This is a genomic window from Alteromonas sp. McT4-15 (assembly GCF_020515205.1).
Lineage (GTDB): Bacteria > Pseudomonadota > Gammaproteobacteria > Enterobacterales > Alteromonadaceae > Alteromonas.
Window position 1 is genome coordinate 1 of the sequence record NZ_JAJALG010000016.1, and the last position, 57,671, is coordinate 57,671.

A 57,671-nucleotide genomic window follows, 5' to 3' on the forward strand; every position below is an offset into this window, starting at 1 on the left:
CCCAAGCATTTTCTAATATGTTTTATTCACATATCGATAGTTTTCTTATAAAAGGAAATAAACTTCGCCAATGTGATGAAATTGCAACTCAATTATCCGCAATAGCTGAGTCGTTAAACAACATTTCTAACCTCTATCAAGAAATGGACATTCCTAAATTAAGTGAAATTCCAACGAATGAGTTTATAGATAATGTTTCCAGATGCCATGAAGCCATTAATGAGTCGGAATCAGTACTATGGGAGTTACGGGAAAAGGGCAAAAAAGAAGGTGAAACTAATCACTACAGCGATAAGTATTCATCTACTTTGAGAGATCTGCGGGAGCTTGATTATGCGTGCAACAATTTACTTGCATTTATTAACTCAATAACAGTCAAATTAGCTAACAACCCCTTCTTACTTCTCGAAGGAAAAGCCGGAATAGGTAAATCTCATTTACTTGCTGACGTTATTAAAACTCGAATTGCCTCTGGTCACCCTTCGCTATTTATTCTAGGTCAACAGCTTACTTTAGATGAATCGCCTTGGTCACAAATCTTTAAGAGGTTGCAGCTTAAAATTACTTCTCGTGAGTTCCTAGAAAAACTGAATTTATTGGGTCAAAAAGCAGGGAATAGAGTCTTAATATTTATTGATGCTATAAATGAAGGAAATGGCAACAAATTCTGGAATGATAACATCAACAGTTTTGTGGATGAAATCAAGGAGTTTGAATGGCTAGGTCTAGTCCTATCACTCAGAACAACATATAAAAGTGTGACAATTTCAGATGAGAACTTGGAACGCAATAATTTTGAAGTTCATGAGCATATTGGATTTCAAAATGTCGAGCTGGAGGCAGTTAATTTATTTTATGACTATTACAATATAGAAAGACCTTCGTCACCAAATCTTAACCCAGAGTTTAAAAACCCTCTATTTCTTAAATTGTTGTGTGAGGGGGTTAAGAAAAATGGCTTAACTAGAGTGCCTGTTGGATTTAATGGTATTTCAAATATTCTGAATTTTTTAGTGGAAGGAGTAAATAAGTCATTAGCATCACCCAGAAAATACGCGTTCGACCCCAGCTTCCCCCTTGTAAGAGACGCCCTCAACGAAATAGTAAAAGTTAAATTGAGTATTGGTAGTAGTAATATTTCACTTAAAGATGCTCATACGGCGGTTCAATCTGTTGTTAATGATTATGTTACTGATAAAACTTTTCTTAGCGCCTTAATTGATGAAGGATTGCTGACTAAAGGCATAGTTAGACATGATGATAACTCTACCGAGGAAGTGGTATATGTGGCTTTTGAAAGGTTTGATGATCATTTAACAGTCAAGTTCTTATTAGACGATATTGAAAATATCGAAAATGAATTTAAAACTGATGGTCGCCTGAAAAGTTATTTTAAAGATGAATATGACTTTTACAGACACTCGGGGATAGTAGAGGCACTATCCATTCAACTACCAGAAAGATTTGGGAAAGAGCTATATGAATTATTGCCTGAGTTTAGTGAGAATCATAACTTACTAGAAGCATTTATTGAAAGTTTGGTTTGGCGAGACATCAATGCCATTGATTTCGAAAAAATAAAACCTTTTATCAACGAGCAAGTGTTTGGGTTTAACAATAGCTTTGATCATTTTCTAGAAGCAATTATCTCTATTTCAGGGTTAGTTAATCACACCTTCAATGCTAATTTTTTGCATAATTGGTTAATGCAACACACCTTAGCCAATCGAGATGCATTTTGGACTACACAGCTCAAATATAAATATAGTGAAGATTCTACATTCAGACACCTAATAGATTGGGCGTGGGCTAGAACAGACAAAAGCTACATTTCAGACGAGTCAATCGAGTTGGTGGCAACTAGTTTATGTTGGTTTTTAACTTCGAGTAATAGAGAACTTCGCGATTGTTCCACCAAAGCTTTAGTGAGTTTACTAGAAAATAGAATCCCTGTTTTAACAAAAGTAATCGATAAGTTTGATGGGGTGAATGACCCTTATGTTTGGGAAAGAATATTTGCAGTTGCGTTAGGCTGTTCATTACGAACTGATAATGTTCACGAATTAAAATATTTAGCCGAAACTGTTTATCACAAAGTATTTTGTACTGAATATGTGTATCCAAATATTTTACTCAGAGATTATGCAAGAGAAATCATCGAATTTGCTATTCACTCTGGGCTGGTGCTTGACGATGTTGAACTGGTTAATACTAGACCTCCATATAATAGTAGTTGGCCTGATGAAATTCCTTCAAAAGAAGAATTAGAGTCCCTGTATGACAGAGACCCCTATTGGACACTTTGGGGCTCGATTATGGGAGGCGGTGACTTCTCTCGATATACGATTGGAACAAATCACAATCACTCGGATTGGTCAGGTTGCAAGTTTGGTGAAATCCCTGTCGACCGTAAGCAAATATTTGAAACATTTCAAAGTAAATTATCTGATACCCAGAAAGAGCTTTATGCAGCCACTGACCCAATCATTTATGATGACAAGGCCGAAGAAATTACATTTGGTGACACTACGATTAGGTTTGGTAGCGCAATAGGCAGAAAAGACCAGGATGAAATAAACGCGAACAAGCAGTTGTTTAAGAAGTCTTTGCCAGACGACTTATTAAATGACTTTGAGAAAGATATAGAGCCGTATCTTGATCACAATAATAATTTACTGGATACGGATAAACACTTTGATCTTAGAATAGCAGAACGCTTTATATTCAATCGTGTTATAGAGCTAGGTTGGGATCCCGACAAACATGGTGATTTTGACCGACAAATAGGATCTGGCCGTGGTCGTCGAGAGTCATTTCAAGAGCGAATTGGTAAGAAGTATCAATGGATTGCTTATTATGAATATATGGCAAAGCTAGCTGATAATTTCATTCGATTTGAGGGTTATGGTGATGAAAGAAAGGAAAGCCCATATCAAGGCCCATGGGAGCCTTACGTCAGAGATATAGATCCTACGATCTTACTCAAAGAAACAGGAACCAAGGTGGTAAGCAATCAAGACATGTGGTGGCTTAATGATGAAGTATTTGATTGGGATTGTTCTTATGAAGAATGGATTAAAAGCCCTAATACAATAGCTAATCCATATGGTTTGATTGAAGTTAAAGATAACACCGGTGATGAATGGTTAATATTAGAAAGTCACCCATCTTGGAAAGAACCCAAAATTATTGGCAATGAAGATTGGGGGCACCCAAGAAAAGAGGTTTGGAGTCATATCAGAAGCTACATCGTTAAAGTAGAAGAATTTGAAAATTTTAAGGACTGGGCCTCAAATCAACATTTCATGGGCAGATGGATGCCTGAAGGCAGTGACAGATACCAATTATTTAATAGAGAGTTCTATTGGTCCGAAGCATTTCAGTTTTTCAAATCAGACTATTACGGTGGCTCCGATTGGACCTCTGTATCGGATCAAGATTCCAGAGCAAAGATAGCTGACGTTAGTATTACTTCTGTTAATTATTTGTGGGAAGAAGAGTTCGATAAATCAAAAATAGAAACTTTGAGTTTTCTGAAACCTAGCAATTTAATCTTTGAAAAGATGGGCTTAACAAATGGAGAAATGGAAGGTAGTTTCAAGGATCAAAACGGAACTATAGTTTGTTTTGCGGCCGAAGCTTTACATGCGTCAAAGGCTCATTTACTTGTAAAAAAAGAACCATTTTTAACAATGTTAAAGGAAAATGGCCTCGAAATAGTTTGGACATTGTTGGGTGAGAAAGGAGTTATAGGTGGTTCCCTCACTTCCAGTCATCATTATGGTCGACAGGAGTTTAGTGGAGCGTATTATTTTGATAACAACCAGCTAAGTGGAAGTCATAAAACTTATTCCATGCGGTAAAGTTGATATAAATACTTTGTCCGTGGAAACTGGTGATTCGAGTAAAGCAGCTTATCTTGATGGTTAAAAAAGTAACCTTTGAAAGTTGTTTTAGGAAGAAATGAGCAGCACTATTAATGAAATTTGGGGGAGTTAAAAGTAACCTTTTAAGCTGTTTTGTTGCATTGAACTGTGGGTTACTTTTTTCTTCAGCAAAGTCATATTTCATAGATGCTTTACTAAAGTAACCTGTTTGGTTTTTCATATTATATGCAGGCAATGTGATTTTGCTTTGCAAAACGCGTCAAATACGCAGCACTCTCTCTCACTTGAGAAACACTGCCAGGTGCCGACTGTACGTCAGAGACATGCATAACCTGAATGGAGTCAATAACCATAATCTTAGGCTTTTGGGTAAGCGCCAAATCACAAATGGTCTCGACATTGGTTTCAGCAAGCATCATTAACTTGTCATCAGGTAGGTTCAGACGCTTTGCGCGCATTGCAACTTGCTGCAACGACTCTTCACCAGTGACATAAAGTGCCTTTTCTACTTTTGCCATCTGACACATGACTTGTAAGAGCAGTGTACTTTTCCCTGCTCCCGGCGAGCCGCCTATCAACATTGCTGCGCCAGGCACAATACCACCACCAAGTACTCTATCGAGTTCTTTAAACGTAGAGCTAAATCGAGGCAATGACTCAAGGTCAATGGCATTCAAAGTCTCAATTTTTGCAGCAGTTTGCCCAGCATAACCGGACGTCGATTGACGCGTAGATGCTTTGGCACTGGCTACAACAAACTCACTTATTGTATTCCATGCTTTACATTCTGAGCACTGCCCCTGCCAGCGTGGAAACTCTGCGCCACAGTCGGAACATACATAAGCGGTTTTACGTTTTGCCATATTGCTATTTTATCCGTCACATAAAAGGAGTATTCTATCACCAACATCAACAATATAAGTACACCCCGCAAGACCTTTTTACACGGTAGAGGATCGTTAACTGTCTACACATCATATCATGCCAATATTTGGGCTACATTGTTACAGACAGCCGTGGATTTCAGGGACAACAAGGTCTAAAGGCTTCATATTAATGAGTTTGGCTGAATTGCCGATAACAACTAAAATAATGATACTTAAAGACAAAGTTGCGCATTCATGAGTCAAGATTTAAAGCAATATGCTGACATAATAGACCAGCTAAAGCCTATGGTTAATGAACCTGAGTTCAACCAAGTATTGCTTCAGATCGCGTCTGACGTTCCCAAAGAAAAACGCTTTCTTATCAAGATGGAAGTAAAGCGCTTGGCAAAGCCTTGCTTGCGCACCATCGATTTACGCGGCCACGTTGACGGCAAGTGTAACAAATATGTTCATGAAGGCCGCACTCACTACATGGATGAGATAGCGGTTGATAAGTTTGAAGAGCAATTGCGCGTTTTCGGAAGGTATACCTATGGCGTATACGAAGCCGTCCAAAACACCGAAAACAACTTCCGTTTAATGCGCGAGAAAGAGTTAGCGCAGGAACGCGCAGACAAAGAGAGCCCGCAAATAAAGAAGCGGTCTGCGGTGTTAGAACAATTCAAGGTTCCCACAGTTAACTTATTAGATTACCAACAGCGTAACGCCGAAAGGATGAACTTTGCTGTCGCGGTAGAAATCTTCGATAAGTCAGGGCAATCGGTCAGAGGACTAAGCGTCGACATTTCACTGAAAGGTCTTCAGGTCAAACTTTCTAAAGACACCTTTTTTCGCCAAGACGAAACACTCTTTATTTACTTTAGAGGGCTAGAAAGTGAGTTTGCGTTAGACAAAAAAAATGGTATTGCTTATAAACTCGTAAAAGTTAGCACAAAGAATGACGTCAATTACCTAGCGCTGCAACGGGATGCTGATTATCCAAATACCGCTTTTGATAAGTTTCTAGATAACTTTATTACCGGCAACAAACGCCGCTATAAAGTAAATATGACCAATACCTTAGACGCCATAAAAAGTAAAATTTGCGAACAGTACTTTTCACCTCGTAGCCCAACGCTCCCCGTTTTTATTGATGTGATTAACTCTACCATGGTACCGCGCTATGCAATGATGAACGAAGTGAATAGGGAAACCATTCATTATTGGCAAGATGAAGAAGATGTCTGCCGATTAAATTTTTTGCTAACGCAAGAGCGGCTAACGCGTTTAGTCAATAAGCCTGAAGATGCAAGAGAGATTTTTGTATTTAGCTTTACGCACCTACAAAATGATAAGGTCTATTTCTATTCAGCGTCTTACGAAGAGTTACTTCAAAAAGAAATTCTTGCAAAGGTGTTCTTGGGATTTGGCAGTAAAAAAGTAAGTTGGCGCGTGTTTAAGATTACACTGACCGAAATGACGCCAGAACAAGCGTACATACCCTTATCTATTCCAGATTCGGTAGGCAATAAAGTTAAAAAGTTAAACACCCCACCGTCTGCAAGACTGATGTCAAAGCTAAAGAACTTACGTTACTTAGCACACATTACCGATGTTACATCTGTTACCGGCCAAGAAACATATAACGAATTTAAGTTTAATCGCGATAACTTAACGCACCTGCGCAATTTTGGTCATCCTCGCAATCGGGCGCCTTCAAACATTCAAATTGTTCGCTTTAAATACGAAGAACAGCGGATAGAAAGTCGCTATCAACTAAGAACACAAATTGAAGCGCGCTTTAATTCCGACGATATTGTGCACAAAGGGATAAGTGAAGATATCTCTGTTCACGGTTTAGGTCTTCGTATTGAATTAAGTAAAGAATACAAAGGTACACTTGATGGTCGAGTGGAAGTCGCGTTTCCACGACTTCAGGAAATCACCAAAAATTTTGATGTTATGCATCTTCAATACGACATTGTGTATCACAATGTCGAAAAGAACATACTTCATTTAAAAGCAGTTGCCGGCGATGAGGGTAAAAGTGCACGCTTATTTTTTGAAGAGCTTATCAAGAAAAACAAGAGCAGCTTAAAGGTTGAGTCTGACGAAGAAGAAGTGCCGGGTATGGGGCAAGCATTGCGTTGTATTAACGCACGAAATGCGACCTCACTTTCATTTCTGATGAATAAAGAAGGCATTCGCTATACGCCTCAAGCTTGTATCATTGGCAAACAAGATGAACGCGTAACAACCCTGACTACTCAGTTTGCAGAGCAAGACAAAGTCAATTTGGAGTTCTTTTTCAGAGATAGAAAGCAGGAGTCACCTTTCGTACAAAGCGGTATTAAAGCCGTTAAACTCGAAAACATGCCGCTAAGAGAAGAGTTATTTATCTCATTTGACGTCTCGCAAAAAGACCCAAGAATGGCGATAATTCCCCGCTATTCGCATAAATTTGACGATAACGAACAGCGCAGAGCATTTATCAAAGAAGCGATGACGCGTGGTCAATTTATCGCTTTACATATAATGCTGACCACAACGGGTAAGCCAGACATGACGATGCTGCAAACCGAAATTAACTACGTCACTATGTACGCCATGCATCGTGCTCGTGACCTAGAAAAGCAGATGTGGAGTATTGCTGCGTGTTCCCACCTTATCGATGTGACCGACGAGGTGTTAATACGCTATGGATTTAGTATTGAAGATGTTACGGCTAATAAAACGTTAAAGAGCGCATCACACGCCGCATCGTTGTTTGCTAGTTAAGCATAGCTAACTAATTTGAAAACTCACCGCGAAAAAAGAGCGCCATTTAGCGCTCTTTTTTTCGGAATTACATTTTAAGAGCCTAAGAAGTACAGCATACTGTGTAAACTGCCCACGCGGATTGCAACATCAGCCTTTTCATTAACAAGTGGTTTTCCATGGCATGCGACACCCAGTGCTGATTGCGCCATCATAACAAGATCATTTGCACCATCTCCCATTGCCACAGTTTGACTACATGGAATAGACCATTCACGTGCCAACGTTTCTACGGTGCGCGCTTTGACATCTGCATTAACAATTTCCCCTACTACTTTACCTGTTAGCTTGCCTTCACTGATTTCCAACGTATTAGATATTGCATAATCAAGTCCCAGCCTCTCTTTGAGGTAATCTGCGAAATAGGTAAAGCCTCCTGACGCAATGGCAAGTTTCCATTTATGTTGCTTGAGGGTTGATAGCAGCACTTGAATGCCAGGCATAAGGGGAATGCTGTCTCGAATTTGCGCGAGGTGAGCTACCGGCACATTTTCAAGACAAGCCACCCGGTGCACCAAGCTATCATTGAAGGCTATTTCTCCACGCATGGCCTTAGCGGTAACTTCAGCAACCTGCTCCCCCACATCAGCCAGCTTTGCAATTTCATCAATACACTCTATCGCAATGACCGTGCTATCCATATCCATTACCAACAGGCCTGGCGTATCAAGACGTGGTCGCTCTCCTTGGACACCTGCATCAATGTTAAATGATGCACTGACCCCTGAGAGGGTTTTATTAAGGACTTCACGCTCAACACTATCTAGGTTTCCCCTTACCTCTACGACGTCATCTCCAAACTGTTGATGCAGCGCATGAAATGCAATACTTACTGGCGTAAAACAGTGTGCTAAAGCCGATAAAGCGCCTGCCAATAAATGGCCTGTGAGGGCCTGACCTGCGATGGTTAAAGTGTGGGAAAATGCGATTTCAGAGTGTTGCTTTGAAACAAAGGAGGCTAACGCACTAGCATTATGGCGAGCATCATCAGTTTGAGCACTTAACAGCGTGTCGATGGTAGATTGCACGGGGTATATCCGAAAATGATTGATGAACTAATGCTAACCAATTACCTCTTCTAATAAAATATCCTCTTTTAAATTATTTCGAGTTATCCTAGTGTTAGAAGTATTAAGCATTATCAATAAATAAAGGCGGCACTATTGGCAAACGCTAATCCACCAAAGTATGTGCAAGCTAACAACGACTCCCACTCGGTGTACACCGCATTAAAGAGGTTGTTCCACACGCTTGTAGTGTGTGTTGTTATAGCACTTGTTGTCGCACTGGTTTTGTTGTTCCAGCAATATCAGCAAGATTGGCTAACCGTGCAAACACGCTTCTCTGGTGAAAGTATCGCTAGACAATACGCAAAGCTATTGCAACCCTCACACTTAAATAACGAAAGTGTTGATGATGAGGTTACGCATGGCGCCACAACTAACACTTCTCAAACAGGTTTAACGCGCGCGCGTATCGAGAAAATTATCGCTGTATTGACACAAGAGCCACACATTGTAGGGGTCTCGGTTTTTGATAAAGAGGGACGATATTTGGCTCCTCTACCAAAAATCGACAGCGTCGTTGCCATGAGTCAAACAGATGGCCTTACCCCCCTAACCTACGTCGAACCCGTTACCAATGAAAACGGTGTGCTTTTAGGGTACGTAAACATTCATATGAATACCCAAGCGGTGCTTGAGAGCCCGCTGACCTTACGTTATCAGTTAACATTGATTGCGTGTATCTTGGTTTTTCTTGCCTTACTTTTGGGGATTTATGTCACCAGAGGGTTCTATAAGCTGCGTCCGTGGGTAATTGACACTATCGAGTCTAAACGGTTTAAGTAAATGAGATTTTGCTGAGGCAATTAGGTAGGCCTGTGTATAGGACATAACTGGCTAATCACTTCCCTAAACCCTTTCACCTAGAAAAACCCGCTGGTAATTCTTTGTCGTTTGTTTCTTCAAGACCATAGCACTTACGCCTGTAATCGACGTAAGTGTATCGATTACATCTCCAATATAACGAGGTAAATTTGGCTGACCTTGGCGACCTTGCATCGGCATATCAGGCGAATCGGTTTCAAGCAATAACGAGTCTAGGTGGTGCTTGACGAGATAGGCGACTGTGTCTCTCGTTTTCTTGGCGCGTTCGTACGTAATAGTACCTCCTATACCCAAGCACAACCCACGGTCAATATAACGCTTAGCGACATCTATACTGCCTGAGAATGCATGTACAACACCACCATATTTAGGCTGTGTTTTCTTAAGGGCTTCAAACAACAAATGGTGGCTTTTTCGATGATGTAAAATAACGGGTAAGGCTACGTCATTGGCAATAGTGAGTTGCGCATCCAACACGTTCTGCTGAAGAGGCATTGGTACTTGTATATGCCCATCTAAACCCGTTTCACCTATCGCTTTAACTGACGAATGCATAGTTTCACATGCATGCTCCAGCGCACTTATTAAATACGAGGTAGGGTCGTCTCGGCCCACTGCTGCAACTTGCTCGGCATGTTGAGAGTGTGACAAAAAATAGGGGTGGAGGCCTATTGCGGTATCGATGGGAACAACATGGCTGTACTGCTCACTTATCTTCTGAAGCACCTGCCATGATGCTACCGTCACGCCAGGAGCAAGGATCCGCTCTACTCCAGCAAGTGCAGCCCCTTTGATAACGTTATCTATGTCATCAACCAGCGGGGCAAGATTAAGGTGACAGTGACTATCTATCATGAAGCGCCCATTTAATCGCGGCTAGCGCTATGGCATCAAGCGCTGAGTGGTCCAAGTGTCGTCGGCCGCTTTATTATACTCAAACCGATCGTGTAGCCTGTCTTCTCCGCCCTGCCAAAACTCTATTTGATGTGGCACTATTCTGAAGCCTCCCCAGAAGTCTGGAACTGGAAGCTCTTTATTAGCAAACTTATCTTTTAGCTGTTTGAACTGGGTAAGCAATAATTCGCGACTACTTATTGGCTTACTTTGTTTAGATGCATAAGCCGCAAGTTGACTGTCTTTAGGGCGAGAGAAAAAGTAGCTAGCATTCTCAGACACTGACAGCTTTTCCACCGTGCCGCACACTCGAACTTGACGTTCCATAAAAAACCATGGGAAATGGCAAGAGACTTTAGGGTTTAACGCGAGCTCTTGTGCTTTTCGACTGCCCAAATTAGTAAAGAAGACGAATCCTTTTTGACTCACATCTTTGAGTAAAACAATACGCTGCGAAGGCTGCCCGGTCGCATCTACCGTTGCAACCGTCATCGCGGTTGGATCTGGAATGCCTGCGGCGATGGCGTCGTTAAGCCACTTATCGAATAAAAGAAAAGGATTAGAAGTTAAATCTGACTCACTCAAAGACCCTTTTGAGTACTGCCTGCGCATATCTGATATTGCCATATCACGCTCCCGCATTATACCGATATTAATAATTTGAGATGATAACGAGAAGGAGCGATGCCAAGATCACTTGGCATCAGACTTACGGTTTAATGTATAGCGATATTCGTTTAGAAATTGCTGTCGTCACCGTAACCAAGAGAGCGCAGCGCGCGTTCGTCATCAGCCCACCCTTGCTTCACTTTAACCCACAACTCTAAGAAAACTTTGTTATCAAACAAGTTTTCCATATCTTTTCGCGCTTGTTCACCGATAGTTTTAAGGTGCTTGCCACCCTTACCTATGATCATGCGCTTTTGTGTTTCCCGCTCAACCAAAATAAGACCACTGATGCGATAAACACCATTTTCAGCCATCTTAAATTGTTCAATTTCAACTGTCGTTGAATAAGGCAATTCATCGCCTGTGAAACGCATGAGTTTTTCTCGAATAATCTCAGCAGCCATAAATCGACTTGAGCGGTCGGTTATATAGTCTTCTGGGAAGAAGAATTCACTTTTTGGTAGTGATTCAGCCACAAGATCGCGAATGCCATCGATCATTTTTCCTTGCTTGGCACTAACGGGAATAATATGCTCAAAAGCGTGCTTTTCACCCAGCTTTTGAAGGTGCACCATAAAGGCCTCTTTGTTCTCTACTTTGTCCATCTTGTTGACAATAAGATAGCAAGGCAGATTTGACTGCTTCACCTTCGACAGTACCATTTCATCTTCGCTATTAAAGCGATCGCCTTCCACGACGAACAGAACAAGGCCCACTTCAGCCAAAGAGCTCGATGCTGCGCGGTTCATGTAGCGGTTTATAGCACGTTTTTCGTCTTGGTGAAGTCCGGGCGTGTCAACATAGATTGCTTGGTAATCACCGTCGGTATCAATTCCCAAAATGCGATGCCGCGTTGTTTGGGGTTTGCGCGAGGTAATACTGACCTTCTGACCAAGAAGTCGGTTGAGCAGTGTTGATTTACCCACATTTGGACGACCAACAATAGCCACTAGACCACAACGTGTTTGCACATCAGGCAATGCACCAGACTCGGTTTCATTATGCGTTGTCATCTAGCTTCTCCAAGGTTAAACGCGCAGCTTCTTGTTCTGCTTTACGACGGCTATTACCTGACGCAACTACAGCGTCACTTAAGCTTTCTACTTTGCAGCTCACTTCAAATGTCTGCGCATGATCTTTACCCGAAATCGACAATACTTCGTAGGTAGGTAGTGCTTGCTTGCGACCTTGCAAAAACTCTTGAAGGCGGGTTTTACTATCTTTGGGGTGCGCATTAGGGTCGAGTTTTACAATGCGCGACTCCCATAATCGGTCGATAACACCACGCACTTCGTCCATACCTGAATCTAAGTATATTGCCCCTAAAATCGCTTCTACCGCATCGGCCAAAATTGAACTTCTTCTATGGCCTCCACTTTTAAGCTCACCAGGGCCTAGGTTGAGCAGTTCTCCAACGCTCGCCTCTTTCGCCAACTCTGCCAATGTTTCCCCTTTAACCAAGGTAGAACGCATACGCGTGAGTTTTCCTTCGGGAACCGTAGGAAAACGCTTAAAAAGCGTCTCCCCTACTATCATACCGAGTATAGCATCACCCAAAAACTCTAAGCGCTCGTTGTGCTGCTTTGCTGCGCTTCTATGGGTTAGCGCTTGTTCTAATAGCGCTTCATCGTTAAATGTGTAACCTATCGCTTTGTACAAACGACGATATTTATCAATACCTTGCATTAATGAATGCCACCTACACGCTCAAATCGAACTCCGGTTGGAACCCACGAAGGAAGGGCATCAGAAGGCTGTCGTTCAAATTCAAATGATATCCAAATAGCGACTGCTTTGCCCACTAGGTTTTCATCAGGTACAAATCCCCAGAAACGACTGTCTCGGCTATTATCACGGTTATCACCTAGCACAAAATATTGACCTTCTGGAACTATCCATTCGTTACTACGCGTACCAGGTTGGGTATAGAAATTGACTGGTGATATTTCACGTACTGGATGACGTAATATATCGTGCTCTACTGTGCCCAAATCTTCGGTGTAACGCATCAGTTGCGCCATATCCTGTACAAACTCTCCGCGCTCCTGGAAATCAAGTGGCACCGCCTTTAGCTTTGGACAGTTACTGCCTGTTTCACATTTGGGTTTAATGTAAACCTGCTTGTTTTGATACACCACTGTATCGCCGGGTAACCCGATAACACGCTTGATATAATCTATCGAAGTGTCTTCTGGATATTTAAAAACAACCACATCACCGCGCTCAGGAACACCCGTTTCAATCATCTTGCTTCTGAATACCGGATCTTTAACACCGTATGCGAACTTCTCTACCAAGATAAAATCGCCTACTAACAAAGTAGGCATCATTGAACCTGAGGGTATCTGGAACGGCTCGTATAGAAACGAGCGCAGTACCAACACAAACGCAATCACAGGGAATATTTGCTGTGAGGTATCTACTAAATAAGGAAGCTGGGGATCTTCTCCGTACGCCGCACCCTCTGCGGTAGCCGCGGCCTGCAGACGCGCTTTGCGTTTAGGCGCAAACACTAGGCTGTCCACTAGCCAGATAAGCCCTGTCACTAAGGTGAGCGCAACCAAAATCAGGGAGAAGTAATTCGCCATTATTTACCTACCTTGAGTACTGCGAGGAATGCATCTTGTGGTAACTCAACATTACCCACCTGCTTCATTCGCTTCTTACCTTCTTTTTGTTTTTGAAGTAGCTTTTTCTTACGGCTAACGTCTCCGCCGTAACATTTTGCAATTACGTTTTTACGCAACTGTTTAACTGTGCTTCGTGCAACAATATGGTTGCCAATAGCTGCCTGAATTGCAATATCAAACATTTGGCGAGGAATCAGCTCGCGCAGTTTCTCTACGAGTTCACGACCTCGGCCTTGTGAGTTTTCTCTGTGGGTAATTACAGCTAATGCATCCACTCGTTCACCATTGATTAGAATATCAACCCTTACCATGTCTGAGGTTTGGAAACGTTTAAAGTTATAATCAAGTGATGCAAAGCCACGACTGGTTGACTTCAATCTATCGAAGAAATCAAGCACTACTTCTGCCATTGGCAGCTCATAGGTTACTGCTACTTGCTTACCGTGATATGTCATATTGGTTTGCATACCACGCTTCTCAACACATAGCGTAATAACGTTACCCAAGTACTCTTGAGGAACAAGAATGTTCGCTTCAACCATAGGCTCGCGAATTTCGGCAATGTCGTTAACTGGTGGTAACTTAGCTGGGCTATCTACGGTGAGAATCTCGCCCTTGGTGGTTTCTACTTCGTAAATTACCGTAGGGGCTGTCGTGATAAGTCCGAGATCGTATTCGCGCTCTAAACGCTCTTGAATAATTTCCATATGAAGCATGCCTAGGAAGCCAATACGGAATCCGAAGCCTAATGCTGCCGAGCTCTCTGGCTCATAGAAAAGAGACGCATCATTTAAGCTTAGTTTAGCGAGTGCATCGCGGAAATCTTCGTAATCATCAGAACTTATTGGGAAAATGCCCGCATATACCTGTGGCTTCACTTTTTTGAACCCAGGAAGCATTTCTTTTGCTGGCTCCCTTGCAAGGGTGATCGTGTCACCAACCGGCGCTCCTTGGATATCTTTGATACCCGCAATAATGAAGCCTACTTCACCTGCTCGTAGCACACCTGTTTCAAGAGGTTTTGGCGTAAACACACCAATTTTGTCGACCTGGTGAGTTTGGCCATTCGACATAATTTGGATTTTGTCTTTTTTGGTCAACTGGCCTTCGACAATACGCACCAAAGACACAACACCTTGATAGTTGTCGAACCAAGAGTCGATGATAAGTGCTTTTAATGGCGCCTCTCGATCACCTTGAGGGGGTGGGATCTTGTTAACAATAACTTCTAATACGTCTTCAATACCAATGCCCGTTTTCGCAGAGCAACGCACTGCGTCTAACGCATCAATACCAACAATGTCTTCTATTTCTTCGGCAACGCGATCGGGCTCTGCTTGAGGCAAGTCAATTTTATTAAGAATTGGAACTACTTCCATATCCATTTCAATGGCTGTGTAACAGTTCGCCAAGGTTTGTGCTTCAACCCCTTGCCCAGCATCAACAACCAACAATGCACCTTCGCAGGCCGCAAGAGAACGCGATACTTCATAAGTAAAATCAACGTGTCCTGGCGTGTCGATGAAGTTTAACTGATAGGTTTCACCATCTCGTGCTTCATAGTTTAACGTAACGCTTTGCGCTTTAATGGTAATACCGCGCTCTTTTTCTAGGTCCATTGAATCGAGAACCTGCTCAGCCATTTCGCGATCGGAAAGCCCTCCACAGTGCTGAATTAGACGGTCAGAAAGCGTAGACTTACCGTGGTCAATGTGGGCGATAATACTGAAATTACGAATGTGCGACTGTTGCATAATGCTGGAAGTTACCTGCAGAAAAATTCATTAAACAAAATAAAGCTACGAGTTATACGCAGCGCGAGCGGATTTTACCCATTTCTTTAGCGAAAAGCGAATTCGCATGATGTAATTTTGGTGATATTTGCGATGTGTAGATTTACAGGGGTATTGAAACTACCTCAGATGGTGATCTTTCGGCCCTATTTTTGTTTTGCAGCTTCAACGTCATTACCTTGCTAAAAAGTTAAGCGCTGATTTTCCCAAGCAATACTGCTTGATACTTGTTACTTTCAGTCTTATGAAGCCTTCTTGCGATAAACCGATACGCAAAAACAGTAACCATACCACTTGGCAACAAAGCCCAAAGTTCCTGCTCAAGACCAAGCGCTGCAAGCGAAAAAGACGACAACACAAAAGATGCCATAAACACTATCAGTGGCATCAGGTATAGCCATGCCGATGCACTTAATACACCTGCTTCAGGGATCCCTACACTGACTTGTTGACCCACATTCACAGGCATAGGAGAGCGCAATGTCAGTTGCTGTGTCTTCGGCGCTAATGCACGAGAGACGAGCCCCGTTCCACAATCACTTTGTGCCTGACAACTACTACAGGTTGACTTGATTGCCGCCTCGACAGTAACTAAATCGCCATCAACGGCAACAACAGTAGCAGTTTCTTTAATCATACAGCCTGTATTCTCTTAATTTTAATTCACGGCCTTGGGGCCAAGTGACGTTGCAATAGCCTTAGCCGTTTGCAATGGAATTTCACCCACGATTGTCACTTGCGCCTTACCATCAGTTAGCGTCAAAAAAGTACTCAATTCATTGCGCAGTGCTAAATCGCCGCCTAACGCGTCTTCTGCTGGTTGCACATAAACAGACACATCCACAAGACCGTCAGATAATAGTTTATATTCTACCACTTTACCTGTTAATGCCAATCGCCGTGTATCTTGCTTTATTTCTCTCATGCCAGCCGGCATATAGCCAATATCCCAACTGTGCTCACGGGTTTGACTGGTGCCCATTGCCATTGGTTTCGGTAATGAACTTGGGTTTATTCTCGAAAAATAATCAGACGGTTCAGGGTTGATAGCAAAGGCAGTCACCTGAATCTGCTCTAGCAAAGCGCCTTGCAAGTCGAGCATATTCAGTTTCAACAACATACCTGACTCTTCGTCTAACCAAAGCTGGTAACCAAAACGCGTGTTGTCTCGACTAACAATACGAATTTGTTGAGCAGGTCGTCCAGCGACTCTTGCGCGACCAACGGGTACAAATTCATACGCTTCGAGAAGCTCTTCGGGATGATAGACCAATGCACTCGGTATAGGGCCATTGATATGGTTAGAGTGTAAACTGTAAGGTTGAACGTCTGGCTCAAAAACGCTAACAACGTCGTTGATACGGATGAGCTCGCGACCTGGGCCGTTTTGCAAACTTAACTGCTCAACTTCGGTACCATCCTCCAAAATGCCATGGCGCCATAGATACGGAACAGTTTCTTTCCCAGCGATGGTCTGTACAAAGGTCACTTGAAAATTAGCAGACGAAATAACGCGCTGCAGCTGAGACAGCCATTGCACAGTACTGATTGGATTCGAAGAGGTAGTTGCATTCTCTCGTTGTGAAGGCATTTCTTGCGCCAAGGCCGGCTCATTATCTGAAGGCTCTGTTGACGTTGAAGACTGTGCATCAGCTGAGGGCTGTGCATCAGCTGAGGGCTGTGCATGAGCTGAGGGCTCTTTACCCGCTTCAGGCTCTGCACTCGTCTGGGCGGCAGCATGCGATATAGAAAGACCTAGAATGACAATTGAAAAGAAAAGAGAAGTACGGCGCATTTTCCTTGCCTCAGAAACAGACAAACCAGCAGTAGATGCTGGTTTGCACTTTAAAAATAAACTGCTCACATGTAATTATGACACAATTACACTTAAATGTAGATGCGTGACGCTAACCGCCCAACGCTGACGATAATCAACAGCGCTTGCAAACAGCTACTCTGGGCGCTCAGCCTCCGAGTCTTGTTTGTCACTGTCGCTGGCTTCTTCAGCTTGCTTCAATCTAATTTGTTGCTCGTGATCGGCTATCAGCGCGTTGATTTTGCGTTTTGTCTCTAGCATTTCGTTCATATCGTTACGAGGAAGTGCGCGAGTTTGCTCAAGACTCACAGGAGATAAACCACCTTGAGGTCTTGTCGAAAACGTTTCAAAAGGTTCGCTTGGCGCAGGTTGGTTAAATTGCTGTACACCTAAAATAACGGCAACGGCAACAGAGGCTGCTACAGCGAATTGACTCGATTGCTTAGCAAATGGAACCACACTACCGAGCACTGGAATTGAGCGCCAGCGAGACGGTTTAGGTGCCACAATTGCGGGTTCATTCTCTAATGCAGCTGCAACACTTGCCGTAATATCTAATTGTGGGGCGACACTCGCTTCTTTTCTCATTGCACCGCGAATAACATGGTAACGTTGCCATTTGGCCTGAAGCGCTTCATCGTGCTTTATCGCATCGATAATTTCATTGCCTTCTATCTCACCATCCATGAATGCGGACAATTTTTCTTGCTGTTGCGTCATATATTCATATCCAGACCAATTTGATCGTTAACTACCCTAACACAGCTGTTAGTCATCGACGAAAAAAGAAAGTTCATCTTTTTTTTAATTTATTTCGATTAATTTTCTAACAGCGGCTGAATTACTTTATCAATGGCCTCTCGCGCTCTGAAAATACGAGAACGAACCGTCCCTACAGGGCACGACATCACGCTCGCTATTTCTTCGTAGCTAAGCCCTTCTATTTCTCGAAGTGTAATTGCCATACGCAGATCATCGGGCAGTTTTTCTACCACTTTAAAAAGCGTTTCTTCTATTTCTTCGGATAAAAGGCTTCTCTCCGGCGTAGATTGCTCTTTAAGTGCATCGCTGCCTTCGTAGTAATCTGCTTCATCTGCATCCACATCGCTTGCAGGCGGCTTACGCCCTTGTGATACAAGGTAGTTCTTCGCACTGTTTACCGCAATGCGATACAACCACGTATAAAAAGCACTATCGCCACGAAAGTTAGGCAGTGCACGATAGGCTTTAATAAACGCCTCTTGTGTTACATCCGCCACATCGCCTGTGTTTTTTACATATCGAGAAACCAAATGCATAACTTTGTGTTGATAGCGAGTTACCAACAAATTGAACGCATTTTTATCGCCACGCTGTACTTTTTCGACCAATTGTTGGTCGGTTATCTGCTCGCTCATTCGAGCCGTTACTCCCTACTTCTACCACACCCTAGCTCTCATAAGCATGGATGTAGACGCGTTCTTTTATTAAAAGTTCTGTCTAAGCATTAAAAATTTTAAAAAATGCGTGTATCTACACCTAACACTTATTGTGTTTTGTCACTCATCCTTTAGACTTGCCGAACCTTTGCTCGTTTGAATTGATATAAAAATACATGAAATCTGTATCGTCTTCACTAACTTCCACATCAAATGCAATAGAACACCGTTGCGATGTATTGATAATTGGAAGTGGCGCAGCTGGACTTAGCCTTGCGTTGAAGCTTGCTGACCATTGTCAGGTCATCGTTTTAAGCAAAAGCGATAGAAACGAAGGTTCAACGCGTTATGCACAAGGTGGCATAGCGGCAGTATTTGATGAACAAGACTCCATTGATGCACACGTTAAAGATACACTTAAAGCCGGTGGTGGTTTATGTGATGAGCCCGCCGTGCGCTTTACCGCTGAGCGCGCAAAAGCATCACTAGAGTGGCTTATTAGCTACGGCGTGCCCTTTGATACGGAAAAAAGTGAAAATGGAGAGGAACGCTTTCATTTAACGAGAGAAGGTGGACATAGCCACCGTCGCATTCTTCATGCCGCTGACGCTACAGGAGAAGCGCTACAAATCACGTTAAACGACGCGGTATCAACACATCCGAATATTCATATATTCGAACGCTACAATGCTATTGACCTCATTCCTTCAAAATCCAAAAAGAACCACTGTGTTGGGGCTTACGTTTGGAATAGACAACAAGAACATGTGGAAGTAATACGAGCACCGTTTATAGCGCTTGCAACCGGTGGGGGCAGCAAAGTTTATCAGTATACGTCTAACCCCGACGTTTCAAGCGGCGATGGCATTGCAATGGCTTGGCGGGCTGGCTGCAGAGTAGCCAATATGGAGTTCAACCAGTTCCACCCCACTTGCTTATTCCACCCGCAGGCTCGAAACTTTCTAATTACAGAAGCGCTGCGTGGTGAAGGGGCTAATTTGTGCCATGCTGACGGCACACGCTTTATGCACAAGTTTGATGAACGCGGCGATTTGGCACCGCGTGATGTCGTGGCTCGCGCGATTGATTATGAAATGAAGCGTTTAGGCGCAGACTGTATGTATCTTGACATCAGTCACAAGCCGGCTGACTTCATTGTTAAACACTTTCCTAATATTTATCGAAAGTGCCGTTCACTTGGCATAGATATAACCCGCGAGCCTATTCCTGTGGTACCTGCAGCACACTACAGCTGTGGTGGCGTCATTACTGATTTTAACGCAAAAACGGATCTTGATAATGTTTACGCTGTCGGAGAGGTTGCCTATACAGGCCTTCATGGCGCCAATCGTATGGCATCAAATTCCTTGCTGGAATGTGTTGTTTTTGCAACCGCCGCCGCTGAACATATCATTAGTAAGTTACCAAGCGCAGACTTCGAAGAAGCCATTGCGCCGTGGGATGAAAGTCAGGTTTCCAATTCTGATGAAGAAGTTATTATTCAGCATAATTGGCACGAACTGCGCTTATTTATGTGGGATTATGTTGGCATAGTGCGAACAGACAAACGACTAGAGCGCGCTATGCGCAGAATAAAGTTGTTAGAGCAAGAAATTGCAGAGTACTACGCCCATTTTCGAGTCAGCAACAATCTGTTGGAACTGAGAAATCTGGTTACCGTTGCAGAACTCATTGTACGCTGTGCAATGGAAAGAAAAGAGAGCCGTGGCCTACATTTTAACTTGGACCACCCCGAACAACTCGACGACCCGAAACCCACTATTCTGACACCGAAAAAGCAGTTATCCAGTGCTGATGTGGGTTCACTTATCACTGAAGCAAGCTTCCGTGACGGTGAAGGTACAGAGTAATTAATATAATGTAAAAAAGGTGAGTTAATACTCACCTTTTTTAATCGCATCAACTACAAACGTAAATTAAAAGCTAAGCTTTATTTCTACGTGAGTCAGTGTCTCGTCAAAATTAGTCACATCCACAAGAGCACTGTTATCCGTTACGCAGTGTTGATGAATATGTATGTCACTTGGTAAGAAAACGGGCTTCTTGAAGCGGCACTCCACGTCTTTTAAATGCAGTAAGTTTGAACCACTATGATGTGAAACAAACGCAGATACCGCCCTTGCAAGTGTCCACATGCCATGAGCAATAGGCTTCTTGAAACCAAAAGCTTTGGCCGAAATGGCTGTAATGTGTATCGGGTTAAAGTCGCCAGACAGCTTTGCATAGCGTCGCCCAGTATTGGATGGTACTGTAATTTCACTAATCAGCGCTTTTTGCTGAGTGTCACATTCTTCATGCGATTCGTTGTGTACTGCACGAGGTGCGACGTGAACAGCTTTCACTTTAACCAAATAGCTACTAATGGCGCGATATACCAATTGTCCGTGTTGCCATGCTTCTAGCATGACATCAACTTCCCACCCTCGCTGATGGGGCCGCACGTCATTAAAGCGCACACGACACTCAAACGCTTCACTAATGTCACACTCGTTAACGACGGATATACAATTAGCTGCATGAATAAGTCCCAGTAAAGGAAAAGGACTTTGCTTATCAAGCAGACACTGCATTTGAAGTGGAAGCGACAACATTTGCAAATACAACGGATGTAGTTGATCGCCGGCGGGCCAGTCAACTTCGTTGCAAAAGTTACCATAGTGAACGTTATCGATGTGTAGCGTTTTGGTGTAGATACGCTGTGGCAATGTAGGTGGCTTGAATTGCATCAACTGCCTTGTATCTACGCGCTTAAACAACGCTTTAGTATACTCACGAAACATCTATTTAATTCCTTGAAGGCGTTCCTTTTTCGCGAAAATTATTGCTCTTGCTAATCGGCGATAATCCGCTTCGGAACATTCATTTTTTAACACCCAAGCAAAATGAGTATGACTCCGGTCGAACCAACGATATTTTACGCTCGCCACTTCAATGCACAGTCCCCACACAAACATTTGAGAAGAAGAATGAATTTGCATAGGGATATTATCTGTATTGATTTGTAAGCGTGATAAAGTGTTGAAAAGCTGTACTCTGTCTTTTGTACGCGCAGACTCGTTGGTCACGCTAATAATACCATTGCTTGAAAGTGAAAGCGTATATCCGGGAATAACAACTTTGTTACTAAATATGCCGAACCATCTAAAAATAGTGGCCTTGTCTAGCATAAATACCACTGCACCACCGACAACAAAAAAACCAGCCCAAAACGCTATGAGCCCAAAAGGTGATACCCATGACCATGTTGCCGGTGAAGCACTTACCACTGCCAATGCAACACAGCATATTACAGATAGCGCAGTGGCTACATATCGGTAAGGAGAATATCTAATTTCAATCCTATACTTTGACACGGTTAACTATGGTTGCGACCATTGCCGCTAACTCTGGATCGTCACACTTCTGGTGACCCATTATCCACGCAAACAAATCTGGATCATCGCTAGTGAGTAAGCGCTCAAACGTCACTTGATCTTCATAACTTAAATCATCAAACGCTTCTTCAACAAAAGGAAGTAAAAGTACATCTAATTCGAGCATACCTCTTCGGCAAGCCCATTTTAATCGTGCTAGTCTTTTTGGTTCAAACATAGTGTCTTAATTATCGTTTTGAATTCACATAGGATAATACCACGCAAGCGGTGTGTGGATCACTGCTCTTTTGGTCTGATAACGCCTTTTCGATTCGCTTTGTTGGTTGTGCCCAACATGAATTGGAATAGGTATACTTTGCATAGTAACCAAAGTCCTAACTTTTGGCGCCAGCTGGGACTTGAATATCCTGATTTTTGCCATACGTTTACCACATCATTCGTTATTTATGAGAACCCGTTATGACGCAACTCACCGCTTTACATTCACTACCTGAACAATTTGCCGTACAGCTAAGTGACAATATGATTATTTCACTGGAAGGTGAGCAAGCTGACAGCTACCTGCATGGTCAGTTAACGGTTAATATCACGGCACTAAGCGACGGCATTGCTCGTCACTATGCCCACTGTGACAATAAAGGTAAAACCTGGTCACTAGGTGTAGTAGCACGCCATGGCCAGCAACTGTTGATGATCACAAATACATCATCAGGCGCCCATTCGTTGGCTCAGTTAAACAAATATGGGGTGTTCTCTAAGGTCGACATAATTGATGCGACACCGTCGTATGAGTCATTTTTTGTCTCTTCAAACGTTGCTGAAGCATTGCTCAAAACACACTTCCCCCACGCAGACTTTGCAGCACTTACTTCAATACCGAGTTCTCAAAAGAATTTAACAAGCTATTCTGCTGAAAGCGGTATTCTTTATAATAGTGGCCTTCAAGAAAACGGTGTTATAGCGATTGTAAAAAACGACGTTGCTAGTGCACTTCGCGAGCAACTTGAGTCACTTGATATCACCTGTTTTCCCCATAGCGTGTTTAGTGCACTTCAGATAAAAAACGTGCATGCCACAATAGATGAAGCGTCTATTGCTGAATACATACCTCAGATGATGAACGTGCATGCCCTAGAGGGCATCGATTTTGATAAAGGCTGTTACATGGGTCAAGAGGTTGTAGCACGCACCCGTTTCCTGGGTAAAAATAAACGCGCAGCGTTTAGTCTTACCTTAGATAGCACCGTTGATATTGCTCCTGGTGCATCGTTAGAAAAGCAACTTGGAGAGAATTGGCGTATAGCGGGGAAAGTTATTAATAGTGTGACTCTCGGACAAGAGACATGGCTGCTTGCAGTACTCAATAACGACACAACTCCTTCGGATTTACACAGATTGGCTGATAATACTGCTGTGACCTGCTACCCTAATGCATTGCCGTACAATATTGAGCAACAAGCGAGCAATATTGTGAAGAAACGCCGTTAACAGTACACCAACTCAAAAGTACTGTATTACATTTTTTACTGCCCTATTTTAGTTTAGGGCCTAACTAGGATTTGTTATGACAATTACCTCTGACAGCGTTGTAACGCTGCACTACACCGTTTCTACCGAAGATGGTACAACACTTGACTCATCAGAAGGGAAGTCTCCGCTGGTAGTGCTGCTAGGACGCCGCTTTCTTATTGAGGGATTAGAAGATGCATTAATTGGCAAGTCGAAAGATGATAGCTTCAATATTGCTGTTACACCTGAAAAAGCATACGGAGAGCGCGCTGATGAACTGGTTCAAACCGTTCCTCGCTCAATGTTCGAAGGTATGGACGTAGAAGTTGGCATGTCGTTCAGAGCAACGACACCACAGGGTGAGCAATCTGTGATCATTATCGAGACCACCGATGACGAAGTGGTTGTTGATGGAAACCACCCGCTAGCAGGTATTCCGCTTACCTTTGATGTGAAAGTCATTGATGTACGAGAAGCCACTGCTGAAGAGCTTGAGCATGGCCACGCACATGGCGCTGGCGGCTGTGGCCACGACCACTAATAACGCACAATAAGAAAAGGGGAGCACACTACTGTCTGCTCCCCTTTGTTTTTTCTTACGATAAAATTAAATAGCGTCTTCGTTTTGTTCACCAGTGCGAATTCGCACGGCCATCTCTACGTTGTAGACAAAAATCTTTCCGTCGCCGATTTTGCCGGTTTTTGCGGATGATTGAATGGCCTCAACGGCCTGCTCTACTCGCTCATCATCCAGCACTAATTCAATTTTAATCTTCGGTAGGAAGTCGACCTGGTACTCAGCGCCGCGATATAGCTCAGTATGGCCTTTTTGACGACCAAAGCCTTTCACCTCTGACACAGTCATCCCTGCTATACCGACTTCAGCTAGCGCTTCCCTAACGTCGTCCATTTTGAACGGTTTAATGATAGCTTCAATTTTCTTCATGACTACAACTCATCGTAAATTGTTGGAATTGGCACACGTTTATGTTGTGTACGCTCATAAATATAGAGCAATTTCTCTTCTACTTCTGCAGAAACCGCTTTTCCTTCAAGGAAGTCGTCTATTTGGTCATAGGTCATACCTAACGCCTGCTCGTCAGCCTTCTGCGGCGCTAAACTCTCTAGATCGGCCGTAGGCGCTTTTGTAATCACATTATGTGGTGCACCTAAATGTGCCGCTATTGCACGTACTTGGCGCTTACTTAACCCGAACAGAGGAGCTAAATCACACGCGCCATCACCATATTTAGTGTAAAAGCCTGTAATATTTTCAGCAGAGTGGTCAGTACCTAGCACGAGTCCATCAACCATGCCCGCTATCTCATACTGAATTACCATGCGGGTACGCGCCTTAACATTGCCTTTGACAAAGTCTTTTTTGGCGTCACTTTCTGGCAGTAAGTTAGTTTGTGCAAGTGCCTCGGTTGTAGAGACGTGAATAGCATCTGCACCTGGCTGTACATTAACCGTAACAGCGTGTGTAGGTTTTATGAAATCAATAGACTGTTGCGCGTCGTCTTCATCAGCCTGAGTATCGTATGGCAGACGCACTGCAATAAACTGATAATTTTCATGATTTTCTTTATTTAGCTCATCCACGGCTAACTGGGCTAGTCGCCCTAACGTACACGAATCAATACCGCCGCTAATGCCCAACACAAGGGCGTTCAGGCCAGACGTTAATAACTGCTTTTTGATAAATGAGACTCGACGAGCAATTTCAAATTCCACGTCAATTTCAGGCAGCACTTTCATTTCTTCAATAACTGCTTGTTTTTGCATCATAATTTCCACGTAATGTTGAGGCGTCCTGTCTAATGAGTTTACGATAATATACACCGAGATGTTAGTGCTATTATGCTGTTGTTTTTGATAAGCACGTTAAGTGTATGGTCGTATATGCGCTAAGGCATAATTACATACCCTACCGACTGAGAATTAGTTTAACCTATAATGTATTAGTGTGTTTGATCCATCGCACAATTTATTATTTGTAATCTAAGTTAAAGAGTTAATTACACCGTATGAAAAATGTCGTAGCTCGTAACTCATCATTTCATTCGCTGAAATCGCAACACGGTCTCACGTTATTGGAAATGCTAGTCGCTGTGGCTATCTTGGCAATTATCCTTACATCGGTGGCACCCAACATTCAAAGCATCCTTATCAAAAACAAAATCACTGCTGACTTAAATAGTTTAAGTGCGGTAGCACAACGCGCAAGGTTTACTGCTGTCGACGAACAAACAAATGTCGTTATGTGCCCTACCGAAAACTATACGGCGTGTGTCAGCGATTGGAAAAATGCAAAAATGGTATTTATCGATGCCAATGGCAATGGCACTCGTGATAATACCGAAGAACTAATAGTAAGCAGTGACCCGCTAAATTCTGCAAACGCGATATACGGTATCAGTGGAGCCATAGTATTTGACGAACAAGGGGGTATTGATACCGCAGCCACGATAACAATGTGTCCAAAAACGAACGATAATGCTTATGCTTCGGCCTTGTTACTATCCCTTTATGGACGTATTTCTGTTGCGGTAGATAGTGATGGTAATGGCGTTAAAGAAGACTTAAGCGGCACTGAGCTAAGTTGTAGCTAACTCCTTTTCTAGCGCATTCTTACATACATGACCTAGGCGTTACGCCCTGCGGCGTCAATACAAGGGTTTTACACTTATCACCGTTGGTGTAAAACCCCATGCTAAACGTAATTTCATAGGTATTTTTACTCACTTTGTTTTCTGACACTGTAACCTCGTCAATTGGTACAGAAGGCAGTGATGATAATGGCAAGTATAATCCCGTGAGGAGCCAATGGCGTGCTTGCAAGGCCTGAATTTCAAAAATGTATGCCTTTGCTTTTATCTCATTTACCTTTTGCGATGACCCATAAACCTGACTGTGTAGTGCGACGGCAATAATGCCTACTACTGCGATAGCGCAAAGTAATTCGACTAGCGTAACCCCTTCATTTTTGGCTACAAATGCCTTTCTCTGCCAATTCCCTTCCATAGTACAGCTTCCTTTACGAGTATTCACCGATACAGTAACGCTATCAATTTACCTACTTAAGATTAACCGAACTAACGTATGGTTTTACGCGACACAACATCTCTTCTTTTCAGAAAGTTAAGATATAAGGGTTATAGCTTGCTAGAAGTCATGCTCGTCGTTACCTTGGTGAGCTTTATCAGTGCGCTTTCACTCCCTTCTTTTGTCAAGTGGAAACAAGAAATTGAATTTAGGCGCGCACTGGGGGCTATTACAGAGCTTGCTACCACGGCACGCACTGCTGCTATCTCACGAAAAGCATCTGTGCACCTGCATTTACAAATGAATAAAAGCAGCTGTGTTGCGGTGAGTGTGGACAAAAACTGCGACTGCCAAACACTTCATAAATGCGCTGTTGATGACAAAGTGTGGTCGATACAATCCAATGCACTTAACGCCACTATTGTGAACAAAAAGGAAAACAAAAAGTATGTGACCTTTTCGCCACTGGGGACGGTTTTTTTTGGTGGCAACACAACACTGCAAATTGCTCACGCGTCACTAACGGGCAAAGTGACAATAAGTGTATTGGGCAGAGTGAGGGCTTGTTCAAATACTCCCCTTTCAGGCGTTGCATTGTGTTGAGGTTTCAAGGGTTTACATTGGTTGAGTTGCTCATTGCAGCGACCCTAGGCGCGCTAGTCATTTCTTACGCCACAAGCAATGTTGCAATGCTGCATCACGCTTTTCTTCAGATGCAGCTTGAACTTGCCTTAAAGGACGAAATCCGAACCTTGCATCATTATTTAAAACGCAATTTGCGCCAGGCCGACTTCAACATGCCGCCAGTACTCACACCAATTAACCTCAGCCCTATAGCAGGCAGTTCAATTAGCATCAGCAATTTCCCCAATGAGAAAAAGCATAGTTGTGTCACCTTCTCATTCGATAAAAATCACAATGGTAAAGTAACTCAAGCTGAGGGAGAACTTATGGGTTTTCGTTTACGTGACTATGCATTAGAGCAGCGAGTATCGGGAGCATCATGTAAAGCCAAAGGGTGGCAGGATATTACCGATAGTCAGTCGTTGCGTATCACGCATTTTTCAATTGCACCCATACAGCATAATGCACTAGGCGGTGTATATGAGGTTCAAATAGATGCAAAGAGCACAAAAAATATCGCTATCGCGTCAGCCCTGAAATTTACTATTCACATTCCTAATGCGCGTTAACTAAGGTAACTCATGAGCATCTATGGCATTTCAATTAACAATGCTATCGCTAAAAGTAGACGACAGCGAGGCATGGTAATTATTGGTATTGTGATAATCCTTTTGACAATAACGGCTTTTCTTACAGGGGCAACATCCCGTGCAGTGCAACATTTTTTGGATGTCGATAGGTCGATTACAGCTAGTAATGATGTAGAGTATTCACTGACTCAATCACTACGCGATATTGCGGCACAGTTGCGTACCACTTCACCCCAAAATATCCCAAAAATAAGTGGTGATGTAACCCACTCAATTAACGCACTCTCGCTTCTTGCTAAAAATCAACAGCACCTTGAGCAGTACCATATAACTGTGAGCTCAGTGAGCCACAATATTACGCTGGGTGAACAATATCTGCGCTACCCAGCTCTTTTAAATATTCCAACGATTGTTCAAGCAACGACCTTTTCCCCTACAATTACTGAGTCCTTATTCAATCGTAAAATTCAAAAACTAACAGGGCTGTATTTTCCCAACCCGGACCTTCGCAATGCCTGTGATGATCTTGCAGAAGCAAGTGTGCATTGGGTTGTTGGTGATTGTGTTATAGATGATAACGATGTAGATCATGCCAATAGCGCGTCGCCTATGCTTATCATCGTTAAAGACGGTAACATAACATTGGCAAAAAATACGACTTTCGAGGGCCTTTTGGTGCACCTATCAACTACACCAACGAAATACACGTTGTCACTGAAAAGTGGGGCGAGTATTGATGGTGCATTCTTATCAAATACGCAATTAATCGAACATATTGCGGGAAGTATGCATTACTCCAGCAAGATATTAACGACTTTACAGCGCAAACCCTCGTTGCAAAAAATAATTCCAATAACGGGGAGTTGGTATGTGCAATGAAAAACAGCACAATCGAAACAGCGGAGTGGCTTTAGTAGAGGTACTTGTTGCCCTCTTCTTTTTCGTCAGTACTTCGGTGTTACTTCTTGACACTTATATTCAAACAAAGCTGTTACTGATAACAATTGTTGAGTCAAAAGCGCAACAACAAATCCAAACGAACCAAAAAGCACTCGCCTCCATTACCCCGCTCTACGAACAGCGTTGGGATGACATAGTGCTTTTTGGGAAATTGCAGGTTAAGCCTGTGTCTAAACTCTGATTGAGCGTTTTACTCTCCAGTTAGCAAGACCAACAGTACTCGGACGACTCCAGACTACCGTTGTTATTTTGATCCCATCCTTTTCGACCGTCGCTATAATAAAATAATGCTCCGTCTGACGCCTGACCTGACCCACTTACAGGTGTCGCTTTAAGTTGGTATGACGTCGCATTTGAGGCAACGATAGTTAAGTCATAGCGCTTGTTAGCAGCTGGCTCTGACGATGGTGAGTAAGTAGCAAAAATCGTTGGTGCACCTGTGTTACCGCCGCCGCTCGCTGCACCCTCGTAACTAAAAGAGCCGCTGTGATGACGCTCCATAGCCGCGGCTAAAGCCAATAAGTCTGCCTGTCCAGTACCGCGATATCCATCGGCAATAACACCTTGATATGAAGGATAAGCAATTGCTGCCACAATACCGATTATCGTTACTACAATCATTAGCTCAATAAGGGAGAAACCCGCTTGCCGAACACCTTTAATCATTTTTATTCTCTCTCTGTCTCTGAGTGCCAGCTTCCGCGCTGAATTCGTTCGAATCGTCCATAGATATTTTCCGCTAAGCATTCAAATGCTGAAATGCAGGCTTCGTTGTTACCATCTTCATCAACCTCGATAACGGCAGATACACACTCGGTGCCCAAACACACCACAGGGCTAACAATATCTTCGATAAGAATTTTAGTTTCTGGTGCTATCCCTGTTTGCTTGAGTTCAGCAACACGATCGCCGTCGTCAAGCACACCATTATTATTTAGGTCAGTAACCGCATTGCCATTAAACATGCTTACCAAATAAGCACGACTATTACCGGTCGGTGGTGCACAAGCGCTTGTGCTACTCACAGCTGGTACGTAGGTTGTAAAGAATACTTTGTAATCAAGAATGAGCGGTGATGATAGTACTTTTTCGCCATTAGTGGTTAAGTTTAGATACCAACCCGCTTTGTTAGCAAACGTTGCAGCCGCTAATTCGCGCGCCGTTTCATCACTACTTGTTAGTGCATGGCTTGTTGCATTGTACATATCACTTTCATACACGGTGGTCATAAACGAATAGTCACCATTAATGTCTCGCTTAAACACACCAGTGTCTTTTAACATGTAGAAGTTATCTTCAACAACGGTGTCTAAAGGTGACGCTCGCCAGCCACTACCAAGAGCAACACCGTAGTACAACTCATCACCCAACGCGATCTCTGTAACATCGGGACCATAATAAAAACGACGATTCGTTTCTGCCGTGTCGCCGCCAAAATCAGCCAAACGTGCACCTTTTATGAAGTTACTTCCTGATTTGCCGTTGTAAATATCGAGTCTGAAAAGCTGTCCACCTGTATCAGCGACATACATGTGATCGGCAAATCCATCGTTGTCTCTGTCTATTACGGAAATACGCCCAGGGATACTGTATGTCATATTCGTGAGATTAAGGTTGGCGTCAGCGTTACTCGCATGCCACAGTAAACTGCCATTATCCGCATCAAACATAAACACCGCATTGCCGATACCGTCACTCGACCTAACAATGCGATCATCTTGAGCGTCGTCGTAGCCGCCACCAACAATCATCACGTTTTTAACTTGGTCTCCCATACGCACTTTACTAATTGTAGGTCTAGACCACGTTTGTCCAAGTTTGGCAAGTTCTCCTGTACCACCTTCAATTTTGAATTTTAAGGTTGGTGCCGTCTTATTCGTTACATCAAATACATAGTAGTTCTGACCACCACGGCGCATTCCTACGTACAGGTATTTCTTTTCATCAACGGTGCGCAAGATGAGGTCGCCATCAATACCGTACTTGTGCTCAAATGACGAAGCATCCTTGTAGAAGTGGTGTAAATTCTGAAGCAAGGTCTTTGGCATAATAGCGAAATTTTCCTCACCCGTTTGCGTATCAAACGAGTGCAACATACCTTGGTTTGTCGCAACAAAAATCGCTGAATCATTTAGGCCATAGTTCACAATAATGGGCTGGGAGTGAATGGGGTCTCCCATTTGAGGACGGTAATCACTTGTGCTGCCGTCGCCATTGTCATCCTTTACATCAACTCCACGTGCCCATTTTAATATGGCTGCACGAAGCGCTTCTGCATCAGGTTCACTCTCAAGCGCCAAATCGCCTATCGTTATGCTGCTATTGTCTTCGTGAAGTGCATTAGCACTTCGTACGATGCTACCAGCGTCCTCGAATACGTAGAGGTTGCGGTTAGCACCTAGCTTACTGGCTGCGCCTCCGTCACTCACTTCACTACCATCGGCTAACGTAGACCAATAGCTGTGAGAATTCTCAGCAAAGAACCCCGTCACACTATCTACCGCGTTTAAACTGTTCTTATCCAAAATTTCGTCGCCGCTTAACCGATAGCGTTTTAAGTTGCCGGGCCAAATCGCACCTTCACTAGGTTTAAACAATGCAAAATAAAGCTCATCGCGGTGAGTGAGTCGGTTTAATTGGTTAACAGCAACACCTGGCGATACAAAAGTCGCGTTAATATCTTTTACGGAGCGTAAAATCGTATTGAACGCTTCAAGTAGATCAGTACTGTTGTCTGCCTGATAGAATCCACCACCACTTTGTAACGCTAATTGATTTAAGAAATTGTTAGCCGTACTGTTGGCGGCAAAGCCAATAGTGTGCGTGATAACTCGGGGTCCGATGACGGAGGTTTCTGATTTACTGATATTTTTAACGAGATCCAAACCACATTTTTCACCACCGCTTCCTGTACACGACTTACCGAGCAGCGTTTGAATTTTACTTACACTGTGGTTGTTGTTCGCTTCACCATCTGAAAGTAACACAATATGGTTATTGGTCTGACATTGAAGGTCAGAAACAGGCGAGATGTAAGTCGCACCGCTTGGAATAGCTTCGTTAATACAGTTACTGCTTGATAAATTATCGACGGTACAACCCGATGGCAGTATCGAGTCAGCGCCCAGATACGAACTTCTGTGACTGACTCGGGTACTACGTCGTACCGAACTGCTGACATCACCCTGGCCACGTCGCAAACCGTAATCAACTGCCAATCCGCCGTAATAGTTTGTCGCCTCTAAAAGTGTATCCACTATTGGGGTGAAGCCATTGGCACTTAACTCGTCAATTTTACTGATTAAGTGTTCTCTTACCGTAGCAGAAGCGCCAGGCGTTGCTGAACCGTTAAACTTCACAATGAGTCTGGGTGCTTTTGAAGGTGACCCGCCATAGGTATAAGCTCCGCGATACGACACAAAATCATCTAAAATAAACGCCATATCGTTACCTGCGACCCAGCCGCTACGATCGACTATCTCTTTAACGATACTACTAATATTTGGAGAGCGATATTCACCATTGCTGTAGAAATCTGGCATAGACCAAGTAACACCTGACGTTTTTGGCAGGTTTGCTAATCGATAACGTCTATTGGGGTGAAAGTCGCTTGCATCGTCATCAGCAACACCGCGAATACGCATACTCGGATTTCCGTAAGTACGTGTGCTGTATGCCGTAAATTCAAGATAAGCCTCGGTTACTACCGCACCTTGAGGAATATTAACATTGCGAAAACGAATACCAATATTGTCGTTATAGTAAGAATTGAATGTCAGTTCGTTACCGGTATTCGGGTAGCCATTAGTGTCTTCTTCAGAGTTATCTTTTGAGTTACCAACCTGATAAATTCCCTCACCTTGAATACAACCAGTAGCGGTTGAATCGTCATAGGAAATAACAAGCTGTGGCGCACCACTTTGCCCAACATCACTTGCTCTTGCTTCTCGACTACTCGCCGAATCTGTACTACTTCCTTCAATAAGGATATTCAGTGATTTACCGCCACACCAAGCACTCAAATCAACGATTTCTTGAATAACACTACTGATGTCTGGCGTGGTGATTACTTCGCCCGATGAGGGGAAGCTATTATCTGTTGACCACTCGACACTTGCCCCCGTTTTCGTGCGTGAGGATAAGTCGTTATTAGTAGTTGAAAATGCAGTACTTGCCGCAGACGCTTCGCCTGCAATTGTAAATGACGTGCCTGCAACGTTGAATTTTTCTGAAGTAAATCGAATGCTCGCACTAACAATCGTTGCACCTTGTGGAATATTAAGGTCTGTAAAACGCAAGCCTGAGGTCACTGTTTTGGTGCCGCTACTTAGCACAAGGTCATTACTTTGCGTGGTTACCGTTCCGTCGATTTCATGTGCGTCATGGTCATCTTCACTTGTCGAAATGATGATTTCAGGTCTCACCGCTTCATCAATGTTACGCACGGGATAAAGAATGGGGCCACCGTAGTCAGAGAAGCGCATAAGACCTGCATTGATATTGGTTGCCGACTGAAGGGCCTCTTTAAGTGCGTTCTGCACTCTCAACATTCGTGTCTGAGTCGTTCCGTCATACCCGCCCATACTGCCTGATGAGTCCATTATGAACAGTACATTTGGGTTATAGGTCACCGCACTGTTGGCATTACCTAAATAAATATCGAGGTCGTCACCAACCGCGGAAAAGCCAATACAGCTAAAAAGTGTAATGGAGGCAAGATAACTGGAGATTTTCTTCATAACGCCACCTACTGAGATGCTGGTCCGAATACAGATGCTGCGAGTGTATTAGCTACCACTGACGACTTACCAGACACCTTTCCACAACCACGAATAACAAACATATGGCAGTTGATATTACTGCCGCCTATAACATTACTTGACCCACGACACGCCTGCTCTCTCACAAACGCGGTACGCGACCAGCTTTTTGAGGAGGCAGCAGTTTGATAGGTACCGTCTGTAACATGCCTATCCCCAATGGCCAAACCACCCTCGGTCATATATCGGTCAGTCCACTGGCCTTCATCAAAACAGCTCATAGTATCTGCTACAGGGTCAAATATATTTCCTTGGCGCGCTTCAGATAGTGGGTCAGTTTTGGTTGCATCACTTAACAACACTTCATCTTCTGATTCAAAAAATACGCCTGCGATCGCCGACTCTGCAGCGTCGAAAGCCAAGCCGCTTTGTTGCATCGATACGGCCATTTTCGACTGAGATAAACTACTAGTGACCGCGCTTACTCCTAATACCGTAATAGACAAGAGTACAAGTAGTGCAAACACCATGACTAAACCTTGTTGCCTCATTGCGAACTCCTTACAAAATTCTTCATATTGCGAAGCGCCAATGTCTTAGAAAAAACTTGGTAATAATGAGAAGTACTCATTGTCCTTGCGGCTTCATTAAGCAAGGCGTATTTCTGCGCTTGCGTTTGCTGTACTTCGTTTTGATAGCTTTTCAGCATTAACGCCCAGCGAAGAGATACAACTTGTTGATTTGTATTGCGCAGCCCACCAATTTCATCGGCAGTAACGTATCTTATGGCTTGACCTCTCGAAGACGTAATGGTGTCTGAAACGCCAAACTGAATTTGAAAGCTTTCAACGTTGTCAAGCAGCGTCACTGTACTGGGTGAAACAGCTTGTACCTTTAAACCTCGCAATACACGCCCGTCGTATCCGGTGCATTTCAGCGCATTGCCACTGACAAAATAGTGATTCACAACATGAAACTCAGCATCGACTGCGTAGCCATGGTTATTGCCCGTACAATCTTCTGTTCCAAGCATACTCACCACGAGTTTGTCGCTTCCCCCTGATGCGGTTTGCACACTACCCAGGCTAGCTATAGAGCCAAAGTCGCCAGGTATGGCAATGGGATTATTTTGTACATAAGCGGCTTCAGCAATGGTATCAACTGAATTGTCGATATTTGCCGTTACCAAATCGTAGCGCCCAACTTCGTAGAACTCAGCCGATAGGCGGCCCATAATAAATCGTCCCGACTCTTGGACCTGCGCCACCGCTTGATTGAGCTTGTTAGTTACGCTACTACTCACTAACACTTGGATAACGGCAGCAGAAATCAACAAGCCCAGCGTTAGCGTTACCATTAACTCAACCAGTGAAAAACCATTTTGGTGCGCTGGAGCGTGGGGAATACGTCTCATAGCGTGATATCCTTAAACACGCAGGCGTTACTATCACCTTCTGCTGCATTGCATCGCGCATTGAGCGTATACTTTTGATTACCCGATGACGTCACCGGCCACGTTAGCAAAATCTCTACGCGAGAGCCGGCACTACAACTATACACATCAGCATTGTTGTTATCGTCGCAACTCACTCGCACTTTTGTTTGAGGATTAGTTTGTACAGCCGAGCAAGACAATGCCCAACCATCATAAGCCGCCATTTGCACTTCGTTGCAGTCTTGACCTTCGCAATTGGGAATACCCGCCGGTCTTACTAAGCAGTAACAACGATAAGGGTGAGACGACCCAGAACAACTTAGACCAGCAAAGTTATACGTATTGGCAGAAAAGTAATTATTAGGCACTACCATGCCATCTCCCACCGAGGCAGGGCGTGCAGCGGCTCGAAGGCGTTCAGCAACCTGAGAGGCCACCATTTCAGCTTGGGTGCGGCTAATGGCATCTTTGTTTGCAAACGACCCAGTAAACTGTAAAGCAGCAACACCAAGTAGCCCGACAGCGAGTATAAATAGGGTAATTAGGATTTCAATTAACCCTGCACCATGCTGTTTGAAGAAGCGGTCTTGCATAATAGGCTTCGTTGTCACCTTGTTTGTTATCATCATTACTGCCATCTACGTGAGATTACATTTGGCACTACTGCCACTGTAGTATAGTAAGACAAAACAGTAAGTGACTGCGTATTCTTGGTTATTAAAACGTATAATTTTTTGATACGCGCACGCAAAGTTTGAATTAACTTACTGACTACTTGCTAACAGCAACCGTCTATTGGATGAGAACAACTAAACGATGCCATACTTCATCGCTCTTGCGATGTTATAAAATCAAGTTATTGCCATAAATACAATACGGTGGCTGTGCATATAGGTATCGGCAATTATTCCTAATACCCAATTACATTTTTGTCTTAAAGTGGAAACAAAAACACCGCGACGATGCGCGGTGTTTTAAAAAGTACGTTTTAAGGAATGTAGGTTAAATGACTTGTTTAACTCTCAGTTCCTTAGGAACCGCAAACTCGACATTTTCCTCACGACCAGCGCGTTCAGATGCAGACACAGCGCCCCACTCTTTTAATCGGTTTACTACGCCTTGAACTAATACTTCGGGAGCCGACGCGCCAGCAGTAACTCCGATGTGCTCGACACCGTCTAGCCACGCTTTTTGGATACAGTTTGCATCGGCGATAAGATACGCTTTTGCGCCAATTTTTTCAGCAAGTTCTCTTAGGCGATTAGAGTTAGAACTGTTTTGTGCCCCTACAACCAACAAGACTTGGCAGTCTTGGGCAAGGTCGCGTACCGCATCTTGGCGATTTTGCGTTGCATAGCAAATATCGTCTTTGCGTGGGCCATTAATTTGAGGAAACTTGGCACGTAAGGCGTCAATCACATCCGCGGTGTCATCTACCGACAGAGTAGTTTGACTGCAATAGTATAAATTAGTCGGGTCTTTAACTTCTAATGTTGCAACGTCAGCTTCGGATTCCACAAGATAAATCCCGCCTTCATCATTGCTGTATTGCCCCATCGTACCTTCTACTTCGGGATGCCCAGCATGGCCTATAAGGATACACTCCGTGCCTGTTTTGCTCGCCCTTGTTACTTCCATATGCACCTTAGTCACCAATGGACAGGTCGCATCGAAAACTTTAAGTCCACGCTCATCAGCTTCTTTTCGCACCGCTTGTGATACACCATGAGCAGAAAAGATGACAATGCTATCATCAGGTACTTCATGTAACTCATCTACAAACAAGGCACCGCGCTCGCGCAAACCGTCAACCACAAACTTGTTATGAACAACTTCGTGTCGAACGTAAATAGGCGGTTCAAACATTTCTAAAGCGCGCTCTACGATGGTGATCGCTCTGTCTACGCCTGCGCAAAAACCACGGGGATTTGCCAAATGAATCTGCATGATTAATTTACCTCTTGTGCCGAAGCACCTGGCTTAACATCGACAATTTCCACATCAAAGATGACAGTTTGCCCCGCAAGAGGGTGATTGAAGTCTACTGTCACAGAGTCGCCTGCCACACTTCGAATAATACCCGGTATTTCAGAGCCATCAGGCTGAGAAAAAGCCAAGATCATCCCCTCTTCGATACTCAAATCGGCACTGAAGCGACTTCTATCCATATAATGAATATTGTTTGGGTTTGGCTCACCAAACGCGTCGTTTGCCGCTAAGGTAAACGCCTTTTTGTCACCTTTCTTAAGGCCTAACAAACACGCCTCAAAGTTAGGAGTAAGGCTACCATCACCCATTACCATTTTAGCGGGTTTGTTGTTAACTCGCGTACTGTCTGCCGCAGAGCCATCTTCTAACTTTAAGTCAAAATGAAGAATCACTTCGCTGTCAGCACTAATTACTAAAGAATCTGTCATGACTTTTCCGAAACTTACTTTAAGGTTTCACTATTTTGTACGCTTTTGCTGGCGTTATTGCTTTTATCACCATTTTTGACCATGTCGATAATCAATAGCGCCGCACCAATAAAGATGGCGCTGTCAGCAATATTAAAGGCTGGCCAGTGATAGTTGTTTACGTAAAAATCGAGGAAATCGATAACATAGCCGTGAACAAGACGGTCATACACATTACCTAGGGCACCACCAAGGATGAACGCAAACGCCACCGGCAACATTTTTTGCGACCGAGGAGACTGCTTTAACCACCACAATATAACGACACTAACAACAACTGCTATAGCAGTGAAAAACCAGCGCTGCCAACCACCTGCACTATCTAAGAAGCTAAAAGCAGCACCGTAGTTGTGCACATAGGTCAGGTTAAAGAACGGCAATATTTGTATCGATTGATACAACGACATACTGTCAATCACCGCATACTTGCTCCATTGATCAAGGATAAACGCAACTGCGCTTATCCATAAAAATCGAAGACCGGTATCGCGAAAAAGGTTAAGCATAATGACGCTCTTCTCCATCGCCATCGATATTGGTAACGCAGCGACCACATAGTTCTTCATGGCCTTCATGTGTACCTACATCGTCACGATGATGCCAGCAACGAACACACTTATCTCCGCTTGCTTTATCAACGCTTAGCCACAAACCGTCCACATCGGTTTTTGTCGCACCTTCTGGCGCACTTTCAACCTTGGTCAAGCTCACACCAGAAGTGATAAGCACAAACCGAAGTTCGTCTTCCAGTTTTGCTAATACATCGTAAAGTGACTCAGACGCATAAAGTGAAATGCTTGCCTCTAATGAACCACCTAGCTCGCCATCTTTACGCGCTTGCTCCATCGCTTGGTTAGCAGCGTCTTTCACACTTAGTACTTGGTGCCAAAGTTCATCGTTGAACGTGTCGCTTTGTGTAAAATCACTGAAGCCTTCATACCAGGTCTCAGTGAAAACAAACTCACTGCGCTCACCTGGTAACGTTTCCCAGATTTCTTGTGCTGTAAAGCTAGTAATCGGTGCCATCCAGCGCACTAACGCTTCAATAATGTGGTACATCGCAGTTTGACAAGAACGACGTGCTACACCATCCGCTTTTGCAGTGTATTGGCGATCCTTTATCACGTCCAAGTAGAACGAACCTAGCTCGATAGAGCAGAAGTGCATAAGCTTCTGTGACACAACGAGTAAGTCGTAATTGTTATACGCGTCGATTAGCTCACTTTGAAGCGCCTTGGCGCGAGCTACAATCCAGCGGTCTAACGCTACCATGTCATCTTCAGCAACTGCGTCTTCTACTTTGAACCCATTGAGGTTTGCCAGTAGGAATCGTGCCGTGTTGCGTACACGACGATACGAATCGGCGGCGCGTTTTAGGATTTCATCTGATACCGCAATTTCTCCACGATAGTCAGTTGATGCAACCCAAAGACGAAGAATATCCGCACCTAACTTGTTGGTAACTTCTTGTGGAGCAACTACGTTACCCACCGATTTAGACATTTTTCTACCGTGAGCATCAACGGTAAAGCCGTGGGTTAGTACTTCTTTATAAGGCGCATGTCCATGCATCGCAGTCGATGACATCAGTGACGACATAAACCAACCACGATGCTGGTCAGAACCTTCAAGATAAAGATCTGCTGATGCTGGAATGTCATCGCGCTGATCAACAACAAAATAATGTGTCACACCCGAGTCAAACCATACATCAAGAGTATCCGTTACTTTCTCGTAGTGCTCTAACTCGCCGCCAAGAAGGGCCGCATCGTCAATGTCCCACCACGCTTGAATACCTTTAGCTTCAACTTCTAACGCCACTTTTTCCATAAGCGCAGCTGATTCAGGGTGAATTTCACCAGACAACTTGTGTACGTATAGAGGAATTGGCACACCCCAAGTACGTTGACGAGAAATACACCAATCTGGACGGCCTTCTACCATTTTTTCAATGCGATTTTGGCCCCAATCAGGGATCCACTTAGTCTGTTTGATTTGTTCAAGTGACTCTGCGCGTAACCCTTTTTTGTCCATGCTGACAAACCACTGTGGTGTTGCACGGAAAATGATAGGTGTTTTATGACGCCAGCAGTGTGGATAGCTGTGCTCGTATTTAACGTTAAGAACAAGGTTACCCTTTTCTTTCACAGTTTCGATGATTTCATCGTTGGCTTTAAATACAAATTGTCCGGCAAACAACGGCGTGTTTTCAAGATAAACACCGTTATTACCAACAGGGTTATACACTTCAATGTCGTATTGCTTACCTACGTTAAAGTCGTCTACACCATGTGCTGGGGCCGTATGAACACAACCAGTACCAGATTCAGTGGTTACGTGTTCGCCAAGAATAAGCGGCACTTCTAGATCTAGGAACGGATGGTTAACCTTAAGCTTATCAAGCGCAGCACCTGTACACGTTGCTACTTCGCGGAAGTCTTCAACCCCATAGCGATTCATACAACTTTCTAGTAGGTCTTGCGCTACAACCAACCACTCTTTCGATGGTTGAATTTCAACAATTGCATACGTCAGTTCAGGATGCAGACTGATAGCGCGGTTTGCAGGCAGTGTCCAAGGCGTCGTTGTCCAAATTACTACGCCAGCTTTGTGCGCGTGCAGATCGCTTTCTGTAACGCCGAACGCCTCAGCTATTGCGCCACTATCAGCAACAGGGAACTTTACATCGATAGCAGGTGATACTTTATCTTTGTATTCAACTTCCGCTTCAGCTAACGCTGAACCACAGTCAGTACACCAATGAACAGGTTTGAAGCCCTTTTCAAGGTGACCAGAATCTACAATTTTTCCGAGCGCGCGTATGATGTCTGCTTCAGACTTAAAATCCATGGTTTTATATGGATTGTCCCACTCACCGAAAACGCCCAAACGCTTGAAGTCAGCCATTTGCCCATCAATTTGCTTCTGCGCATATTCTCGGCATTTTTGGCGAAACTCTGCAGCCGTTACTTTTTTACCCGGCTTACCGACTTTCTTTTCTACCATCAACTCAATTGGCAGACCGTGACAATCCCACCCTGGTACATAGGGAGAATCAAAATCGGATAAATTCTTAGACTTTACAATGATATCTTTCAGTATTTTGTTTACTGCGTGACCAATATGAATGTCGCCGTTTGCATAAGGAGGGCCATCGTGAAGAATAAAAGGCTTTTTACCCTTTTTTGCTTCACGAATTTTGCTGTATACCCCTTTTTCCTGCCAGTCTTTAAGCATTTTTGGCTCGCGCTGAGCAAGATTACCGCGCATTGGAAACGCAGTTTCTGGAAGGTTTAATGTGGCTTTGTAATCACTCATAAAATTGTATTATCCGGTTACCTTGGGTTTCACCTATTGCCGAGTAGGCATTGTGAAGGCGTTCAATTTTGTTTTGCCGCACTGCTTATTTTATCCGCGCCATTTTTTACAAACGCCAAACGGTGCAGCAAGTAAATTTATGCGTATATTTTGCGTGACTTTATCACGAACAACTACGCTAATAACAGACGCGCTTGTACAGCATCTGCTTGAATTTGGTCTTTTAATGCTTCAAACGAAGCAAATTTAATTTCGTCTCTTATTTTGACCATAGGAAAAACAGTTATTGGCTTTCCATACAAATCACTTGATAGGTCAAAAATATGCACTTCTAATTGATTTCGCTCGCCATTAAGGGTTGGTCTGCGACCTATGTTTGCCACACCATTGTAGTGCTTGCCCTCTATGTCAACGCGAACTGCAAAAACGCCGTGTATAGGTGTTTTTTGTCGTTTAAGCATCACATTAGCGGTAGGAAACCCGATGGTTCTCCCTTTCTTTTCGCCATGCACCACGCGGCCATGAATGGCAAATGGTCGGCCTAGCATTTCAGTAGCCAGCCCGAACTCGCTATCAGCTAATACATCTCTTACAGCGGTTGAGCTAATGCGATGCGCATGCATAGTAAAGCTTTGCGTACTTACCACTTCAAAACCATATAGGCGGCCAGCAGCTTTGAGCATTTCAAAATCGCCTTTGCGCCCATTGCCAAAACGAAAATCATCACCGACAACAAGAAATTTAACGCCTAATTTGTCGACAAGGAGATCGTGAACAAAAGTGTCCGCACTTTGTTTGGCAAACTCAGCGTTGAAGCGTACCGCTAGCAATCTATCCACGCCTTGCTGTTTGAGCAACTCGTATTTTTCACGAAGTGGACTGATTCGCGCAGGCGCCCTTTCAGGCATAAAGACTTCTTCAGGTTGAGGCTCAAACACCATGACAGTTGCAGGCAATGAAAGAGACTTTGCTTTTTCAAGCACATTAGCTAACACAGCCTGATGGCCACGGTGCACACCGTCGAACTTGCCAATAGTGAGCACACACCCTTTATGGTGCGGTTTTACATTGTTTAGCCCGCGGATAAATTCCACTTTTAGCCACTACCTTATAACTGCTAGAAAATCAAAGCTCGCGATTATAGCCGACCACGAGCACAATACCAAGCGTAAGCCAGCCACCAAAACGTTAGTCGCCGCCGCTTCTAAAATGCCGAGGTCGCATTCCCAATATCAACATTGTGCTAAGGAAAAGCACAACAGACATAGAGATTGTCATTCCTACCTCAAGCATTTGAGTAGACAACGACAATTCAAAAAATGCGAGGCCTTTATCGCGGTAGTAGATAAGCCCCCCCATCGCCGCGCTCGCTATTACCACACGCAAAATAAATAATACAGAGGTACGACTGAGTACAAAAACCCCCTGCTGATGAAGCGTTATGTATAACAGCGCCGCATTTAATGTTGCAGACATGCTGGTAGCGATTGCTAGTCCAACGTAGCCAAAAGGAACCGCCAACACTAAATTGAACACCATATTGGCAACCATACACCAAATACCGAATTTAACAGGGGTCTTAGTGTCTTGCCTAGAATAAAACCCCGGTGCCAATATTTTTACCAACATAAAACTGAGTAAGCCGAATGAATACGCGGTAAGGGAATAGGACGCCATGATGGCCGTTTCTGCGGTAAACGCACCGCGTTGGAATATCACAGTAAGGATAGGACGCGCCATAACACCAAGTCCCACGGCCGCTGGAATACCTAACAGACATACCATTCTAAATGCCCAATCGATATTAGCTGAAAACGCCTTGGGGTTGTTGCTGACATGGTTTCGCGACAGCGTAGGCAATATTACAGTAGCAATGGCAATACCAAATAGCCCTAGGGGAAATTCCAGCAACCGGTCAGAGTAATACAGCCAGCTGATTGACCCAGTAACAAGAAAACTGGCAATAAACGTATCAAACAACAAGTTAATTTGACCTACCGATACACCGAACAGTGCCGGTATCATGAGCGTGCGCACTTTAACGACATTCTCGTCGTGCCAACCCCATTTAGGTTTTACCAATAAGCCAGCCTTAAACAAAAAGGGAAGTTGAAATAAAAACTGGACAATACCACCAATAAATACACCCCAAGCAAGCGCATAGGCGGGCTGTTCAAAGGTAGGCGCAAGAAAAATAGCACACGTTATTATACAAACATTCAGTAATACGGGCGTAAATGCCGCCACGGCAAATTTATTTAACGTGTTGAGAATGGCGCCTGCTAGCCCCGTTAATGAGATAAACGCCAGATAAGGGAATGTGATCTTTAGCATAGTAGAGGCAAGCACAAACTTATCCCCTGTTTCGTCGCCTTCAAGCCATGCCATAAACCAGCCCGTACCAAAAAGCGCAGCCAAAACAGGAGATGCAATCACCCCAATAATAGAGACGACGAAAACAATAGCCCCGAGTGTGCCGCTAACTTTCGCTACAAACTCTCGCAACTGCCGCTTATCATCATTTTCGTGTACTTCCGTCAGCACCGGAATAAACGCTTGAGCAAAAGCGCCTTCAGCAAATAAACGCCGTAAAAAATTAGGGATTTTGTTTGCGAAGAAAAATACATCCGCTGCCGCACCGTCGCCCATAAGACGTGCCACCACCACATCGCGAACAAGTCCTAGCACGCGTGAGACCAGTGTCATAACACTGACGATTATTCCCGATTTAATTAACTTGCGCGACACGTAATACTTCCAAGTTTTAAAGTGCCGAAACGCAGAAGATGAGGTGCGCCGCACTGTGATAATAAAGAACGATTAAATCATGATAACTAAAGGTGTGTAAGGGTGAAACGATTTATTCAAAATAGTTGTGCACCTTTAGTAAGTTTCTTGCTATAATCCGCGCCCGATATGGGATGCCATGGTTGAGCGTTGCGCTCTCTTAATGTCCGCTAAAAATGTCGCAAAGAATGTGCAACGTGTTGAGCATACTTTGTGTTCAATAGCTTGCGCGTTTAACGCGGTACGATTTAAGTTTTAAATCGTTTGACATTTAGGCGTTTGCTAGGCACAATCCGCACCCTCGTTTTTGACATGAATTTATTTTGGGAGTTACACCTTGGCTAACATTAAGTCTGCTAAGAAGCGTGCAATCCAAGCCGAAAAGCGTCGCCAGCATAACGCTAGCCGCCGTTCAATGACTCGTACAAGCATCAAAAAAGTAGTTGCTGCTATCGCTAGTGGCGATAAAGAAGCTGCACAAGCTGCACTTACTGCTGCTACTCCGATTCTTGACAGAATGGCTACTAAAGGCTTGATTCACAAGAACAAAGCTGCTCGTCATAAGAGCCGTCTAGCTGCACAAATCAAAGCACTAGGTTAATCTTTAAGATTAGTAGTAAAAAAGCGCCTTACGGCGCTTTTTTTGTATCTGTTCAACTATAATTGTGCTTTTGTATATTAACTCATCTTTCGCATGCTACTTGCAGGCGCAATTCGCATCACCCAATGCAGTAACGCCCATGGCCAGCTTGGTACATATGCATTTGCTTTTTCTTTATTTATCGCCTTCACCATTGCTCGACAACCAACATCGGTATCAACGATAAAAGGGACTTTTTCGACTTTTTCATTTATCTCACTGCGAATAAAACCCGGGTGGATACAAGTCACCTTAATGGGTGTATTCATCACATCCATTCTAATCCCTTCAGTCATAGAGGTTAACCCTGCTTTTGTTGCAGCATAAACCGTCATAGCACGTCTGAAACCACGCACTGCGCTGATCGATGAAATAGTGACAAGGTGACCACTATTTTGGGCTCTGAAGATAGCCATTGCCGCTTCGCACTGCGCCAATGCTGACACAAAATTAGTAACGGCCGTTTGTTTGTTGGCATGAAAGAAGCCTGTACCTATTGAAGCCCCCTTACCCATTCCAGCATTTACAATAACGCGGTCTAGCTGTCCCATATCGGCTTTGAAAGCATCAAATACTTCAAAGACCGCATCGTGGTCGTTGACATCTAATGCGCGAATAAACACATTGATATTAGGGTTTACATCTAATAGTTCTTGCTTAACCTTTTCGAGGTTATCTACACGTCTTGCGCACAGCGCCAAATTACAACCTTGTTTTGCAAACTCAATGGCCATTCCCTTGCCAAGTCCCGAACTTGCACCTGTGATCAGAATATTTTGTCTTGTTGTCATTATCGTTTTCCTGATGCTTTTATGGCTTTATTACATCGCCACATTAAATAATGTATAAAAATCCAAAAGTTTTTAAATGCTGGGTTGTTTGTTTGTCCGTGGTGATAGCGATAATAAATTTGCTGAGCAATACCCGCTAGTCTAAACAGACCATACACCTCGTAAAACGTAAAATCTTCTACATCAACTTCCATTTCTTTACAGTAGTACGCCACTACCTGTTTTCGCGTCAACATGCCCGGCAGGTGTGTCGGTTGTCTTCGGGTTGACTGTGCTAAAAAGTCATCATCTGCTTGTACCCAGTAAGCCAATGTATTGCCTAAGTCCATCAATGGATCGCCTAGTGTGGCCAGCTCCCAGTCCAACACACCTATAATTTCGGTATAGCTATTTGGGTTAAGCACCACGTTATCAAAGCGAAAATCATTGTGCGTGATACATATGCGCTCGTTAATGGGCATATGCTTTTCAAGCCAACGCATAACCTTTTTACCCGATGGCACGTTCCAGGTTTTTGCTTTACTGTAACGCTCGCTCCACCCGCTTATTTGCCTTTCTATGTACCCTTGCCCTTTGCCCAAGTGCGACAACCCTGTGCTCTTAAAGTCCACTTTGTGTAATTCAATCAGGCTATCGAGAACATTGGTACACAGCAGTTTAGTTTGCGACTCGGTGGTTTCTAGCCCCTTAGGCAGATTTTTTCGGGGAATAATACCTGTGAGCTTCTCCATAACATAAAAGTCGGTTCCAATGATGCTTTCATCATCACAAAACCCCAACATTTCAGGTACATAGCGATATACAGGTTTAAGCGCTTTTTGCAGGCGATATTCTCGCCCCATATCGTGTGCACCTTTTGCTTTGGTGCCTGCAGGGGCTCTGCGCAATATAAGAGACGTATTTTCATAGTCAAGACAGTAAGTCCAGTTAGACGCACCACCCGCATATTGGGTTACTTTAGGCTTACCTTCTAACATTAGCTTAGTGCTAGGGGCTGTTGACGCCTGCTGTGACAACGACGACTTTAGCCAGTCATCGACGGCCTCAGTGTTAAGTTCTTCTCCAATTCGAACACTGTCCGCTCTATCTACTACATTATGTGACATATTATTTCCACTTAAAGAATTTAGCGTTTTTCCATTGCTCGTTTCATCGATTTTGTCTGACCAAGCATACTGTTAATGTAACGCTGGTTAGGAAGAAATTTCTTCAGCCAATAAGCGCGTTTGCCTAACTTATGGGTAAGTATCAAAAAGCGTTTCTGTTGAACCTGTTGGTAAATAGACTCTGCGACATCTTCTTTTGTAATGTCGGCTTTGCTAAAGAAGCGATTTATCATTTTATGCGCAGCGGGGTTACTACTTCTCATTGACTCATCTAAGTTCGTTTTGAAAAAACTGGGACATACGACACTGACATTAATATTGTCGGGAGCCAGTTCTAATTTCATTGTTTCAGAAAAAGCCACAACGGCCGCTTTTACGGCATTGTAGCTTCCCATATAAGGTATGGGTGTCAATCCAGCTTGGGATGCGATGTTGACAAAATATCCGTGCCCTTGTTGTCGCATAAGTGGTACGAGTGCACGACTGACTCTTACCATACCAAGCATATTGATATCAAAAACCCACTGCCATTGTTCCAAAGTTTCATCAAGTAAGCTTCCGCCAGTAGCTACGCCCGCATTATTAAATACGTAATCTATCCCCTGCCAACGCGCTTCTATTCTTTGAACAAGTTCACGAACATCGTCGTCTGAAGTAATGTCGCAATGCACATAAAAAGCTTTTGCGTCAAGCCCTTTTAACAGCTCTAGGGTTTCATTTGCCCTAGCAGTGTTTACATCAGCAATACACACTTCTATTCCCGAGTGCTTCTCGGCCCATTTTATTGCGAGCGCCTGCCCTAACCCCGTCGCGCCTCCTGTAATGACTATGCGCATACTTTTATTCTCTCTTTTTGCGTTCATTAATAATGTTGTAGTTATGGGTAACTTATAGCGCCTGATGTGTTTTTTCACTGTGCAGGTGTTTTCGCGCCTTTCTCTTAGCCCAAAGCGCAAGCAATGCCGGCCCAATATACATGGCTATGCCATAAACGCCTGGGGCGATAGCATAGTCAGGCGACTTTATAAAACTTATACAAATTAACATTGCTAGCGCAGCATTCTGTACACCAATTTCTATCGCTAGCGTGAGCCCATCTTTTACGCTTAGACCGGCGAATCTCGATAGTAAAAGACCTAGCCCTACGGACGAAACATTTAAGGTTACACATACAAAAAAAGCATCTTCTAACGATGTGGCCAAGCTATCTTTCTCAGAAATCAGCACTCCTGCAATCATTAACAGCATAAAATACATTGAGAACTGCCGAAAGAACCCTTCAGTTCGTATAGCAAACTCAGTGCTAGCCACGCGTATGGCCATGCCGACGATTACTGGCACAATTGAAACACTGACAAGCCCTACCACGGTTTGCATCATTGAAAACGATGGTGCACTGTCTTGCACAAAATAGTTAATGGCAAATTGAATGATAAAAGGCGTCGTAAAGACGCAGGCAATCGTTGAAATTGCAGTAAGACTCACTGACAGGGCAAGGTTAGCCTTGGCAATATGGCTGATTAAATTACTCGTTGTCCCCCCAGGGCAAGCCGCCAGTACCATCACTCCTACAGCAATATACTCAGGCAGTGAAAAAACAAGACACAACAAAAATGCCAAGATGGGTAACAGTACAATTTGCCCTACAAACCCTGATAGCACAGCCTTTGGTGCTTTAAGTAAACGCGAAAAGTCTTGAAGGGTTAGCGTTAACCCCATACCAAACATGATGAACGCCAATGCCAGAGGTAACAATACCTCAGTAAGTACTGATGCCTGCATAAACACGCCCCTTACAAAAGAAACCTTTTATTAACAATTGAAGCAGTGTACGCTGTTTTAAAATAAACAAAAATGATGTGTTATTATGGAAAGCCATAAATATGATGCATGGTAAGATCGATCTTAACCTCTTTATCGTGTTAAGAGCAGTTTATGAACAAGGTAGTATAACTAAAGCAGCAAGGCACCTTCATTTAACCCAGCCAGCCGTTAGCCATGCATTAGGCAGATTGCGAGTCAACTTCAAAGATGAACTGTTCGTCCGCCATGGCCGACAAATGGTACCAACACCTTTATGCCAGAAAATCATTACTCCAGTCAGTCAGGCCGTTGATGCATTAGAACAAACCGTACAAGGTGATGTGACCTTTGATATTACTGCTTCGGCAAGGCAGCTAAAGCTGGGTCTGAGGGATATATTAGAGTCGACGTTTCTTCCCACACTTATGCCTGACCTTATTACCCATACTCCCAATATTGCAGTATGTAGCAGACAAGTCACATGGCCTGAGATAGAGCCGTTGTTAACGAAAAAAGAGCTGGATCTTGTGATTGACGTTCTGGTTCCAACAAGTGAAGACATTCAGTCACAGTTTGTCTGCAACGAGCGCTTTGTCGTGGTGAGTGCACCAAACAATCCTTACCTGAAAAATCCAACAATAAAGGGCTACGCTGCTGCGCAACATATCTTGGTAACGCTCAAAGACTCTAAGCTAGATAGCGTGGAGCTCGCACTTGCCCAACATAACATGCATCGTAACATTGCACTTCAATGTGAACATTACTTTGCAGCTGTGCACGTCGCCAGTCAATGCTCACTTCTTCTGACAATGCCAGAGCGCTATGCCTATCAGCTTAGTGAAAAGTTCGACATTATAGTTTCTCCGCTTCCGTTTGAGGTCCCACTGCTACCGGTTTACATGTATTGGCACAAAAAGTATGCAGATGATTTAGTCAACAAATGGATGCGCAGTAAATTAGTAGAAGTCACCGAATTATTGGGTTTGAAATAAAAAAGCACGTTTCTGTGTGTCACACAATGGTCAAGCGAGCGTCACTTAACTGTCAATTACAACTTCTATAGTGGCGTTCCAAGGCATCGCTTTGGGACTTCGCTATGAAAAAGATTCACTACCGCACACTTTGGCTTTCCGATATCCATTTGGGCAATCGAGACTGCAAAGCCGAATACTTACTTTCTTTCTTAGACAGTATTACCGTCGACACACTTTACTTAGTTGGCGATATTGTTGACATGTGGCAAATGACCAAGCAATTTCGCTGGCCAAAAGCCCACAATCAAGTCATGCACAAGTTCATGCAAATGAGCCAAGAAGGTACACGGGTTGTTTATTTACCTGGCAACCATGACGAACCCATTCAATCTTATTCAGGCATGGCTTTTGGTGATATAGAAATTGAACGCGAACTTGTTCATACCACAGCGCAAGGTAAACGCTATCTAGTACTACATGGCGATCAATTTGATGGCGATGTCACTATGGGTAGGTTTCACGCATGGATTGGCGATAAAGGGTACGACCTTTTGCTATTTCTTAATCGTGAATATAACCGCTTAAGAGCATGGCGAAAGCGACAGTATTGGTCGCTAGCAGGGTATATCAAAAAGCATATTAAAGGGGCAAACGACGCCATCGCGCGTTACCGTGAAGCCTGCTGCAACAGAGCCAGAGAAATGGGCCTTGATGGCGTTGTATGCGGTCATATACATCACCCAGAAAGCAGTATGGAACAAGGGATCCATTATATTAACGACGGAGACTGGATTGAGAACTGCAGTGCATTGGGTGAAGACGCACAAGGCAACCTCACACTCATTCACTACTTAGACTGCATTGAAAACACTAACGTGGCCACGCTGAATGTAAAGCCCACTCGTTCAAAGGCAGCGTAGTTACTGTACACAGTTATTAAAAAATCTGACGCTTATCATGCAGCTTAGCCACAATTACATTTCATTAACATTGTCAAATAACTGACATCAAACTGTGTGAAAAGCGTCATATTGGCCTGCTATTGTTCGGCAAAATCTAAAGAGATACACAGGCACTATGTTTACTGTAAACGATGTACTGAACAAACATTACCCTCAAGTCGCAAATAACCCGATTTTATTCAAGTCGCTGTCATTTGTACTACGTCATCTGTTGCACGAACAAGAAATTACCGAGTTTGGCGAAACATACCCTCACTACGAAGATATTGATTTTGTCGAGCAAGTTCTCGAGTATTTCAACATTAGTTATTCGACACGTGATGTAGAAAAAGAGCGGATCCCCAGTGAAGGACGTGTTGTAATTATTGCCAACCACCCCATTGGGTCTTTAGATGCACTAGCGCTAATCAAACTCGTCAGTGAAGTGAGACATGACTTAAAAGTAGTCGCCAATCAAATGTTAATGGCGATCGAACCCTTGCACGATATGCTGCTCCCCGTGAACAACATGCAAGGTGGCACGCCTAAACAACATTTATCGGCGATTCAATCACACTTAAATGATGAGGGTGCAATATTAATATTCCCTGCTGGCGAGGTCTCTCGTTTACGTCCACAAGGTGTAAGAGACACTCGCTGGCATACGGGCTTTTTGCGTATTGCACGCCAAGCAAAGTCACCTATCTTACCAGTTTATATTGATGCAAAGAATAGCCCGCTGTTTTATGGTGTGTCGATGGTGTATAAACCATTGGCCACTGCCCTACTCGTTAAGGAAATGTTTAAACAGCGTCGCAAACACCTCCCCATCCGCATTGGCGAACTTATACCCTTTGAGTCTTACAGCCAAACAACTATACCGCTTAAGGAGCAAGTCAAGCTTTTCAAGCGGCACCTTTACCGAATAGGTAGCAATAAAAAAGGTGTGTTCGATACACAAGCGTCTATCGCAATGCCAGAAGATAGAAAAGAGTTAGCAAGAGCAATACGCCAGTGCGAGCACCTTGGTCAAACCGGCGATGGTAAGTCAATTTACCTTTATCAACATAAAAATTGCTCGCCTATTATGCGCGAAATTGGCCGCCTAAGAGAGATTGCCTTTAGAGCCGTAGGTGAAGGTACGAACAAACGTCGCGATATTGACCAGTACGACTCGCATTACTACCACCTTGTCTTGTGGGACGACTCAGACCTTGAAATTGTGGGCGCTTACCGATTTGGTGATGCAGAACTTTTGACTCAGCCTGAGCACCCTACTGGGTTATATTCAGCCACGTTATTTGATTACAGTGATAACAATAAAACCTTATTCGCAGAAGGCTTGGAACTAGGCAGAAGCTTTGTGCAACCACGCTATTGGGGTAAGCGCAGCTTAGACTACCTATGGTTTGGCATTGGTGCATTCTTAAGCCGCTATCCTAAATACCGTTATTTATTCGGTGCGGTATCCCTTAGCAATGCCTATCCTCAGCCTGCAAAGGATCTCATCGTACAGTTTTATTCAACATACTTTCCCTCAAAGTTTGGAGAAGCCACATGTAAGCGCCCGTACCAAATAACCCAAGATGCACTGCATTCATTCTCTGGTACCGATTACAAAGCGGAATTCACCCAGCTTAAGCATTTGCTTGCCAATATGGGCGTTAATGTACCCACTCTGTACAAGCAATACTCTGAAGTTGCCAAAGACGGTGGCGTCGCCTTTTTAGGCTTTAATGTTGACCCAGATTTCAATGACTGTATCGATGGCTTAGTAGTTGTCGATATGCTCGCACTTACAGATAAAAAACGTAAGCGCTATCTACAACAGTGTGAATTTAAGGCATCGGCGTAATATTAAGAGTACGGCGAGTCGCGATTGACGCACTCGCCATTAGTCTTTGTAGATTACTCACTTTTCCCAACCTGTAGCAAAATATCAGTATAGATATCTTCAAGTGTGACTAAATCTGACAAATGAATGTGCTCGTTGATTTGGTGGATTGTGGTATTCGGCACACCCACTTCAACGACTTGCGTATTATCGCCCGCAAAGAACCGTCCGTCTGACGTCCCCCCGGATGTACTAACGACAGGGTATTTACCTGTCGCGCTTTTTATCGCCTTCTCTACACATGAGATTAAACAGTTGCCTTTATCAGTAGGTTTACTTAAATACGACTCACACGGACGAGAAAAGTTGATTATCGCTGTTGCATCAGCACTGTGGATTAAGCGTATTAAAAGGGTACTAAGATTTTCTTCATCAAACTGCCAAGAATACCGAACGTTGAATTCAATTCGAACGCTACTTGGGACAATGTTGTCGGTGAAAATTCCCGTATCCATGTGCGTAATTTGAAGTGTAGTACCAGGAAAATCATCAGTCCCCTCATCGAATGTGTAATTTTTCAATGCTTGTACTATGTCACTTGCCTTGTGGATGGCATTGATTGCCGTCTTTGGATAAGCGACGTGGCCTTGCTTTCCGGCTACGGTAACCGTGGCTGACAGCGAACCTCTTCGCCCTATTTTTATGGTATCGCCTGTGTTCGATGTTGCCGTAGGCTCGCCAATCAAGCACATATCCAGTGCTACATTTTGCGAATCAAGTGCTTCTTTTATCCATTTGGAACCCCATAGCGCTTCACCTTCTTCGTCACTGGTAATCAACCACCAGTAGGTCACTTTAGTTGGATCCATATCACCAATAGCGCGCTCAGTTGCTGCAAGCATAGCGGCTATGCCTGTTTTCATATCAGCAGCCCCTCTACCATAGAGTTTGTTCTGACTGATAACAGGGCTAAAGGGGTGGGATTTCCATTTCTCAAGAGGTCCAGGTGGTACTACGTCGGTATGTCCCGAGAACGCAAAATGACAAGGACCATTGCCCCAACGGGCAATAAGATTTTTGACGCCTTTTACGTTGTGTTTTTCACAGATAAAACAAAGTTTTTCCAGTCTGTGCATTAAATAGCTCTGACAGCCTGCATCAATAGGCGTAATCGATTCTCGCGCCATTAATACTTCAGCGAAATGGATACTACGTGTTAGTGGAATTTGGGGTAAAGACTGAATGGACATAACACTTAACTTGCCTGTTATACGCTTTAGGCTATTAGATAAGTATAAGGTGACAATGCAATAACACTTTTACTACAAAGCAATGACAGTAAGCGTATTGGAAACGAGTTTGATATTAATAATGATGTGGCATTTCAACAGCCTGCTTGTTATAAATAGGATGTCCTAATTTTTGCGGTGCACACTGGACTCTGACGATTGGCACGCTTTAGGTATAACGTTTTAAGGTACTGATGTGATAAAAATTATTGTTCTAATTCCGCTCATCCTTTCCCTATTATGGTTTGGTTACTTACAACTAAATAAGTACACGCTGGAACAAGGAAAGCAGGGCTTTGTTTACATCATTGTGTTATCCGGTGTTATTGCTGCTTTTTATACATTTATGCTATTTGTTACCCATTGAACTTACTAAGTGTAATTAAAACACGCTGACCGCTTTACAAGAATGCGTTCGGTATGAGTGAGACACAAAAAAGCCCCTTTCATGAATGAAAGGGGCTTTTTAGTTAGCGTATGAGTGTGATGTTTACTATAGTGCCGCCGACACTGTTACATCCGCTTTAGCACGCAATGCTTCAATATACTGTTGGTACACACGCTGACCTTGCATTTGAGCCAGACGTTGCTTCAAGCTTTCACCCAACTCTGCATCAAGCACTGGTGCGGCATTTACAGCTTCAAGCTCCACAACTGCAACATCGCCGTTTACCGTAGTCGCTACGTCTACCTTCTTCTCTCCTTCTAGGGCAAGTGAGAATAACGTATCAACAATTGCACGAGCTAACGTTCCACCGGCTCTTGGCACTGCCTGCGCAGTTTCCCAAGTAACAGATTTAGCCGCCAGTGCATCATCAACACTTTCGCCCGCACGTACTTGTTGCGCAATGTCAAACGCCCATGCTTCAGCAGCTTCTTTCGCTTTGTCCGCTTTAACAGATGCTTCAATACCCTCGCGAACTTCGTCTAAAGACTGCGTACGCTGAGGAAGGTGCTCTGTCACGCGCACAACCACAATATTTTCGTCATCCAGTTCGATAATGTCGCTGTTAAGTCCTTCATCAACTAGCTGTGAAGAGAAGGCAACGTCTAATACTGCAGGAGAACTTAGTTCTACCGGTGCGGTATTACGACTAAATAACACAGACTCTTGGACTGGCAAGTCAACAGCATTAGCCACGTCTTCTAACGTATCTGGAACCTCAAACGCAATTTCTGCCATGGTATTTTGAAGTTCGAAGTACTTCTCCATCGCCGCGTCATAAAGTAACGTATCACGAATTTCGTCCGCCACTTCGTCAAATGACTTGATTTGCGCTTCTCTTAGCTCGGTTAACTTAATGATGTGAAAACCAAACTCTGTTTCAACAACGTCAGAAACATCACCCACGTTTTCAAGTCCAAATGCAGCTTCATCAAACGCAGGATCCATCATTTCAGGTGTTATGAAATCAAGGTCACCGCCGTTTTCTGCAGAGAAAGTATCATCTGAGTTTGCCTCAGCCAACGCGGCGAAGTCCGCACCGTTGTCGAGTTCAGCTTTTAGTGCCTGTGCTTTCTCGCGAGCTGCACCGGCATCATCACCAGCATCAATTAAGATATGTGACACACGGCGCTCTTCTTCTTTGCCATAACTATTGATGTTGTTGTCGTAATATGTGCGAACAGCTTGTTCATCGACAGACACGCGGTCTTTTAGATCATCAACACTAAGCTTCACATACGCCAATTTAACCTGTTCTTCAGTATCAAATGACGCAATGTTGTTATTGTAAAACGCTTCAACATCAGCATCAGTTACTTCAACACTGTCAGCAAACGCTGATGAGCTTACAACAGCGTACTTAGCGTCACGTGTTTGGCGTTGAAGCGCATTTGCCAGCTCTACTTCGCCATCCAATGAAAATGCTGAGTTAGTAAGCGCGGCTGTTAGCTGATTTTGTGTCATCTGAGTGCGCAAATAGTTGCGGAAGTCAGCTACTTGGAAACCATTTTGACGCAAAATTGCTTGAAAACGCTCGTTGTCAAATTGCCCACCAAACTGGAATTCTGGCATTTGGACAATGGTTTCACGAATTTGCTCATCACTTACTCGCAGCCCCATATCCTGAGCCTGTTGCTGAATAAGTTTTTCTGCGATTAGGCGATCTAAGACGTTTCTACGAAAGTCTGCTAGGTACTGCTCGCTAGAGAAAAGCTGAGCAATGCTTTCACCAAATTGAGACTCCATTTGCGCGCGCTGATTTTGATACGCACGCTCTAGTTCTTGTGCCGAGATTTCTTCGCCATTCACAGTTGCCACTGCAGTGGTACCAGACGAGGTAAGGTAGCTACCTACACCAGCGAATACGAAACTCAAAACGATAAGCGCAATAATGGCCATCGCCCATGGGCCTTGAGAACCTTCTCTGATTCTTTCTAGCATGATTGTTCTTCAACTCCGTTGCTTACTACAGTTATCTCTCGCAGATTATTTTCGTGTACGACAGACAAAATAAGCGGTGATTATAACTCAATGCCAGTGAATATAAACGACCTAAACTCACTATTTGTATTCGTTATTGTGGGATTTCTACAACAAACAAGAGAATTAGATGTAATGTTCAATGACGAGGTGCTTCAACGTCAGTAGATAGGCACATTTCAGCTTGTGTCGCGTTATTGCTATCTACTGTTTACAAATAAAAAAGGCGATGGACTAGCCATCGCCTTTTTCTATAATTTCTTTGCTTAGTTACAAGCGTCGTCTAGTATATATATAAAATTTCGTTTCAATCAATGAGTGAGTGAATGAAATCCTTAATATATATGGCTTTGAATGCTTTATAATCCGTTAAAGATTATAAATACATTTCAAATTATTCCTAAAAGCACTCTTTAAGGCACAGAAAAGACTATATCTGAAACAAATTTAATTTACAACAACAGTTGTAAGTTATGTCGTGAAATGCAAATTAAATGAAACAATGTTCGCCGAGTCCATCGGCGGTAACCATTCATCCATGAATTTTTGTTTAGTGTTAAATTGTACCTTTTGAGTGCGACTTGTTCCAACAAGTCGGGAGAGTTCGGTGTTTATGTCATTGGTTTAGCAGGACGGGGATAGTTGTTTGCGGTAAGTGTCGAGTAGTCGCCGCATCCATGCGGCTGTTGATTCACAAAAAACTATCATACTTTTGCAAGCGCTAATCCTTTGTTTTCAGGTATTAGACTAATCCGATGGTGAATAAATCAATTTCATACTTTTATTGCAATTCTTATGACTAGGCGCGAATTACGGTACAAAAAAGTTTCATACTGAACGGCTCAAATGTACGTAAAGCGGAAGTTGGCCTTTACATATTTTTCATGTATATGAGCGTTCAAAAAAACATCAATTGTTTTGTAAAGGTGGAGCTAGCATAAGCGCTAGCTCTAACATATTAGGTTCGATTAAGCTGCGCAACAGGATAATTCAGATACGTCTTTATTGAAGGTTTGAGCGCATAGTTTTAACCCCTCTACCATTGTCAGGTAAGGAAATAGTTGTCCTGCTAATTCTTCAACTGTCATATTGTTGATAATGGCAATTGCTACGCTTTGAACAAGCTCACCACCTTCATGAGCCAATATTTGTGCGCCTATCAGCTTACCTGTGGATTCCTCTGCAACTAATTTAATAAACCCGTCAGTTTCAAAATTAGCTAATGCTCTAGGCACATTTTCCATTGGTAACACCCGACTTATCGTACTAATGCCTTGCTGGTTCGCTTGAGTTTCAGTTAATCCTACCGTAGCTACTTGGGGATCGGTAAAAATAACGGCAGGCATAGTCGTTAGATCTAAATTCACATCACCACCAGTCATATTCGTTCCTGCTCGGCTGCCTGCGGCTGCCGCTACGTAAACAAATTGTGGCATGTTCGAGCAGTCACCTGCTGCATATATACCTTCGACATTTGTTTGCATCTTTTCATCGACCATTACTTCGCCTCGCTCGGTAACTTGTACACCCACCGCTTTTAAGTTGAGTTTTTCTGTATTGGCATGACGTCCCGTTGATACAAGTAGTCTGTCAGAGGTGATTTGACCGTTGTTTGAGTCGATAATAAATTGTTTACCATCGTGGGCAATGTTTTTGGCACTCGTATAAGTAAGAACATTGATGCCTTCTTTTTTGAAACATTTCTCCAGTTCTTCACCTAATAATGGATCTTCACGATATAGTAAGGTATGCCTTGCAAGCACCGTCACTTCAGAACCCAACCGACGATACGCTTGAGCGATTTCCAGTGCCACTACTGATGAGCCTATAACAACCAAATGCTCTGGTAAATCAGTTGCAAATAGTGCTTCTGTTGAAGTCCAATAAGGCGTACCGCTCAACCCATTGATTGCTGGAATGGTGGGAGTAGATCCCGTAGCAATTAAAATTTTATCCGCACTGATTTCTTGTTGATCACCGTCTGGTTTATCAATAATCAGAGTGTTGGCGTTTTTAAAGCGTGCATAACCTTTGATAAGACTCAAAGAAGGGTTTGTATCTAAGATGTTCTGATATTTAGCATGTCTCAACTCCTCAACACGTGCCGATTGTTGCTGCGACAATAATGCTCGATTTAATTGCGGCTGGTGATTTTCAAGACCTGCAAATGGATTGTTACGTTGTTGCTCCGCGAGTTGTGCGGCTCTGATCAATATTTTTGATGGCACACAGCCTACATTTACGCAGCAGCCACCTATAACGTCTGCTCCCTCAATGATGGTAACTTTTGCGCCACCTTCAGCAGCCTTG

The 57,671-nt window shown here is 43.6% G+C and carries 50 protein-coding genes and 1 pseudogene (1 of these 51 running past the window's edge); 15 read left to right on the forward strand and 36 right to left on the reverse strand.

Features of this window, described 5'->3' with window-relative positions; genetic code table 11:
* Window positions 1-17: 17 nt before the first annotated feature.
* The gene (gene avs2, locus LHL20_RS12330; RefSeq protein WP_226433517.1) at window positions 18-3,863 is read left to right on the forward strand and encodes an AVAST type 2 anti-phage system protein Avs2; all 3,846 of its coding nucleotides are present in this window, start codon (window positions 18-20) and stop codon (window positions 3,861-3,863) included.
* Between the two features lie 254 nt (window positions 3,864-4,117).
* Here the strand turns inward: avs2 and LHL20_RS12335 are convergent.
* Window positions 4,118-4,750, reverse strand: a pseudogene (locus LHL20_RS12335) (ATPase domain-containing protein); the annotation flags it as partial.
* Window positions 4,751-5,008: 258 nt separating this feature from the next.
* Between LHL20_RS12335 and LHL20_RS12340 the strand changes: the two are divergent.
* Window positions 5,009-7,531, forward strand: a complete 2,523-nt coding sequence (locus LHL20_RS12340) for a PilZ domain-containing protein (RefSeq protein WP_226433518.1) — start codon at window positions 5,009-5,011, stop codon at window positions 7,529-7,531.
* A 74-nt stretch (window positions 7,532-7,605) separates the two neighbouring features.
* On the opposite strand, the gene serB is transcribed toward LHL20_RS12340, so the two are convergent.
* Window positions 7,606-8,598, reverse strand: coding sequence for a phosphoserine phosphatase SerB (gene serB, locus LHL20_RS12345; RefSeq protein ID WP_226433519.1), 993 nt, complete (start codon window positions 8,596-8,598; stop codon window positions 7,606-7,608).
* A gap of 135 nt (window positions 8,599-8,733) precedes the next feature.
* Between serB and LHL20_RS12350 the strand changes: the two genes are divergently transcribed.
* On the forward strand, window positions 8,734-9,420 hold the full coding sequence (locus LHL20_RS12350; protein ID WP_226433520.1) for a hypothetical protein: 687 nt from the start codon (window positions 8,734-8,736) through the stop codon (window positions 9,418-9,420).
* Window positions 9,421-9,483: 63 nt separating this feature from the next.
* Here LHL20_RS12350 and LHL20_RS12355 read toward each other — a convergent pair whose 3' ends face one another.
* From LHL20_RS12355 to rpoE, 10 genes are all read right to left on the reverse strand, one after another.
* Window positions 9,484-10,314: a TatD family hydrolase gene (locus LHL20_RS12355; protein ID WP_226433521.1), complete on the reverse strand. Its 831-nt coding sequence runs from the start codon at window positions 10,312-10,314 to the stop codon at window positions 9,484-9,486.
* Window positions 10,315-10,341: 27 nt separating this feature from the next.
* Window positions 10,342-10,980 carry a pyridoxamine 5'-phosphate oxidase gene (gene pdxH / locus LHL20_RS12360; RefSeq protein ID WP_226433522.1) on the reverse strand — a complete coding sequence of 213 codons (639 nt, stop codon included), beginning with the start codon at window positions 10,978-10,980 and terminating at the stop codon, window positions 10,342-10,344.
* Between the two features lie 110 nt (window positions 10,981-11,090).
* Window positions 11,091-12,035, reverse strand: a complete 945-nt coding sequence (gene era, locus LHL20_RS12365; RefSeq protein WP_201283959.1) for a GTPase Era — start codon at window positions 12,033-12,035, stop codon at window positions 11,091-11,093.
* The gene (rnc, locus tag LHL20_RS12370) at window positions 12,022-12,708 is read right to left on the reverse strand and encodes a ribonuclease III (protein ID WP_159626976.1); all 687 of its coding nucleotides are present in this window, start codon (window positions 12,706-12,708) and stop codon (window positions 12,022-12,024) included. Before rnc ends, era begins: the two co-directional genes overlap by 14 nt.
* A complete protein-coding gene (lepB, locus tag LHL20_RS12375; RefSeq protein ID WP_159626977.1) occupies window positions 12,708-13,610 on the reverse strand; it encodes a signal peptidase I in 903 nt (300 codons plus the stop codon). The genes rnc and lepB overlap by 1 nt, the downstream gene beginning before the upstream one ends.
* Window positions 13,610-15,406: a translation elongation factor 4 gene (lepA, locus tag LHL20_RS12380; protein ID WP_226433523.1), complete on the reverse strand. Its 1,797-nt coding sequence runs from the start codon at window positions 15,404-15,406 to the stop codon at window positions 13,610-13,612. Before lepA ends, lepB begins: the two co-directional genes overlap by 1 nt.
* 229 nt (window positions 15,407-15,635) lie before the next feature.
* On the reverse strand, window positions 15,636-16,082 hold the full coding sequence (locus tag LHL20_RS12385) for a SoxR reducing system RseC family protein (RefSeq protein WP_226433524.1): 447 nt from the start codon (window positions 16,080-16,082) through the stop codon (window positions 15,636-15,638).
* Between the two features lie 21 nt (window positions 16,083-16,103).
* A complete protein-coding gene (locus LHL20_RS12390; protein WP_226433525.1) occupies window positions 16,104-17,240 on the reverse strand; it encodes a MucB/RseB C-terminal domain-containing protein in 1,137 nt (378 codons plus the stop codon).
* A gap of 156 nt (window positions 17,241-17,396) precedes the next feature.
* Window positions 17,397-17,981 (reverse strand): sigma-E factor negative regulatory protein, encoded by a 585-nt coding sequence (locus tag LHL20_RS12395; protein ID WP_226433526.1) that lies wholly within the window; start codon window positions 17,979-17,981, stop codon window positions 17,397-17,399.
* 98 nt (window positions 17,982-18,079) lie between these two features.
* Window positions 18,080-18,658, reverse strand: a complete 579-nt coding sequence (gene rpoE, locus LHL20_RS12400) for an RNA polymerase sigma factor RpoE (protein WP_159626982.1) — start codon at window positions 18,656-18,658, stop codon at window positions 18,080-18,082.
* A 197-nt stretch (window positions 18,659-18,855) separates the two neighbouring features.
* On the opposite strand from rpoE, the gene nadB reads away from it, so the two are divergent.
* Window positions 18,856-20,550 (forward strand): L-aspartate oxidase, encoded by a 1,695-nt coding sequence (nadB, locus tag LHL20_RS12405; RefSeq protein ID WP_202261988.1) that lies wholly within the window; start codon window positions 18,856-18,858, stop codon window positions 20,548-20,550.
* A gap of 66 nt (window positions 20,551-20,616) precedes the next feature.
* Here nadB and LHL20_RS12410 read toward each other — a convergent pair whose 3' ends face one another.
* Genes LHL20_RS12410 through LHL20_RS12420 form a run of 3 tightly spaced genes read right to left on the reverse strand, consistent with a single transcriptional unit; the run spans window position 20,617 to window position 22,291 of the window.
* Window positions 20,617-21,480, reverse strand: a complete 864-nt coding sequence (locus LHL20_RS12410) for a MaoC family dehydratase (protein ID WP_226433527.1) — start codon at window positions 21,478-21,480, stop codon at window positions 20,617-20,619.
* The gene (locus tag LHL20_RS12415; protein ID WP_226433528.1) at window positions 21,481-22,053 is read right to left on the reverse strand and encodes a hypothetical protein; all 573 of its coding nucleotides are present in this window, start codon (window positions 22,051-22,053) and stop codon (window positions 21,481-21,483) included.
* Entirely contained in the window at window positions 22,040-22,291 is a 252-nt protein-coding gene (locus LHL20_RS12420) for an FAD assembly factor SdhE (RefSeq protein WP_159626985.1), read from the reverse strand. The genes LHL20_RS12415 and LHL20_RS12420 overlap by 14 nt, the downstream gene beginning before the upstream one ends.
* Before the next feature lie 242 nt (window positions 22,292-22,533).
* Between LHL20_RS12420 and ygfZ the strand changes: the two genes are divergently transcribed.
* Together ygfZ and LHL20_RS12430 are read left to right on the forward strand one after the other, a co-directional pair.
* Entirely contained in the window at window positions 22,534-23,562 is a 1,029-nt protein-coding gene (ygfZ, locus tag LHL20_RS12425) for a CAF17-like 4Fe-4S cluster assembly/insertion protein YgfZ (protein ID WP_226433529.1), read from the forward strand.
* 76 nt (window positions 23,563-23,638) lie between these two features.
* Complete coding sequence (locus LHL20_RS12430; RefSeq protein ID WP_159626987.1) at window positions 23,639-24,124, forward strand: FKBP-type peptidyl-prolyl cis-trans isomerase; 486 nt, start codon at window positions 23,639-23,641, stop codon at window positions 24,122-24,124.
* Between the two features lie 66 nt (window positions 24,125-24,190).
* Here LHL20_RS12430 and LHL20_RS12435 read toward each other — a convergent pair whose 3' ends face one another.
* Both LHL20_RS12435 and nadE read right to left on the reverse strand, forming a co-directional pair.
* Window positions 24,191-24,529 carry a P-II family nitrogen regulator gene (locus LHL20_RS12435; protein WP_159626988.1) on the reverse strand — a complete coding sequence of 113 codons (339 nt, stop codon included), beginning with the start codon at window positions 24,527-24,529 and terminating at the stop codon, window positions 24,191-24,193.
* A 2-nt stretch (window positions 24,530-24,531) separates the two neighbouring features.
* Window positions 24,532-25,368, reverse strand: a complete 837-nt coding sequence (nadE, locus tag LHL20_RS12440) for an ammonia-dependent NAD(+) synthetase (RefSeq protein ID WP_159627023.1) — start codon at window positions 25,366-25,368, stop codon at window positions 24,532-24,534.
* 242 nt (window positions 25,369-25,610) lie between these two features.
* On the opposite strand from nadE, the gene LHL20_RS12445 reads away from it, so the two are divergent.
* Complete coding sequence (locus LHL20_RS12445; protein ID WP_159626989.1) at window positions 25,611-26,195, forward strand: GspH/FimT family pseudopilin; 585 nt, start codon at window positions 25,611-25,613, stop codon at window positions 26,193-26,195.
* A gap of 19 nt (window positions 26,196-26,214) precedes the next feature.
* On the opposite strand, the gene LHL20_RS12450 is transcribed toward LHL20_RS12445, so the two are convergent.
* On the reverse strand, window positions 26,215-26,607 hold the full coding sequence (locus LHL20_RS12450; RefSeq protein ID WP_226433530.1) for a type IV pilin protein: 393 nt from the start codon (window positions 26,605-26,607) through the stop codon (window positions 26,215-26,217).
* A 138-nt stretch (window positions 26,608-26,745) separates the two neighbouring features.
* Here LHL20_RS12450 and LHL20_RS12455 point away from each other — a divergent pair, with 138 nt between their 5' ends.
* The 4 genes from LHL20_RS12455 to LHL20_RS12470 are packed head-to-tail and all read left to right on the forward strand — an operon-like array spanning window position 26,746 to window position 28,983.
* A complete protein-coding gene (locus LHL20_RS12455; protein ID WP_226433531.1) occupies window positions 26,746-27,231 on the forward strand; it encodes a GspH/FimT family pseudopilin in 486 nt (161 codons plus the stop codon).
* On the forward strand, window positions 27,225-27,821 hold the full coding sequence (locus LHL20_RS12460) for a prepilin-type N-terminal cleavage/methylation domain-containing protein (RefSeq protein WP_226433532.1): 597 nt from the start codon (window positions 27,225-27,227) through the stop codon (window positions 27,819-27,821). The genes LHL20_RS12455 and LHL20_RS12460 overlap by 7 nt, the downstream gene beginning before the upstream one ends.
* A 12-nt stretch (window positions 27,822-27,833) precedes the next feature.
* The gene (locus tag LHL20_RS12465) at window positions 27,834-28,721 is read left to right on the forward strand and encodes a hypothetical protein (protein ID WP_226433533.1); all 888 of its coding nucleotides are present in this window, start codon (window positions 27,834-27,836) and stop codon (window positions 28,719-28,721) included.
* Entirely contained in the window at window positions 28,711-28,983 is a 273-nt protein-coding gene (locus tag LHL20_RS12470) for a hypothetical protein (protein WP_226433534.1), read from the forward strand. The genes LHL20_RS12465 and LHL20_RS12470 overlap by 11 nt, the downstream gene beginning before the upstream one ends.
* A gap of 20 nt (window positions 28,984-29,003) precedes the next feature.
* On the opposite strand, the gene LHL20_RS12475 is transcribed toward LHL20_RS12470, so the two are convergent.
* The 11 genes from LHL20_RS12475 to murJ all read right to left on the reverse strand — a co-directional run bounded on the left by LHL20_RS12475 (window position 29,004) and on the right by murJ (window position 43,519).
* The gene (locus LHL20_RS12475; RefSeq protein ID WP_226433535.1) at window positions 29,004-29,468 is read right to left on the reverse strand and encodes a type IV pilin protein; all 465 of its coding nucleotides are present in this window, start codon (window positions 29,466-29,468) and stop codon (window positions 29,004-29,006) included.
* A 2-nt stretch (window positions 29,469-29,470) separates the two neighbouring features.
* Complete coding sequence (locus tag LHL20_RS12480; protein ID WP_226433536.1) at window positions 29,471-33,541, reverse strand: PilC/PilY family type IV pilus protein; 4,071 nt, start codon at window positions 33,539-33,541, stop codon at window positions 29,471-29,473.
* 8 nt (window positions 33,542-33,549) lie between these two features.
* The gene (locus tag LHL20_RS12485) at window positions 33,550-34,113 is read right to left on the reverse strand and encodes a pilus assembly PilX family protein (protein WP_226433537.1); all 564 of its coding nucleotides are present in this window, start codon (window positions 34,111-34,113) and stop codon (window positions 33,550-33,552) included.
* On the reverse strand, window positions 34,110-34,976 hold the full coding sequence (locus LHL20_RS12490; protein ID WP_202262001.1) for a PilW family protein: 867 nt from the start codon (window positions 34,974-34,976) through the stop codon (window positions 34,110-34,112). The genes LHL20_RS12485 and LHL20_RS12490 overlap by 4 nt, the downstream gene beginning before the upstream one ends.
* The gene (locus LHL20_RS12495; RefSeq protein ID WP_413228898.1) at window positions 34,973-35,623 is read right to left on the reverse strand and encodes a type IV pilus modification PilV family protein; all 651 of its coding nucleotides are present in this window, start codon (window positions 35,621-35,623) and stop codon (window positions 34,973-34,975) included. Before LHL20_RS12495 ends, LHL20_RS12490 begins: the two co-directional genes overlap by 4 nt.
* Window positions 35,624-35,999: 376 nt before the next feature.
* Window positions 36,000-36,944, reverse strand: coding sequence for a 4-hydroxy-3-methylbut-2-enyl diphosphate reductase (gene ispH, locus LHL20_RS12500; RefSeq protein WP_226433538.1), 945 nt, complete (start codon window positions 36,942-36,944; stop codon window positions 36,000-36,002).
* 2 nt (window positions 36,945-36,946) lie between these two features.
* The gene (gene fkpB / locus LHL20_RS12505) at window positions 36,947-37,414 is read right to left on the reverse strand and encodes an FKBP-type peptidyl-prolyl cis-trans isomerase (RefSeq protein WP_159627000.1); all 468 of its coding nucleotides are present in this window, start codon (window positions 37,412-37,414) and stop codon (window positions 36,947-36,949) included.
* Between the two features lie 14 nt (window positions 37,415-37,428).
* Entirely contained in the window at window positions 37,429-37,959 is a 531-nt protein-coding gene (lspA, locus tag LHL20_RS12510; protein WP_226433539.1) for a signal peptidase II, read from the reverse strand.
* The gene (ileS, locus tag LHL20_RS12515; RefSeq protein ID WP_226433540.1) at window positions 37,952-40,771 is read right to left on the reverse strand and encodes an isoleucine--tRNA ligase; all 2,820 of its coding nucleotides are present in this window, start codon (window positions 40,769-40,771) and stop codon (window positions 37,952-37,954) included. The genes lspA and ileS overlap by 8 nt, the downstream gene beginning before the upstream one ends.
* Before the next feature lie 173 nt (window positions 40,772-40,944).
* Window positions 40,945-41,865, reverse strand: a complete 921-nt coding sequence (ribF, locus tag LHL20_RS12520; RefSeq protein WP_226433541.1) for a bifunctional riboflavin kinase/FAD synthetase — start codon at window positions 41,863-41,865, stop codon at window positions 40,945-40,947.
* Window positions 41,866-41,959: 94 nt separating this feature from the next.
* On the reverse strand, window positions 41,960-43,519 hold the full coding sequence (murJ, locus tag LHL20_RS12525; RefSeq protein ID WP_226433542.1) for a murein biosynthesis integral membrane protein MurJ: 1,560 nt from the start codon (window positions 43,517-43,519) through the stop codon (window positions 41,960-41,962).
* Between the two features lie 376 nt (window positions 43,520-43,895).
* Between murJ and rpsT the strand changes: the two genes are divergently transcribed.
* Complete coding sequence (gene rpsT / locus LHL20_RS12530) at window positions 43,896-44,159, forward strand: 30S ribosomal protein S20 (RefSeq protein WP_202262006.1); 264 nt, start codon at window positions 43,896-43,898, stop codon at window positions 44,157-44,159.
* A 77-nt stretch (window positions 44,160-44,236) separates the two neighbouring features.
* On the opposite strand, the gene LHL20_RS12535 is transcribed toward rpsT, so the two are convergent.
* Genes LHL20_RS12535 through LHL20_RS12550 form a run of 4 tightly spaced genes read right to left on the reverse strand, consistent with a single transcriptional unit; the run spans window position 44,237 to window position 47,877 of the window.
* On the reverse strand, window positions 44,237-44,989 hold the full coding sequence (locus tag LHL20_RS12535; protein WP_226433543.1) for an SDR family oxidoreductase: 753 nt from the start codon (window positions 44,987-44,989) through the stop codon (window positions 44,237-44,239).
* Window positions 44,989-46,095 carry a phosphotransferase family protein gene (locus tag LHL20_RS12540; protein ID WP_226433544.1) on the reverse strand — a complete coding sequence of 369 codons (1,107 nt, stop codon included), beginning with the start codon at window positions 46,093-46,095 and terminating at the stop codon, window positions 44,989-44,991. Before LHL20_RS12540 ends, LHL20_RS12535 begins: the two co-directional genes overlap by 1 nt.
* Window positions 46,096-46,115: 20 nt before the next feature.
* Window positions 46,116-46,931 (reverse strand): SDR family oxidoreductase, encoded by an 816-nt coding sequence (locus LHL20_RS12545; RefSeq protein ID WP_226433545.1) that lies wholly within the window; start codon window positions 46,929-46,931, stop codon window positions 46,116-46,118.
* Window positions 46,932-46,983: 52 nt separating this feature from the next.
* Window positions 46,984-47,877, reverse strand: a complete 894-nt coding sequence (locus LHL20_RS12550) for a bile acid:sodium symporter family protein (RefSeq protein ID WP_226433546.1) — start codon at window positions 47,875-47,877, stop codon at window positions 46,984-46,986.
* Window positions 47,878-47,978: 101 nt separating this feature from the next.
* On the opposite strand from LHL20_RS12550, the gene LHL20_RS12555 reads away from it, so the two are divergent.
* From LHL20_RS12555 to LHL20_RS12565, 3 genes are all read left to right on the forward strand, one after another.
* Window positions 47,979-48,890 carry a LysR family transcriptional regulator gene (locus LHL20_RS12555; protein WP_319003229.1) on the forward strand — a complete coding sequence of 304 codons (912 nt, stop codon included), beginning with the start codon at window positions 47,979-47,981 and terminating at the stop codon, window positions 48,888-48,890.
* A 104-nt stretch (window positions 48,891-48,994) separates the two neighbouring features.
* A complete protein-coding gene (locus LHL20_RS12560; RefSeq protein WP_226433547.1) occupies window positions 48,995-49,792 on the forward strand; it encodes a UDP-2,3-diacylglucosamine diphosphatase in 798 nt (265 codons plus the stop codon).
* Between the two features lie 157 nt (window positions 49,793-49,949).
* Complete coding sequence (locus tag LHL20_RS12565; RefSeq protein ID WP_226433548.1) at window positions 49,950-51,668, forward strand: GNAT family N-acyltransferase; 1,719 nt, start codon at window positions 49,950-49,952, stop codon at window positions 51,666-51,668.
* 53 nt (window positions 51,669-51,721) lie between these two features.
* Here the strand turns inward: LHL20_RS12565 and dapE are convergent, their stop codons facing one another.
* From dapE to merA, 3 genes are all read right to left on the reverse strand, one after another.
* Window positions 51,722-52,897 carry a succinyl-diaminopimelate desuccinylase gene (gene dapE / locus LHL20_RS12570; RefSeq protein ID WP_226433549.1) on the reverse strand — a complete coding sequence of 392 codons (1,176 nt, stop codon included), beginning with the start codon at window positions 52,895-52,897 and terminating at the stop codon, window positions 51,722-51,724.
* A gap of 532 nt (window positions 52,898-53,429) precedes the next feature.
* Entirely contained in the window at window positions 53,430-55,322 is a 1,893-nt protein-coding gene (locus LHL20_RS12575; protein WP_226433550.1) for a SurA N-terminal domain-containing protein, read from the reverse strand.
* Window positions 55,323-56,329: 1,007 nt separating this feature from the next.
* On the reverse strand, window positions 56,330-57,671 hold the 3' portion of the coding sequence (gene merA, locus LHL20_RS12580; protein WP_226433551.1) for a mercury(II) reductase. 299 nt of this gene lie beyond the right edge of the window; only the last 1,342 of its 1,641 coding nucleotides appear in the window; the start codon falls outside the window, past its right edge; it ends in the stop codon at window positions 56,330-56,332.

What these genes read in the sequence shown, in the direction of transcription:
- avs2 (WP_226433517.1), top strand. Translation starts at nt 18, where the DNA reads ATGTTTTATTCACATATCGATAGTTTTCTTATAAAAGGAAATAAACTT.
- LHL20_RS12340 (WP_226433518.1), top strand. Translation starts at nt 5,009, where the DNA reads ATGAGTCAAGATTTAAAGCAATATGCTGACATAATAGACCAGCTAAAG.
- LHL20_RS12355 (WP_226433521.1), bottom strand. Translation starts at nt 10,314, where the DNA reads ATGATAGATAGTCACTGTCACCTTAATCTTGCCCCGCTGGTTGATGAC.
- pdxH (WP_226433522.1), bottom strand. Translation starts at nt 10,980, where the DNA reads ATGGCAATATCAGATATGCGCAGGCAGTACTCAAAAGGGTCTTTGAGT.
- era (WP_201283959.1), bottom strand. Translation starts at nt 12,035, where the DNA reads ATGACAACGCATAATGAAACCGAGTCTGGTGCATTGCCTGATGTGCAA.
- rnc (WP_159626976.1), bottom strand. Translation starts at nt 12,708, where the DNA reads ATGCAAGGTATTGATAAATATCGTCGTTTGTACAAAGCGATAGGTTAC.
- lepB (WP_159626977.1), bottom strand. Translation starts at nt 13,610, where the DNA reads ATGGCGAATTACTTCTCCCTGATTTTGGTTGCGCTCACCTTAGTGACA.
- lepA (WP_226433523.1), bottom strand. Translation starts at nt 15,406, where the DNA reads ATGCAACAGTCGCACATTCGTAATTTCAGTATTATCGCCCACATTGAC.
- LHL20_RS12385 (WP_226433524.1), bottom strand. Translation starts at nt 16,082, where the DNA reads ATGATTAAAGAAACTGCTACTGTTGTTGCCGTTGATGGCGATTTAGTT.
- LHL20_RS12390 (WP_226433525.1), bottom strand. Translation starts at nt 17,240, where the DNA reads ATGCGCCGTACTTCTCTTTTCTTTTCAATTGTCATTCTAGGTCTTTCT.
- LHL20_RS12395 (WP_226433526.1), bottom strand. Translation starts at nt 17,981, where the DNA reads ATGACGCAACAGCAAGAAAAATTGTCCGCATTCATGGATGGTGAGATA.
- rpoE (WP_159626982.1), bottom strand. Translation starts at nt 18,658, where the DNA reads ATGAGCGAGCAGATAACCGACCAACAATTGGTCGAAAAAGTACAGCGT.
- nadB (WP_202261988.1), top strand. Translation starts at nt 18,856, where the DNA reads ATGAAATCTGTATCGTCTTCACTAACTTCCACATCAAATGCAATAGAA.
- LHL20_RS12410 (WP_226433527.1), bottom strand. Translation starts at nt 21,480, where the DNA reads ATGTTTCGTGAGTATACTAAAGCGTTGTTTAAGCGCGTAGATACAAGG.
- LHL20_RS12420 (WP_159626985.1), bottom strand. Translation starts at nt 22,291, where the DNA reads ATGTTTGAACCAAAAAGACTAGCACGATTAAAATGGGCTTGCCGAAGA.
- ygfZ (WP_226433529.1), top strand. Translation starts at nt 22,534, where the DNA reads ATGACGCAACTCACCGCTTTACATTCACTACCTGAACAATTTGCCGTA.
- LHL20_RS12430 (WP_159626987.1), top strand. Translation starts at nt 23,639, where the DNA reads ATGACAATTACCTCTGACAGCGTTGTAACGCTGCACTACACCGTTTCT.
- LHL20_RS12435 (WP_159626988.1), bottom strand. Translation starts at nt 24,529, where the DNA reads ATGAAGAAAATTGAAGCTATCATTAAACCGTTCAAAATGGACGACGTT.
- nadE (WP_159627023.1), bottom strand. Translation starts at nt 25,368, where the DNA reads ATGCAAAAACAAGCAGTTATTGAAGAAATGAAAGTGCTGCCTGAAATT.
- LHL20_RS12445 (WP_159626989.1), top strand. Translation starts at nt 25,611, where the DNA reads ATGAAAAATGTCGTAGCTCGTAACTCATCATTTCATTCGCTGAAATCG.
- LHL20_RS12450 (WP_226433530.1), bottom strand. Translation starts at nt 26,607, where the DNA reads ATGGAAGGGAATTGGCAGAGAAAGGCATTTGTAGCCAAAAATGAAGGG.
- LHL20_RS12465 (WP_226433533.1), top strand. Translation starts at nt 27,834, where the DNA reads ATGAGCATCTATGGCATTTCAATTAACAATGCTATCGCTAAAAGTAGA.
- LHL20_RS12470 (WP_226433534.1), top strand. Translation starts at nt 28,711, where the DNA reads ATGTGCAATGAAAAACAGCACAATCGAAACAGCGGAGTGGCTTTAGTA.
- LHL20_RS12475 (WP_226433535.1), bottom strand. Translation starts at nt 29,468, where the DNA reads ATGATTAAAGGTGTTCGGCAAGCGGGTTTCTCCCTTATTGAGCTAATG.
- LHL20_RS12480 (WP_226433536.1), bottom strand. Translation starts at nt 33,541, where the DNA reads ATGAAGAAAATCTCCAGTTATCTTGCCTCCATTACACTTTTTAGCTGT.
- LHL20_RS12485 (WP_226433537.1), bottom strand. Translation starts at nt 34,113, where the DNA reads ATGAGGCAACAAGGTTTAGTCATGGTGTTTGCACTACTTGTACTCTTG.
- LHL20_RS12490 (WP_202262001.1), bottom strand. Translation starts at nt 34,976, where the DNA reads ATGAGACGTATTCCCCACGCTCCAGCGCACCAAAATGGTTTTTCACTG.
- LHL20_RS12495 (WP_413228898.1), bottom strand. Translation starts at nt 35,623, where the DNA reads ATGATAACAAACAAGGTGACAACGAAGCCTATTATGCAAGACCGCTTC.
- ispH (WP_226433538.1), bottom strand. Translation starts at nt 36,944, where the DNA reads ATGCAGATTCATTTGGCAAATCCCCGTGGTTTTTGCGCAGGCGTAGAC.
- fkpB (WP_159627000.1), bottom strand. Translation starts at nt 37,414, where the DNA reads ATGACAGATTCTTTAGTAATTAGTGCTGACAGCGAAGTGATTCTTCAT.
- lspA (WP_226433539.1), bottom strand. Translation starts at nt 37,959, where the DNA reads ATGCTTAACCTTTTTCGCGATACCGGTCTTCGATTTTTATGGATAAGC.
- ileS (WP_226433540.1), bottom strand. Translation starts at nt 40,771, where the DNA reads ATGAGTGATTACAAAGCCACATTAAACCTTCCAGAAACTGCGTTTCCA.
- LHL20_RS12535 (WP_226433543.1), bottom strand. Translation starts at nt 44,989, where the DNA reads ATGACAACAAGACAAAATATTCTGATCACAGGTGCAAGTTCGGGACTT.
- LHL20_RS12540 (WP_226433544.1), bottom strand. Translation starts at nt 46,095, where the DNA reads ATGTCACATAATGTAGTAGATAGAGCGGACAGTGTTCGAATTGGAGAA.
- LHL20_RS12545 (WP_226433545.1), bottom strand. Translation starts at nt 46,931, where the DNA reads ATGCGCATAGTCATTACAGGAGGCGCGACGGGGTTAGGGCAGGCGCTC.
- LHL20_RS12550 (WP_226433546.1), bottom strand. Translation starts at nt 47,877, where the DNA reads ATGCAGGCATCAGTACTTACTGAGGTATTGTTACCTCTGGCATTGGCG.
- LHL20_RS12555 (WP_319003229.1), top strand. Translation starts at nt 47,979, where the DNA reads ATGATGCATGGTAAGATCGATCTTAACCTCTTTATCGTGTTAAGAGCA.
- LHL20_RS12560 (WP_226433547.1), top strand. Translation starts at nt 48,995, where the DNA reads ATGAAAAAGATTCACTACCGCACACTTTGGCTTTCCGATATCCATTTG.
- LHL20_RS12565 (WP_226433548.1), top strand. Translation starts at nt 49,950, where the DNA reads ATGTTTACTGTAAACGATGTACTGAACAAACATTACCCTCAAGTCGCA.
- dapE (WP_226433549.1), bottom strand. Translation starts at nt 52,897, where the DNA reads ATGTCCATTCAGTCTTTACCCCAAATTCCACTAACACGTAGTATCCAT.
- LHL20_RS12575 (WP_226433550.1), bottom strand. Translation starts at nt 55,322, where the DNA reads ATGCTAGAAAGAATCAGAGAAGGTTCTCAAGGCCCATGGGCGATGGCC.